We start from the raw sequence: 57,671 nt of genomic DNA, 5'->3' as shown, positions 1-57,671 counted from the left end.
GCGATGAAACCGGCAGGGCCGGCATAACGGATCTGATAAGTGATCTTGGCATCGCGCACCTGAATCGCCAGCACCCGATCCCGCAGAAACTCGAACTCTCCCTCACGAATGTACGTGGCCAACAGCCGATTCAAAGCCGTCATCAGCACAGTAGAATGGACGGAGCTGGGAATCAGGGAGAAAGGCAGGGCGAGCAATGAGGGCAGGGTCGGACGGCGCGGTGTTTGGAAATCAGCAGAGTCGGTGGCCGTATTCATGATCGATCAAGACCTGTTGAGAGCATGAGGAAGAGGCTGCATCAGCGTTTCATGGCCTCGAAGAATTCCTTATTGGTCTTATTAGCCTTAAGGCGTTCCAACATGAATTCCATCGCCTGCAACTCATCCATGGGATGCAGCAGCTTGCGCAAAATCCACATCTTCTGCAAATCGTCTGGATCGGTGAGCAATTCTTCACGCCGCGTGCCGGAGCGGTTGATATCGATGGCAGGAAAGACCCGTTTTTCGGAAATGCGCCGGTCAAGATGGATTTCCATGTTACCGGTGCCTTTGAATTCTTCGTAAATTACATCATCCATGCGCGATCCAGTATCAATCAGCGTGGTGGCGATGATCGTTAGTGAGCCGCCTTCCTCGATATTACGTGCCGCCCCAAAAAACCGCTTGGGCTTTTGCAAGGCATTGGCATCAACGCCGCCAGTCAGCACCTTGCCGGAAGCGGGCACCACGGTGTTATAAGCACGCGCCAGTCGAGTGATGGAATCGAGCAGGATCACCACATCACGCTTGTGCTCAACCAGTCGTTTGGCCTTGTCGCTGACCATTTCCGCGACCTGGGTGTGACGGGTGGCCGGTTCGTCAAACGTGCTGGCGATCACCTCACCACGTACCGAGCGTTGCATCTCGGTTACTTCCTCCGGCCGCTCGTCGATCAGTAGCACGATCAGATAGCATTCGGGGTGGTTGGTGGCGATGCTTTGCGCGATGTTTTGCAACATCATGGTCTTACCGGCCTTGGGCGGCGAGACGATCAAGCCGCGCTGGCCCTTGCCGATGGGCGCAATGAGGTCGATGACCCGCGCTGTAATATCCTCGGTGCTACCGTTGCCGCGTTCCAGGGTCAGCCGTTCGTCGGCGTGCAGCGGTGTTAGATTCTCAAACAGCACCTTGTTTTTGGAGACTTCCGGCGGTTCGAAATTGATGTCGCCGACCTTCAAAAGCGCGAAATAGCGTTCGCCTTCCTTGGGAGGGCGAATCTTGCCGCTCACCGTGTCGCCAGTGCGTAGATTGAAGCGGCGGATCTGGCTGGGTGAAACGTAAATATCGTCTGGACCGGCTAGATAAGAGCTGTCGGCCGAGCGCAGAAAGCCGAAGCCATCTTGCAAGATTTCCAACACGCCATCGCCGGAAATATCCTCGCCGCTCTTGGCCAGGGCTTTGAGGATACCGAAGATTACGTCTTGTTTGCGGGAGCGCGCCATCCCTTCGAGTTTGAGTTCCTGCGCGATAGCAATCAGTTCAGCGGGAGATTTCTTTTTAAGTTCGGTCAGATTCATGGAAGATAGGTGCTCGAAGCGACTGGCGCTGGCAAGAAGGCGCCGGTGGGGGAGGGGTCCAGGGTTCGCGTCTCGGAAAGAGGTCAGGAGCGGAATGGTGTCGGAAGCGATGGCTGAGATGGCGAGCGCGGCGTGGCGGTTAAGCTAGCACGGCCGCGAAACGGCGTCTACCTCTTGAGCAAACGCCGCGCTAAAACCTTAGCGTAAGCTGTTGTCGAGAAAGGCCACGAGCTGCGATTTGGACAAAGCGCCTACTTTGGTGGCTTCGACATTACCGTTGCGAAACAGCATCAGTGTCGGGATGCCGCGAATACCGTATTTAGGGGGCGTCTTCTGATTTTCGTCCACGTTCAGCTTGCAGATTTTAACGCGACCTGCATATTCTCCGGCAATCTCGTCCAGGATTGGGCCAATCATCCGGCAAGGGCCGCACCACTCAGCCCAGTAATCGACGAGGACTGGCTGATCGGCTTTCAAAACCTCGGCTTCGAAGGAGCCGTCGGTCACATGCAAAATATGCTCGCTCATGGGAAATACTCCAAATGTGAAATAATTAGCGAAGCGGTGGATCGCCGGTAGGGCGATTCAGAGCAGCGGGAACCGAAGAAATGGGGCTGGATCAGACGGATTTCAACGAACCGATTTCCGCGGGCGGCGTTAAAAACCATGATCCCCCGGCGTTCGACATAAGGATATTGTGGCAAAATATCGCACTGGGGAACACTTTTCTTTCAGTTTCACGTTGTCCGAATCGGGCATCTGGATTGATCCCCGCATCCTGTCGCCTCGGGATTATCATTTATTCATGCAAAAAGACCATTTGACTTCTGTGTTGTTTTCTTCACTCGGACTGAGTGATCCGCTGTTGGAAAGCCTGGAGGATGCCGGTTTTATTCACTGTACGCCCATTCAGGCCGCCACCTTGCCGCTTGCCCTGCAAGGTCAAGATATCGCCGGCCAAGCCCAGACCGGCACCGGTAAGACAGCGGCGTTTTTATTGGCTACCTTGCATTATCTGATGGAGACGCCCGCCGCTGACGATGCGGTTGGGCCGTGGGCCATGATCCTTGCGCCGACTCGTGAGTTGGCAGTGCAAATCCATCGGGATGCCGAACTGATCGGCCGCTACACCGGCCTCCGATTTGCCGCTGTCTATGGTGGTACCGGTTATGACAGCCAGCGCCGCCAGCTTGAAAGCGGGGTGGATGTACTGATCGGCACTCCTGGCCGGTTGATCGATTACTTCAAACAGGGGGTTTACCGACTCTCTGACATTGAGGTGGTGGTACTCGATGAAGCGGATCGGATGTTCGATCTGGGTTTTATCGCCGATATCCGCTATCTGTTGCGCAAGATGCCACCCCCCGGCCAGCGTATCAACATGCTGTTTTCTGCGACGTTGAGCAATCGGGTCATGGAGTTGGCCTATGAGCACATGAATGACCCACAGGTCATTCGGATCGAAACCGAGTATGTGACCGCCGACAAAGTGCGCCAGTCGCTATACCATGTTTCGGCCCATGACAAGATTTCCTTGCTGCTGGGCGTGCTGCACCAGCAAGATCCTAAACGCACGATGATTTTCGTCAACACCAAGCGCGCGGCGGATCGAGTGAGTGGCTACTTGCTGGGCAACGGTTACGAGGCAGAAGTCCTGTCGGGCGATATCCCGCAAAATAAGCGATTACGCTTGCTAGAATCTTTTCAGCGCGGTGAGCTGCCGATTCTGGTGGCAACGGATGTCGCAGCGCGTGGCTTGCACATCCCGGATGTCACGCACGTCATTAATTTCGATCTGCCGCAGGATCGGGAAGATTACGTTCATCGCATCGGTCGCACAGCCCGCATCGGCGCCAGCGGCGATGCAATTAGTTTCGCGTGCGAGGAGTATGTCTATTCGCTGCCGGAGATTGAGGATTTTATTGGCCAGAAGATCCCGACCCTGCCGGTGAGCGAAGAACTGCTCTTGGAATACAAACCGGCCAAGCGTCTGGAACGGCGGCGACCGCCGTTTTCCGGTGGTGAGCACCGCCCGCGTGGCCGCACGCCACACCGGCGACCGGCCAACCGCACTTGAACGCAACGGCGGCGTAGCGGCTACGCGGTTGCCCCAGACGGTGCTGGGCGGGCGATTCGCACTGCGGGGTTGCATGGCCACCATCGATGATTTCTCCAGGTGAATTGAATGACGTCAAAAGACCACAAGATCGATTTAAAGGATTTGTTACTGATCCTGGCCCGTCGGGATGGCTCAGACATTTATCTTAGTACGGGGGCGCCACCCTGCGGCAAGTTTCAGGGGGTCTTGCGCATGTTGGACAAAGATCCGCTCTCACCAGGCCGGGTGAAGGAAATCGCTTATTCGGTCATGGATGCAGCTCAAATCGCCGAGTTCGAGAAAACCCTGGAAATGAACCTGGCGGTCAGTGAGACCGGGGTTGGCCGCTTTCGGATCAATATTTTCAGGCAGCGCGGCGAAATCTCTATGGTGATTCGGAATATCAAGACCGAGATTCCGACAGTTATCGATTTGGGTCTGCCGGAGATCTTGACTCGAGTCATCATGGAAAAGCGCGGCTTGATCCTGTTTGTTGGCGGTACCGGTTCCGGTAAATCGACTTCCTTGGCGGCATTGATCGATCATCGCAACAGCAACAGCGGTGGCCATATCATCACCATCGAAGATCCCATTGAGTTTGTCCACCGGCACAAGCGCTCTGTTATCAACCAGCGCGAGGTTGGGGTGGATACCCTCAGTTACGCCGATGCCCTTAAGAACACCTTGCGGCAGGCGCCAGATGTCATCTTGATCGGGGAAATCCGCGACCGCGACACCATGGAACACGCCTTGGCTTTCGCCGAAACCGGTCACTTGGCCATTTCCACCTTGCACGCCAATAGCGCTAATCAAGCCCTGGATCGCATCATCAACTTTTTCCCTGAGGAACGGCGGCCGCAGTTGTTGACGGACCTGTCGAGCAATTTACGCGCCTTCGTTTCACAGCGCTTAATCCCGACCGTGGACGGAAAGCGGGTCGCGGCCATTGAGATTTTGCTGCATTCACCGATGGTCGAAACGCTGATCAAGCGTGGCGAGATGGGCGGCTTGAAGGAAATCATGGAAAAATCCACAGGCCTCGGTATGCAGACATTCGATCAGGCGCTGTTTGCGCTCCATAAAGCCGGCAAGATCACCTTTGATGAGGCGATCAAGAACGCCGATTCGGCCAATAATCTGCGTTTGCGGATTACGCTATCGGATGGAGCGCCGGCTGCTAGCCGCTCCAGCGGTACGGGGTTGTCGCTGGAAATGATTGAGGAGCCGCAAGAAGAAGAAAAGCCGGCACCGCTAGCGGGCAATCTGCCACCGTCGCGCCAGGGAGGCGCCTAGCCGTGATAGAACACCCGGCCGCTGTGGTTTTGTCGGTTGATGAGGGAGTTCAAGGGTTGATTTTCGATTGCGATGGGACCCTGGTCGATACCTTGCCTTTGCACTACGCCGCTTGGCAAGAGACGTTCGGGGCGTTGGACTTGTCGTGCCCGTTGGATTTTTTAGTCCGGCACAACGGCAAGCCGACCGATGTGATTGTTGCGTTGTACAACGCGGAATTTGGCTGTTCTCTTGATGTGGAACGATTCACAGCCGACAAGGAACGGCGGACCCACGCCCTGCTGGATCGGGCGAAGCCCTTGGAGCCGGTGGCCACGCTGGCTCGGCGCTATGCCGGTCGGTTGCCGATGGCTGTGGTTTCCGGTAGCAATCGACCTAATGTCGAACGGGCCTTGCGGGCTGCCGGCCTTAGCGATTTGTTTACCGTCGTACTGACGGCCGATGACGGTTTTCCACCCAAACCCGATCCAGCGTTATTTTTGGAGGCCGCCCGCCGACTGGGTATCAACGCATCGCTTTGCCAGGTTTTCGAGGATGCCGATTCTGGGCTGGAGGCCGCGCGCCTGGCCGGGATGTCGGCAACGGATGTGCGGCGGTTTGGCGGCGGTTATTTGCGGCGGAAGCTGGAATCTTGAAGGCAGCGGAATTTCTGTGCTGGGTGCAAATAAAAAACGTATGGCGCTATCCTGCCCCTGGAGTCTCGCAGCCAGGACGCTAATGCCAAGGCGGAATTCAGCATTCTTCAAGCCGCAATCCCGCTCAGCCGCAGTAAAGGTGCAATGTGCGGTTCACGTCCCCGGAAGGCGATAAAGCTGTCTAGAGCGGGGCGCGAGCCACCCACCGCCAAAATGGCTTCCCGGAAACGGGTGCCTGTCGGCCGATCAAAGAGACCATTCTCCTCGAACGCGCTAAATGCGTCGGCTGATAACACCTCTGCCCATTTATAACTGTAATAGCCTGCCGCATAGCCGCCGGCAAAAATATGGGTGAACGCATTGGCAAAACGGTTCCAGGGCGGCGGAATGATGATTGCTACCTGTTGGCGGACCTCGTTCAGCACCTGCTGTACGCGGCCGCTCTGGGCTGGATCGTCGTTGCGATGCAGCCGGAAATCGAAGAGGCCGAATTCCAGTTGCCGAACCATCAAGATCCCGCTCTGAAAGTTTTTAGCGGCCAACATCCGCTGATACAGTTCTTCCGTTAACGGGTGACCGGTTTGGTAATGTCCAGATAGCAAGGCCAACGCCTCGCGCGACCAGCACCAGTTTTCCAAGAATTGGCTGGGCAATTCCACTGCATCCCATTCCACACCGTGAATTCCGGCGACGGGTGCATAATCGACTTCGGTCAGCAGATGATGCAAGCCATGGCCGAATTCATGGAACATCGTCACCACGTCATTGTGAGTCAACAAGGCCGGATCATTGCCCACCGGCGGCGTGAAGTTACAAACCAGATAGGCCGCTGGCAGTCGTACTCGATTCTCTATTAACCGCCGCGCCAAACAGCCGTCCATCCAGGCGCCACCGCGTTTGTTGGGGCGGGCATAAAGATCCAGGTAGAAATAGCCCTGGGGATTGCCAGATGAATCAATGATTTCGTAGGTCCGCACATCGGGATGCCAAAGGTCAATGCCATTCAGCGGGCGGATTGTGATACCGAATAACCGTTCAACGACCGCGAAGAGTCCGGGGAGGACGCGGCTCAGCGGAAAGTAAGGTCGCAATTCTTCTTGTGACAGTTGATAGCGGTGCTGGCGCAGCTTTTCCGAGTAGTAACCGATATCCCAGGTTGCCAGCTCATCTATCCCGAAGTGATGACGGGCGAACTCGCGTAGTTCCTCCAATTCGCGTTGCGCTTGCGGTCGGGCGCGGTCGGCTAAATCGGCGAGGAAGTTTAAGACCTGATCAGGCGAGCTAGCCATTTTGGTGGCAAGAGAGTATTCGCTGTAATCCTTAAATGCTAACAACTGCGCTAATTCGTGCCGCAGCGCCAAGATACGCTCCAACACGGGGCCATTATCCCAGCGGCCAGCATTAGGCCCTTGGTCGGAGGCGCGGGTGCAATACGCCCAATACAGTTCGCGCCGCAGCTCGCGCTCATCGGCGTAATTCATCGCTGGCAGATAGGACGGTAACTCCAACGTCAGCAGCCAACCTTCCAAGCCCCGTTGATGGGCAGTCTGCCGAGCGAGCGCCCGCGCCGATTCCGGCAACCCGGCCAGTTGCGCTTCATCGGTTAGGTGTTTAGTCCAGCCTTGGGTCGCGTCCAACACATTTTCGGCAAACTTCGCATTCAGTTGTGTCAACTCTTGCTGGATAGCCTTGTAGCGTCCTTGCTGTACAGGGGGTAGAGCGATGCCCGATAGGCGAAAATCGCGCAGGGCGTTTGCGATAATCTTGCGCTGTGCGGAATCGAGACGGGAATACTCGGCTCCATCGGCGATTTGTTGATACGCCCGGTACAGGCCCTCGTGTTGACCCAGATCCGTAAAGTAGGCGCTGCGCTTAGGTAGGCAGGCGTTGTAAGCCGCTCGTAACTGCTCAGAATCGAGTACCGAATGCAAATGGCTGATTGGAGACCACATTTTATGTAGACGGTCTTCCAATTCCTCCAGCGGCCCAAGCAAATTATCCCAACTATAGATCGTGTTGGCAGCCAGCAAACGCTCAATTTCGGCTCGATTTTCAGTCAGCAATTGCTCATTGTTTGCTTCGATACGCCCTAGATCTAGGGTGCTATAGGCAGGCAGGCCGGAGAGGTTAAATGCAGGCGTTGTCATCACAAGTATCCAGGCACCCAAGCGTTAGGGATTCTCGGAGTCCAGTTGCTCGACCAGCGCCTCGCGCAGCTCGGCATATTTTTTTGAATCGTTGAGAATGCGATTTTCCCGGTCGGTAACGAAGAAAATATCCTCCGCCCGCGCGCCAATGGTGGCAATCTTGGCGTTGTGCAGTTGCACCCCGCAGTCCATAAACGCTTGCCCGACCCGACAGAGCAAGCCCGGCCGATCCCAAGACACCAATTCCACCATGGTGCGACTATTGGCAAAATCCTCGCGGAACGACACGACGGTTGCGATCTGAAAGGCTTTTTGAATCCGTGATATATGGCGACTGGGGCGCAGCGGCACAGCATCCGGCTGCTGGAGATGGTGCAGGAGGGTGGTGATGATTTCCTTGGTCCGGCTCCGTTCCTGAAGCGGTGCTCCTGAATCTTCCAGAACGGTGAAACTGTCCAGGGTGTAACCACTGTGGCCCGTGATGATGCGGGCATCAAGAATCGTCAGCCCCAGTTGGTCGAGAATGGAGGTAATCAGTGCGAACAGATTGTCCTGATCGCGGGTATAAATGAAAATCTCTGTGCCGCCCCGGCTTGGATCATCGCGAGACATCACCAACGGGCGTGGATCATGCTTTTTTTTCAGAATCGCGCGGGTGTGCCAAGTAATTTCATCGACCGAATGGCGCAGGAAATAATCGTCGCCGAACCCCTCCCAGACCTGATCGATGCGCTCGCCATCGATTTTGGTGAGACTCAGTTGTTGGCGAGCCTGTAGTTGCACTTCCCGAATGCGTCCTTCCTTATCGATGGGATTATCCAAACCCTGGCGCAGCGCGCGACGGGTCGATTGATACAGTTGCCATAACAGTGAATTGCGCCAGGTGTTCCACAGTTTCGGATTGGTGGCGCGAATGTCGGCAACGGTCAGCAGATACAGATAGTCCAAATGCATCTGATCGCCCATCAAACGGGCAAAGTCGTTGATGACTTCAGGATCGTAGATGTCTTTTTTCTGCGCGGTCAGCGATAAGGTGAGGTGATGCCGTACCAGCCATGCCACCAACCGAGTGTCAAACGAACTCAAACTGTGCTGGCGGCAAAATCGCACGGCATCCCAGGCACCGAGTTCGGAATGATCGCCACCCCGCCCTTTGGCAATATCGTGATACAGGCCCGCGATATAGAGCAATTCCGGTTTGGGTAGGCGGTCCATGATCGCGCTGCAATTGGGCAACTCGTGAGCGTATTGCGGCAGGAAAAACCGCCGCAGGTTACGCACTACGAACAGAATGTGCTGATCGACGGTATAGGCGTGAAACAGATCGTACTGCATACGGCCGTTGATATGGCCAAATTCGGGCAGATAAGCGGGTAACACCCCGTAGGCATTCATCAACCGTAATTGCTGCGTCACACCGTAAGGCTCGCGCAGAATTTCCATAAACAAACTGCGGGTGCGGACATCGTTGCGGAATTTATCGTCAATCAAAAGCCGATGGTCACGGATGAGCCGGATCGTGCTGGCGCGGATACCTTTGAGGTCGGGGTATTGTTGTAGAACCTGGAAAATTTCCAGCAAGGCAAACGGATAACGGAGAAAGATATTCGGCCGAATGACTTCAAGATAACCCCGACGGGCCTGGAAGCGGCGATTGATCGGCTGGGGTTCGTCGGGGTCGTCGGCTGATAGGATGGCTTCCGCGAACAGTTGAAGCAGCATTTCGTTCAACTGTGAGAGGGTATTGACGGTGCGATAATAGCGTTGCATGAACTGTTCGACGGCCAGATTTTGCTCTTGATCCTGGTAGCCGAATTGCTGTGCGATGCGCCGTTGGTGATCGAATAAGAGTTGATCTTCGCGGCGCCCTGTAAGGATGTGGAGGGCGAAGCGCACCTGCCAAAGAAAGTTGCGGCATTCGATTAATTCATCATATTCGCTCTGGCTCAGGAAAGCATGATCGACTAATTCGTGCAAAGTCCCAGCACCGAAATGGCGCTTGGCGACCCAGCCGATCATATGCAGATCCCGCAGGCCGCCTGGGCTGTCCTTGATGTTGGGTTCAAGGGTGAAGGCGGTTTCATTATATTTGTGGCAACGACTCCACCGTTCGTGTTGTTTGGCTTCAAAAAACGCGCTATCCGGCCAAATACGGTCAGGGCCGGTAATCGCCCGCATTTGCTCCAATAGGTTCGCCGAGCCGGTCAGTAGCCGAGCTTCCATCAAACTGGTTGCCACCGTAATATCGGCAGCACCCTCGCGCGCGCAATCTTCGACGGTGCGCACACTGTGGCCCACGTCCAGGCCAATATCCCAGAGAAAAGTCAGAAAGCTTTCCATGCTGGCACGGTGGACATCAAGGGCGCTGGGTGCTAGCAGGATCATGATGTCGATATCCGATCCTGGATGGAGTTCACCACGGCCGTAGCCGCCCACCGCGATCAAGGCGAGATCGGCTGCTGTCTGCGCAACGTGGTGTTGCCAGATGCCTTTTAGCAAAGCATCCATCAAGCAGGCACGAGCTGGGACGAGCTGATGAGCGGGAATCTCTTCCTGGAAGGCAGCTTTCAGGGCTGCATCGCCTTGTTGCAGTGCTCTGCGGAACGTGGAGAGTCGGTTGGGGTTCTCGGCCAACTCGCGCGCAAAAGCAGGCACATCGAAGACGTCGGTTTCACTCCAATCGGCGAAATGGCGCAAGAGTTGGATGGGCGCGGGCGCAGCGACAGAGTGAGTCGGTGGCGGCGCGATATCCGATGATGCGGCCATGATCGTTTCTCCGAAAAGGGGATAAGGGCCAGCCTAGAGCGTGGTGCCAGGACTCAGCGTGAGAATCTCGTGGCTGGTCTCCGTGACCAGGACGGTGTGTTCCCACTGGGCCGAGAGGGAGTGGTCCTTGGTCACGACGGTCCAACCGTCGGATAACAGTTTGACGTGGCGCTTGCCGGCATTAATCATCGGTTCGATGGTAAAGGTCATGCCGGGAAATAGCTCGACTCCCACGCCGGGTTCGCCATAGTGCAATACTTGCGGCTCCTCGTGGAAATCCCGGCCGATGCCGTGACCACAATATTCGCGTACCACCGAGCAATGGTGGGACTCGGCATATTTTTGGATGGCATGGCCAATATCGCCGAGACGGATGCCGGGCCGCACCATCTGCACCCCGATGCACAGGCATTCGTAGGCGATGCGGGTCACGCGCTGGGCGGCAACCGATGGGGTACCTATCTGGAACATGCGGCTGGTATCACCGTGAAAGCCGTCCTTGATCACGGTGATGTCGAGGTTGACCACATCGCCTTTTTTCAGCTTCTTTGGCCCTGGAATGCCATGACAGACTACATGATTGACTGAGGTACAGATCGATTTAGGGAAACCACGGTAATTCAACGGCGCCGGAATCGCCTCTTGCACGTTGACGATGAAATCATGACAAAGCTGATCCAGCTCTTCAGTCGTGACGCCTTCCACGACATGAGGGCCGATCATATCCAGCACCTCGGCCGCCAATCGGCCGGCCACCCGCATTTTTTCGATCTCTTCAGCGGTTTTGCGGGTGATGCTCTTCGGTTTTTGCGGGGATCTTTGAAACATTGGATTTCGATCTGCTGTGGAAAGTCGCCTGATAAAAATGTGGGGCTTGTAAACGATGTTGCGGATTGGGACCGTGCCTGCCGGGTGGCGGTTCAATTGGTGTTCCCAAACAATCCATGTTATAAAGCGCCCGCCTTAATGGCAAACCTTCGTTCGATTTAATTCGATGATCGTGAGTGACTTCGCACATCCGCCGGCACGGGTGGCCGGGTGCCCGTATGCGGTTGCCCCCCGGGGCGGATGGAGGCTTAACCCTAAATCTGTTGGAGAAACTTCAATCATGGCGACTATTTCTATGCGCCAGATGCTGGAGGCCGGCGTTCATTTCGGCCATCAGACCCGCTACTGGAATCCTAAGATGGCCCCGTATATTTTCGGGGCGCGCAGCAAAATCCATATCATCAACCTGGAAAAAACGCTGCCACTTTATCTTGATGCCCTCAATTACGTCGGCAAGATCGTCTCGAAAGGTGGCAAGGTGCTCTTGGTGGGGACCAAGCGCTCCGCCCGTGAGCCAACCGCCGAAGCCGCCATCTGTGCTGGAATGCCTTATGTCAATCACCGCTGGCTCGGCGGGATGTTGACCAATTTCAAAACCGTCCGTCAGTCGATCAAACGGCTCAAAGAACTGGAGCTGATGGCGCAGGACGGCACTTTTGATCGCTTGGCCAAGAAAGAAGTCATCGGTTTGCGGCGCGAAATGGACAAACTGGAGCGCAGCTTGGGCGGCATTAAGGATATGGCCAGCTTACCGGATGCTTTATTCGTGATCGATGTCGGCCACGAGCGAATCGCGGTTCAGGAGGCCAACAAGCTGGGAATTCCCGTGCTTGGCGTGGTCGATAGCAACAACTCCCCTGACGGGGTGAACTATGTGATCCCCGGCAACGATGACGCCATCCGCGCGATTCAACTCTATGTCGGCGGCGTGGCCGAGGCCGCGCTCGAAGGCCGTGCTGTAATGACCTCAGGTCGCAGTGCCGAGGAAGAATTTGTCGAAATTCCCGAAGATCCCGCGCCTGCTGAAGACGGCGCCTGAGCGCTACGGCCAGGGTTGCTCATAATCCTCGCGGGTTTTGAGCACTCTCGCCTTTTCAGTAGCGGGTTGTTCAGCGCGGTTTCATCGATTCGGTTCTATTTTGTTTCGGTTTTGGTAGAGGTATTTAAGTATGGCGGACATTACGGCGGCACTCGTTAAGGAACTGCGCGAACGCACCGGTTCGGGGATGATGGAGTGCAAGAGAGCGCTGCAAGAAACGGGCGGTGATATCGAAGCGGCGGTTGAGCTGATGCGCAAGGCCGGCCAGGCCAAGGCCGACAAGAAGGCGAGTCGGGTCGCTGCTGAGGGCTTGATCGCGATTAAACAGACGCCTGGCGTGGCGGCGATGGCCGAGATCAATTGTGAAACCGATTTCGTCACCAAGAATGATGATTTTCGCACCTTCGTCGATGCCGTGACGCAAACGGCGCTGACCCACGACGTGGCTGATCTGGATGCTTTGCTCGCTGCGCCTATGGCTGATGGCCAAAGCGTCGAGCGTAATCGGCGCGACTGCATTGCCAAAATCGGCGAGAACATCAACGTCCGCCGGGTTGCCCGTTTCGCCAGCGACAAAGGGGTTTTAGGCTGCTACCTGCACGGTACTCGTATCGGCGTGCTGGTGGAATTGGACGGTGGCGATGCAGAACTGGCCAAGGACATCGCAATGCATATCGCTGCCAGCCGGCCGCTGTGCGTCAGCGCGGAGCAGGTACCGGCTGGCCTGATCGCTAAGGAAAAAGAGATTTATGCCGCCCAAGCCACAGAAGAGGCCAAGGATAAGCCGGCTCACGTCATTGAGAAAATCGTCGGCAAGATCGTTGAAGGCAAACTGCGGAAATATCTAGAGTCGATCACGTTGCTGGGCCAGGCGTTCGTCAAAAACCCCGACCAGAGCGTGGAGGAACTTCTGGGTTCCCACCAGGCCAAGATTGTCCGCTTCGAGCGTTTCGAGCTGGGCGAGGGTATCGAGAAGAAGGCCGACAATTTTGCCGCCGAGGTGATGGCGCAGGTACGCGGCGATTAAATCAACAGATCGGTGCTGCTGCCCTGGCGCCGATCTTCTCCTGCTTTGCTGGTTAATGCAGTAAAATCCGCCTATTTTCGACCTTTCAGGTTGTGCCGATGCCGATCCAAGATGCCAGGCCCATGTACAAGCGGATTCTCCTCAAGCTGAGTGGTGAAGCACTGATGGGGGAGGGCGAATACGGCATTGATACCGGAGTACTCGCGCGCATCGCCGGCGAGATTGGAGAATTGCGCCAACTCGGTGTCGAAGTCGGCATGGTCATCGGTGGTGGTAATCTGTTTCGTGGTGAAGGATTGGCCAAGGCCGGCATGGATCGGGTGACCGCTGATCACATGGGGATGCTCGCCACGGTGATGAATTCGCTGGCGATGCAGGATACCCTGGAACGGGTCGGCGTATTCACGCGCGTCATGTCGGCCGTGCGGGTGAATCAGGTGTGCGAGGATTACATCCGTCGGCGTGCCATCCGCCATTTGGAGAAAGGCCGAGTGGTGATTTTTGCAGCGGGTACTGGCAATCCGTTTTTCACCACAGACTCCGCCGCCAGCTTGCGGGCGATTGAGATCAGTGCCGAGGTGATGCTCAAGGCCACTAAGGTAGACGGGGTTTATTCCGCTGATCCCAACAAGGACCCGACGGCGGTTCGCTATGGGCAACTCAGTTACGACGAGGTTTTAGCGCGCAAGCTTCAGGTGATGGACGCTACCGCCATTGTCCTGTGCCGCGAGCACGCGATGCCGCTGAAAGTTTTTAACATCAACCGCCACGGTGATCTGGTCCGGGTCGTCTGTGGCGAGGCCATAGGTACTGTAGTCACGGGGATGACATGATCGACGACCTCAAAAAAGAAGCCACTGGCCGGATGGCAAAAAGTGTTGATAGCTTAAAGCAGGAATTGACCAAGCTGCGCACGGGGCGGGCGCACGCAAGCCTGCTGGATCATGTGACGGTGAGTTATTACGGTTCGGATGTGCCGCTCAATCAGGTCGCCTCGGTTGGGGTGGTGGATGCCCGCACGCTGCTGGTAACTCCCTGGGAGAAAAACCTGATTGGGCCTATCGAGAAGGCGATTCTCAAGTCTGATCTGGGCCTCAATCCGTCCTCGGCTGGCACGACCATTCGGGTGCCATTGCCCCCGCTGACCGAAGAGCGCCGCCGCGATCTGGTCAAGATCGTCCGACATGAGGGAGAAGGCGCCAAGGTGGCCATCCGCAATATCCGCCGGGATGCCAATAATCAGCTCAAGGCACTGCTGAAAGATAAGAAGATCAGTGAGGATGCGGAACGGCAGACCCAGGATGAAGTACAAAAACTCACTGATCACCACATTCAAGAGGTGGAGAAGGTGTTAGCGGCTAAGGAAGCCGAGCTGATGGAAATCTGAGCACTCGCGTCGCCGCTTGCTGTGATGAATGACTGGGCGAGGCTAGGGTCTGATGTCGGCTGAACGCTCCGAGGTGACCGCGCGGGACTGTTGGCCTCGCCATGTGGCCATCGTTATGGACGGCAACGGGCGTTGGGCGCAACGGCAATCTCTGCCGCGCACGGCTGGCCATCGGGAAGGCGCCAAAGCTGTACGGCGGGTCGTGCAGGCGTGCAGTGAGCGCGGGATCGAAGTGCTGACCTTGTTCGCCTTCAGCAGCGAAAACTGGGGCCGGCCGCGTCGGGAAATCGAGGTTTTGATGAGCCTGTTCCTGACCACGTTGCGTGCCGAGATTCGCCGGTTGGACAATGCCAACATCCGCTTGCGTTTCATCGGCGATCCCAACGCTTTTTCAGCTACCTTGCAAGATTACATCGCCAAAGCCCAGCGCCGAACTGCTGCTAACACCGGTCTGACCCTGGTGATCGCCGCCAATTATGGCGGTCGTTGGGATATCGCCCAGGCGGCACGGCGCGCCACCGAGGAGGTTGCAGCCGGCCGTTTGCAACCCGCTGACATCACTCCCGAATTATTGCAGCGCTTCGTTTGTTTGGCGGATGTGCCGGAGCCGGATTTATTCATCCGTACAGCGGGCGAATTGCGGATCAGCAATTTCCTGCTCTGGCAAATGGCCTATACCGAGCTGTATTTCACCGACCGCTTGTGGCCGGATTTCGATGTCGATGATCTTGAGACCGCGTGCGCGGCCTTTGCGGGACGGCAGCGGCGCTTCGGTTTAACCAACGAGCAGACGGCGCGGCAAGACGATGCTTAAACAACGGGTCATCACCGCAGTCGTTCTGGCGTTGATTGTGGTCTGGGTCGTGGTGAAAGTGCCGGTCGCGTGGTTTGGCGTGGCGTTACTGGCGATCATTTTGCCTGCTGCGTGGGAGTGGGCGCTGCTGGCTGGCTTCGAGCACAGCCGCGAGCGGGCGCTGTATTGCACCGCCGTCTTGGTTCTTATTCTGCTGATTTGGCCGCTGCTGGGTAGTGCGGGCTGGGTCACGGGTCTGTTACTCGCGATTGTGGTGTGCTGGTGTCTCGCCTTGCTCTGGATGTGGCGTTACACAGATTCTCCAGACCGACGCGACCCCACCGTTATGATTGCAATTGCGGGTTTGGTCGCACTGGTAGCGCCCTGGGCAGGTCTGTTGGTGTTGCGTAGCGAGTTTGGGGCCGGCTATGTGCTGTTTTTGTTGTTTTTGATCTGGGTGGCCGATAGCGGTGCGTATTTTGCCGGTCGGCGCTGGGGGCAGCGCAAGCTCGCGCTCAGTATCAGTCCGGGTAAGACCTGGGAAGGGGTCTGGGGCGCTGCCCTGGCGGCGTTGGCCTTTGCGCTGATCGGGGCGGCGGTGCTTGAGGTGCGTGTGCCTTGGCTTGGGTTTGTCGTCCTTTCCATGGTCACCGTCGGCTTCTCCATCGCGGGTGATTTGTTCGAGAGCATGTTGAAACGTCAGCGCGGCTTGAAAGACAGCGGTTCGCTGTTGCCTGGCCATGGTGGCGTGCTTGATCGAGTGGATAGTCTGACTGCCGCCGTGCCGGTGTTTTTGTTGGGCCTCTACGGGCTGCGTGGATGAACGAGCCTATCGGCCTGACTATTCTAGGCTCGACCGGATCGGTCGGCGCCAGTACGCTGGATGTCATCGGGCGTCACGATAGCCGGTTTCGGGTCATTGCTTTGACTGCCAACCGTAATGATGAGGCCCTCTTCGCGCAGTGCTTGAGCCACAATCCTCTTTATGCGGTGATGGCCGATGCTATGGCGGCCGACCGGTTGCGAGATCGCTTGCAAGCGGTGGGGCGACCCGTGGAGGTGCTGGCGGGATTGGCCGGTCTGGAGCGGGTTGCGTCCTTGCCCGCAACGGATTATGTGATGGCAGCCATCGTCGGTGCGGCTGGCTTATTGCCCACGCTGGCGGCGGCGCGCGCCCGTAAGCGGGTGTTGCTGGCCAATAAGGAAGCGCTGGTGATGGCTGGGCCGCTGTTCATGGCGGCGGTGCGGGAGCATGGCGCAGAGTTGTTGCCTATCGACAGTGAACACAATGCCATTTTCCAATGTCTACCGTCAGGGTTTGCAACCGATGGTCTCGGTAAAGCAGGAATCCGCCGGATTCTGCTAACCGGTTCCGGTGGACCGTTTCGGTTGACCGCCCCGGAGCGATTGGCGGATGTGACCCCGGAGCAGGCGTGTGCCCATCCGAATTGGAGTATGGGCCGGAAGATTTCCGTCGATTCCGCGACCATGATGAACAAAGGACTGGAAGTCATCGAAGCCCATTGGTTGTTCGGCGCTGCACCGGAGCAGATTGAGGTCGTGATTCATCCGCAAAGCATCATTCACTCCATGGTGGAATACGAGGACGGTTCCGTGTTGGCGCAACTGGGTAATCCCGACATGCGTACCCCCATTGCTCACGCCTTGGCGTGGCCACGCCGCTTGGCGTCGGGGGTGGCGTTTCTGGATTTTGCGCGTTTGGGTCGCCTGGATTTCCAAGCGCCTGATTTTACACAGTTCCCCTGTTTACGGTTGGCCTTCGCGGCGTTAGCGGTCGGCGGGACCGCACCGACGATCCTCAACGCAGCCAACGAAGTGGCTGTGCAAGCCTTTCTTGAGGGGAAACTCCGCTTTACCGAGATCGCCGTCGCTGTCGAACAGGTATTGGCCCGTGTTACCGGCCATGCGGCAGATACCTTGCAGCAGATTTTGGCAGACGATGCCCTGGCACGCTCAGTGGCTTGCGAGTGGATCGCGGCGCGGGCGGGAGGGGCTTAGATGATCGATTCGCTCATTTCGGTATTGGCGTTCGCGGTCACGTTAGGGTTGTTGATCACCGTCCATGAGTTCGGTCATTTCTGGGTAGCGCGTCGCTTAGGTGTCAAGGTGTTGCGATTTTCCGTCGGCTTCGGTCGCCCTCTCTGGCAGCGGTACGGCAGGGATGGCGTGGAATATGTGATCGCCGCCTTACCACTGGGCGGCTACGTGAAGATGCTGGACGAACGCGAAGGTGAGGTGCGGTCTGAGGAATTGCCGTTCGCTTTCAACCGCAAGCCGGTGAGTACCCGTATCGCTATCGTTTTGGCTGGACCGTTGTTCAATTTGGCGTTTGCCGTGCTTGCCTATACCGCAATGTTCATGGTCGGAGTCCCCGGCACCAAGCCGGTTTTAGACCAGCCAAAACCCGCTTCGCTGGCCGCCGCCGGTGGATTTCAAAAGGGCGATCAGATCATTTCAATTGATGGCCAGCCGACCCCGACATTGAGCGCGGTCTTGCTGGCTTTGGTGGATCGGGCCATGGCGGAAGACGTGATTCGGGTTGAGGTATTGCCCGATTGCGAGATGGGTTGTGAGGCCGCTGCCGGTGGCCTGGATCGGCGCCTCGGAAAAATCCGCACACTGGATGTTCGCGATGCACCCGAATTGGCCGATTCGACGCTGGTTTTCGAGAGCGTGGGGCTGGTGCCCTTGCGACCGATCTTACCGGCCGTGATTGGCCAGGTCATGCCCGGCAGCGCGGCCGAGCAAGCGGGCTTGCAAGCCGGTGATCATCTTCTCGCCGCCGAAGGTGAGCCGATTACCGACTGGGGTCACTGGCGCAGTATCGTTGAGCGGCGCCCAGGGCAGACCTTCAAAATTCGCATTGAGCGCGACGGCAGCGAGCAGGTCTTAGAGATTACGCCCGCCGTTAAGCAAAGCAGTCATGGTGCTGCACAAGCGGTCGGCTTTATCGGTGCTCTCGCCCATATACCGGAGGATCTGGCCCGTGACTTACAGGTCGTGGTACGTTACGGGCCGTTGGCAGCGCTGGGCGCGGCGTTTGAGAAAACGTGGGATATGTCGCTGTTGACCTTGCGTGTGCTGGGCCGCATGTTAGTGGGCAAAGCGTCTCTGGATAATATCAGTGGCCCGCTGACGATTGCTCAGGTTGCGGGCCAGGCCGCAAGCGCGGGCGGCATTGCCTTTATTTCAATGCTGGCGTTGGTCAGTCTCAGTTTAGGGGTGCTCAACCTGTTACCGGTCCCGGTGCTTGATGGGGGCCATGTCCTTTATTACCTGATTGAATTCATCAAAGGCAGTCCGCTGTCGGATGGTATCCAAAATGTGGGACAACAAGTCGGTATTGCCGTGTTGCTGTTGCTGATGGGGCTTGCCTTGTTCAATGATTTCAGCCGTCTGCTGGGATGAGATCGCCAACCCCGGCGCGTGGAGTGGCCGCTCGCTTATGAAAGCGTATCGTTATTTTCTGATTTTTCTCATGTTCTCGGCTGCCGTCTCTGGGGCGGAAGCCGCCGATTTTGTGGTTAAAGATATTCAGGTCGAAGGCCTACAACGCATCTCTGCCGGTACGGTTTTCAATTATCTGCCGGTGCAGGTAGGTTCCACCGTGTCCGAAAAGGACTATCCGGAACTGATCCGTGCACTGTTCAAAACCGGCTTTTTCGCCGATGTGAACCTGGAGCGCCGAGACAACGTGTTGGTGGTGACCGTCACCGAGCGGCCGGCCATCGCCGAAGTCAAAATCACCGGTAATAAAGACATCAGTACGGATGATCTCAAAAAAGCATTAACCGGTGTTGGCTTGGCGGAAGGTCGGGTATTTGATCGTTCTTTGCTTGACAAGGTGGAGCAGGAGCTACTCCAGCAATATTACAGCCGAGGTCGCTACGGTGTACGGATCAAAAGCGGGATGCAGGCGCTAGAGCGCAATCGGGTGGCTATTACCATCGATATCGCGGAAGGTGAAGTCGCCAGCATCAACCGAATCAACATTGTCGGCAACAAGGCATTCAGCGACAAACAGTTGCTAAAGGAACTCCAGCTCTCCACGAGTGGCTGGTTTTCGTTCTTCACCAAGGATGACCAATATTCCAAGCAGAAACTGGCGGCCGACCTGGAAACCTTGCGTTCATTTTATCTAGATCGGGGTTATCTGAAATTTAATGTGGAATCGACGCAAGTCTCCATCACCCCCGATAAGCAGGATGTCTACATCACCATCAACGTCAGCGAGGGTGAACCTTACATCCTGGACAATGCCCAATTGGCGGGCGAGTTTGGGGTCGTCCCGCAGGAAGATCTGCGCAAGCTCATCACTTTGGAAGCGGGGGAGACATTTTCTCGTGCCAAAATGACTGAGATCGCTAAGAAAATGGGCGACCGCCTGGGTGAGGAAGGTTATTCTTTCGCCAACATCAACACCGTCCCGCAGGTGGACGATGAGCATAAAAAGGTCGCCTTGACGTTTGTCGTCGATCCCGGCAAGCGGGTTTATGTGCGGCGCGTCAATTTTCAGGGTAACACCAAGACACAAGATGAAGTGCTGAGGCGAGAAGTGCGCCAAATGGAAGGTGGCTGGGTCTCAACCAAGGATCTCGACCGCTCCAAGACCCGTCTGCAACGCTTGGATTATCTGGAAAGCGTCAACGTCGAAATGCCCGCCGTGCCGGGGACTAACGATCAGGTAGACGTGAACTACACGATTGTTGAACGCTCCTCCAACAGTTTGATGTTTGGCATTGGTTACGGCCAGGAATCGGGCTTGTTGCTCAATGCCAGCCTTACCCAGAACAACTTTTTGGGAACCGGCAATCAGTTGGGTATCGTCTTCAACAACAGCGACATCGGCCAAAACTACAACATTTCCTTCAACAATCCTTATTATACGCTGGACGGCGTTAGTCTTGGGTTCCGCCTGTACTACCGGGATATCGAAAGCTCCAAGTTGAATACGGCCAATTACATTCAAAATGTCTTCGGTGGCCAGGTCACTTTTGGATTCCCACTCAACGAATTCGATACCCTGCGCTTAAGCCCCGGCTATGAGCATATCTGGATTGATACCACTAAAGATACGCCCACTGAAATCCTTGATTATCTTGCGCGCAACGGCGATAGCTACGACCAATTCAAATTGGATGCGAGTTGGGCGCATGATACCCGCGACCGGGCACTGTTCCCGACTAGCGGTGGTTTGAGCCAGGTTGCGGCTGAAATCGCCTTGCCGGGCAGCACGGCTGAGTACTATAAGTTGAATTATCGGGGCATCGTTTATTTCCCCTTCACTCGTTGGTTGACTTGGTCAGTGGGCGGTGAGATTGGGTACGGCGATGGTTACGGTAACACTGACGGTGTGCCTTTCTTCGAGAATTTCTACGCGGGTGGCTTGCGCTCGGTACGTGGTTATAAGGCCAATACCTTGGGGCCGCGCTACAGCAATGATGAACCGAGTGGCGGCGTATTCAAGACGGTGGCGAGTACGCAATTCATCTTGCCGGTCCCGTTCATCGAGAAGGCAGAAAATGTCCGTGTGGCGACCTTTTTCGATATCGGTAATGTCTTTGGGAGCGTTGATGCCTTTGATGTCAGCGAATTGCGCTACTCGGCCGGCTTAGCCGGCATTTGGGTGTCTCCGTTTGGGCCTATCGTGCTCAGTGTCGCTGCGCCGCTTAACGCAAAATCCGGCGATAAAAAGGAATATTTCCAGTTTTCTTTCGGTATACCGTTCAATTAATGGCGGTCTTGTGAGATCGTTTCCGGTAGTTTGTTTGCAGTTTCGTCCGTGGAGGTAGGTAAATTGAAGCTTTTTAAGACATGGTTGATCGCGGCCGCTCTGGCCGCACCGTTTTCGGTGGTGCAGGCTGCCGAGGTCAAGATCGGTTTTGTAAGTATCGCTAAGATCTTGCAAAGCGCGCCACAAGCCGAGGCTGCCAGCAAGCGGCTCGAGCAGGAATTTGCCCCACGGCAGAAGGCGCTGGTCGAAGCCCAAAAATCCCTGCGGCGGCAAGAAGAGAAATTGTCCAAGGATGGCGCGGTGATGGGTGATAGCCAGCGGCGCAGCTTGGAGAGTGATATCCGCAATCAGGCGCGGGAGCTGAAGCGGACGGGAGATGAGTTCCGCGAAGATTTCAACCTGCGCCGCAACGAGGAGTTGGGTAAATTTCAGAAGCAGGTTTTGGAAGTCATCAACAATGTCGCCAAGGAAGAGGGGTTTGATCTGGTCGTCAATGATGGTGCGGCGTTGTACGCCAGCCCACAAGTGGATGTCACTGAAAAAGTGCTTAAGCGCTTGACCAGCAAATAAAGGCGATTATGGTCACGCTGGGCGAGATCGCCGCCGTAGCGAGCGCCCGTTTGCAAGGATGCGATGCCGCGACGGTCATCATCGGGGTAGCTCCTCTGCACCGAGCGGAACCGGGGCAGCTCAGCTTTATGACCCATCCCCGTTACCGCCCGTTCTTATCGGACACCCAAGCATCGGCGGTGATCTTGTCCACCGAGGATGCTGTGGATTGTCCGGCACCGGCGGTGGTAGCGGCTAACCCGCAAGTGGCTTACGCGCGGGTAGCCGCTTTGTTCGAGCCGCTTTGCCAGGTTAGGCCGGGTATCCATCCCACGGCCTGGATCGACCCGAGCGCTCAGGTGGCTCCCGATGCCTGGATTGGCCCTTACTGTGTGGTGGAAGCTGATGCGGTGATCGGAGCCGGTGTGTATCTCGGCCCGCATTGTGTCGTCGGTGAGCGTGCTGAAATTGGCACACACAGCCGACTGGTTGCGCGGGTGACGCTCTGCCACCGGGTGAGATTAGGCCAGCGCGTCCTGGCGCATCCGGGTGCGGTGATCGGCAGCGATGGCTTTGGCCTGGCGCTTGATACTGGCGGTCGCTGGCTGAAAATTCCGCAGTTGGGTAGCGTGTTGATCGGCGATGATGTGGAAATCGGCGCCAATACCACGATTGATCGCGGTGCTTTAGAGGATACCGTGATTGAAGATGGGGTAAAGCTGGATAACCAGATTCAGGTTGCCCACAACGTGCGAATCGGCGCCCACAGTGCCTTGGCTGGCTGTGTCGGCATTGCTGGCAGTGCCCGTATTGGCCGCCATTGCATGTTGGGTGGTGGCGTCGGCATCGCGGGTCATCTTGAGATCACCGATGGTGTCCAGGTGACCGGAATGTCGTTGGTCACCCAATCGATCACTGAGCCGGGTACTTATTCGTCGGGTCTGGCTGTGGAGCCGAACCGGCTATGGAACAAGATCAGCGCTCGTTTGCGCCGGCTGGATGAGCTATTCCGCCGGCTGGCAATTCTGGAAAAAAAAATCAACCAAGACGGCTCTATTTGAGAGGGGATTACGCTTTGGAAACGATGGACATCAAGGAAATACTGGAATATCTGCCCCACCGTTATCCATTCCTGTTGATTGATCGGGTTTTGGCGCTTGATCCGGGGCGCTCCTTGACTGGTCTTAAAAATGTCAGTTTCAACGAACCCTATTTTTTGGGTCACTTTCCGCAGCGGCCGATCATGCCGGGTGTCCTAATCGTCGAGGCGTTGGCTCAGGCTACCGGGGTACTGGCGTTCAAGAGCGAAGGAGAGCGACCCGACCATCATTCCATGTATTACCTGGTCGGCGTCGATAATACCCGCTTCAAGCGGCCGGTCGAACCGGGCGATCAGTTGATCCTGGAAGTGCGGCTGGATCGCATCAAGCGCGGGATTGGCAAATTTATCTGTGAAGCCAAGGTTGACGGTCAGTTGGCCGCCTCGGCAGATTTGATGTGTGCCAAGCGGGAAATCGACCTGTGATTGATCCGCGCGCCGTGGTCGATCCGGCTGCCCAACTGGCGCCGGATGTGACCGTGGGGCCGTTTTCGGTGATCGGGCCGGGTGTGGAAATCGGCGCCGGAACCTGGATTGGCCCTCATGTCGTGATCCAAGGGCCGACCCGGATTGGTTGTGACAACCGGATTTTTCAATTTGCCTCTCTTGGCGAAATGCCGCAAGACAAAAAATACGGGGGCGAGCCAACGCGCTTGGAAATCGGCGACCGCAACACCATCCGCGAATTTGTCACCATCAATCGCGGCACGGCACAAGATGCTGGTTTAACCTGTCTGGGCGATGATAACTGGATCATGGCCTATGTCCATATCGCCCATGATTGCGTGGTGGGTAACCGGACCATTTTCGCCAATGGCGCGTCATTGGCCGGGCATGTCCATATTGCCGATGATGTGGTGTTGGGGGGATTTGCCTTGGTGTATCAATTTACTCGCCTGGGCGTCCACAGCTTTTGTGGTTTCGCCTGTGGGGTAAACCGTGATGTACCGCCTTATGTCACGGTGGCCGGTTACCGCGCTGAACCTTACGGTATCAATGCCGAGGGCTTGCGGCGCCGCAATTTTTCCGATGAGGAAATTCAAGCGATTCGGCGGGCTTACAAGGCCATTTATCGGGCTAATCTGCGGCTGGAGGAAGCGGTTGAGAAAGTTCGGGAGATGGCAGTGGATTGGCCGGGATTGAGTATTTTGGCCGATTTCCTGGTGGCGCCGTCCCGCAACGGCATTGTCCGTTAACTCTGCATCTATCATGCACATCGCTCTGGTCGCGGGCGAACCGTCGGGCGACTTGTTAGGTAGCGGCCTCATCGCCGCCTTGAAACAGCGCTATCCACACGCGCGCTTCAGCGGGATTGGTGGTGCTGGCATGGTGGAGCAGGGACTGTACACCTGGGTTCCGCTGGAACGATTGGCGGTGATGGGGTTGGTGGAGGTGCTGCGCCATCTGCCTGAATTATCTAAAATTCGGCAGCAGCTTTATCAACAGTACAGCGCCGATCCGCCGGATGTCTTCATTGGTATCGACGCACCGGATTTCAATCTGGGTTTGGAACAGCGGCTGCGCGCTCGCGGTATCCCGACCGTCCATTATGTCAGCCCTTCGGTATGGGCGTGGCGGCCGTGGCGGGTGCATAAAATCGCCCGTGCCGCAAACCTGGTGCTGACGCTACTGCCATTTGAAGCCACCTTCTACGAAAAGCACGCTATTCCGGTGAGTTATGTCGGCCATCCCTTAGCTGATTTGATTCCGTTGCAATCCGATCCAGCGGCGGCACGGCGGTCGTTGGACGTTGGGTGTGCCACCGCTGGCCTTATTGTCGCCTTACTGCCCGGTAGCCGGCTGGGGGAGGTGAAGCGCTTGGGCACCTTATTTTTGGATACCGCGCGCTGGCTGGCGGTTCAACGACCTGATCTGTCCTTTTTGCTGCCAGCGGCTACGCCGCAACTCTATGAGTTTTTGACTCATTTGCAGGCTGAGCGCGCGCCAGCTCTACCACTGACTGTGGTACGGGGACGCGCGCGTGAGGTGATGGCGGCGGCTGATGCGGTGTTGCTGGCGTCAGGTACCGCTACGTTGGAAGCGATGCTATTGAAGCGGCCGATGGTGGTGGCGTATCAGGTTGCACCGCTAACGGCATGGCTCGCCCGCCGTTTGGTGACCGTGGCTCACTTTTCACTACCCAATCTGCTGGCGGGTAAGGAGCTGGTGCCGGAGTTTTTTCAAGAAGCGGCCACGGTGATGGCGCTGGGGCCGGCGGTCTTGCATGCTTTGAACGATGTCGGTGCCCGGCAGATGCTGATGGCGGAGTTTACAGCGTTGCATCTTGCGTTGCGCCGCGATGCCGATCAGCAAGCGGCCCAGGCCATCGCCAACCTGGTGGAAACGTCATCGCAACCAGATGCTCTCTGACTGGACAAATCGCCTCAACCGGGAAATGATTGAGATGAGCACACCATTGCGGCTGTACTCGGTCATCGTTCTGCCAACTCTTTTCAAGGAATTATCATGCGTTTGCGGGTGTTATTGCCGCTATTGCTGTTAGCAAGCGTGAGTCTGGCGCAGGAAACTACCGAACCTGCCGGCTTGGAACCCATTCCCGATGGGTCACCCGGTGCTCGTCAGGGCTACAATCAACCAGTCCCGGAAGTGACGATCCGCCAGCGTGGTGACCGGAGCAGCATTGAGGAATACCGGGCTGGGGGAATCCTTTACATGATTAAGGTCGTGCCAACCAAGGGAATTCCGTACTATCTGGTGGATACGGATGGGGACGGTAGCCTGGAGACTCGCTATAACCGCTTACAAGATGGGCTGTTGATTCCAGCTTGGGTCTTGCTGCGCTGGTAGGGTGGTAAGCGCCGTGCTCAGTAGGCCGGCACCGGCTCCTGCCGGCACCGGGTGGAAGAAGCCTGCCAGGTGGCGGCTTCCTGTTTGACCTGGAGTCGGGCCTTGACCCGTTCCGCCGTTTTGGGTTTTTGGTGGGCGCCGCCTTTGCGCAGAATCGGTGCGGCGGCGACTGGATTCCGTCGTCGGTTCATCTTGCAAATCTCCTGAAACCCCCTCGCTGCCCTCTTGGCGCGAGGGGGTTATTGTCTGCTTAGCTTGAATCAGCCTTTCACGCAGACCACCTGTTTTAGGGTATGGACCACCTCGACCAGATCAGCCTGGTGGGCCATCACCTCATCAATATCCTTGTAAGCGCCGGGAATTTCGTCAAGCACCCCCGCATCCTTGCGGCATTCCACACCGGCGGTTTGGGCGATCAAATCCTGGGGGGCGAAGGTTTTCTTGGCCTTGCCTCGGCTTAACCGCCGACCGGCACCGTGTGAGCAAGAGCAAAACGATTGCGGCTCACCCTTGCCACGCACGATGTAGGATTTCGCGCCCATGCTGCCGGGGATGATACCCAACTCGCCTTCTCCAGCCCGGATCGCCCCTTTGCGGGTGACAAACACGGTTTCTTCGAAATGCCGCTCCACTGCCACGTAGTTGTGATGGCAGTTGATGGCTTCCCTGGTGAGCGTGAACGGCGGTAATTGCCGCCCCAACGCCTCCAGGATCAACCGCATCATCTCGCGGCGATTGGTCATCGCGTAATCTTGCGCCCAACTCACCGCTGCCACGTAATCATCGAAGTGTTCCGCACCTTCTTGCAAATAGGCGAGATCGCGGTCGGGCAGGTTGGCGAGGTGCTTCCCCATGTCCTTGCGCGCCAGATCGATGAAGTAACGACCGATAATGTTGCCGATGCCTCGGCTACCGGAGTGCAGCATCACCCATACGTCCTGGTTTTCATCCAGACACAGTTCGATGAAGTGATTACCACCACCGAGTGTACCGAGCTGTTGCGCCCAAATCCGCTCGACGTGTTTTTGCATCTTGAGAATACCGGGATGCTTACCGACGATACGGTCCAGCCCGCCATCCAGGGCGCGAACGGTCGAAGCGGGAACGCCGGGTTTATCGGTGTGCATGGCGAAACCGACCGGTACCGCCGCTTCGATGGCGGCCCTCACGGGCTTCAAGTTGTCCGGTAATTGGCCGGCTTTTAGGCTCAAGCGCACCGCGTTCATGCCGCAGCCGATATCGACGCCGACCGCCGCCGGAATGATGGCACCCTTGGTCGGGATGACCGCACCCACGGTGGCCCCGATGCCGACATGCACATCCGGCATTGCGGCAACGTGGCTGTGGATAAACGGCAGTTGGGCGATGTTGACCAACTGGGTCATCGCCTGCGGGTCTACATCGTCGGTATAGATTTTGACCGGTACCTTGGCCTTGGTGATGATTCGTTTAATAGGCATAACATCTGTTGCTCATGGTAATCACATAAAAATCCAGCTTCCCAATGCAAAAACCCTGGATGAGGTTGTCATCCAGGGTTTGCCGAAGAGGAGGAAGCAGGCTTGGAAGACAACTGTGCCTTCCGAATCGCCGGAAGGCTTAAGGGGTGGGGGATTGTGTTTTAAGCATGGGTTTACCTTCCGAGCGAGAGCTAAAATTGGCGCGAAATTATTCAGGCTTAAGCGTGAAAAGTCAAATCGGCAGCACCGGATGAATTTTTGAAGTGCGACTTGATAAGGTCGTCAAGCCGGGTAGGGTGGGCACTGCCCACCTTCATCATTCATCTGACGGCATTAAAGATGGCGGGCTGTGCCCGTCCTGCCGGCTGATGATACACTTCTCAATCATGTTCAATTTGTGAAGGTTGTGCCATGCAAACTCTTCATGCGATTTATGAAAATGGGGTTTTTCGCCCAACCGAAGCAGTGGATCTACCGGATGATTGTGAAGTTGAAATCAGGATTCAAGCTCGGCGGACGGTCATGGAACGTCCAACCTTGGCCCGTTTGGCAGCGCTAGGGCGTCGGTTTCCTGTCAATCCGGAACTGCCCGAAGATTTGGCGACGCACCACGACCACTATCTTTATGGTGTGACCAACAGGCTATGAGGCTCTGTTGAGGCATGAGCCAATTTGATCAGGTATGGTGGACGGGCCAACGTCCTGTTCAATCAAAAATCTTCCCCGGATTCATAATCCCATTCGGATCAAAAACCTGCTTGAGCGCTCGCAGATAGCCAACTTCAGTCGCATCACGGGTGTAATGCAGATAGGGCTTTTTGGTCAGGCCGACGCCGTGCTCAGCGGAAATACTGCCACCGTGGCGTTGTAGAGTAGCAAACAGATGTTCACTAACGGCTCCGCAGTTTTCGGCAAAGGTCGCCGTAGCCATTTCGGCGGGTTTGAGGATATTGATGTGCAGGTTGCCATCACCGATATGGCCATACCACAGTACCTCGAAATTCGGGTACTCCCGCGCCAGCAGATGATCGATTTCTTCAAGCAGCGCCGGAACGCGAGAAATCCGCACTGAAATATCATTCTTGTAAGGCTGATGCTCAGCAATCGATTCGCTAATATCTTCTCGCAACCGCCACAACTCTTTCGCCTGTTGCTCGCTCTGGCTGATAACCCCATCAACCAGCCAACCCTGTTCGGTGCAGTGCTCGAACAGTTGCAGGGCCTGATCGGTAAACCGACCAGCGGGGTTTTCGAACTCGGTCAATACGTAATAGGGGGTTGCGGTCTCGAAGGGGCGATGTAAGCCTTTCTTCAGAACATGACGCAGCGCTAGTTCCGAGAAAAACTCAAAGGCACTCAGTTCCAATGCACCGCGCAACACACCGTAGATGGCCATCAGGCCGTTCAGATCGGGTACGCCTAGCACCATCACGTTCGGTTCGTGCAGAGGTCGAGTGAGCTTCAGAGTGGCTTCGACGATGATGCCCAGGGTGCCTTCGCTGCCGATGAACAGATGGCGCAAATCATAACCGCTGGCATTTTTGATCAGCCCCCGGTTGAGATCGAGCAAATCGCCCCGTCCAGTAACAACCTTTAAGCCTGTCACCCAATCGCGGGTCAGCCCGTACCGCACCACCTTGATGCCACCAGCGTTGGTGGCGATGTTACCGCCGATGTGGCTGGAGCCGCGGGAGGCGAAATCGACCGGATAGGACAAGCCCTGCTCACGGGCGAAATTCTGTAAAGCCTCGGTGACCGTGCCTGCCTGGCAAGTGACGCTGCGATCCACCGCATCGAAATCCAGAATCCGGTTCATCCGCTCCAGGGAAACGACGAGTTCACCATGCGAAGCGACGGCGGCACCGCTTAAACCGGTACGACCACCGGAGGGCACCAACGCCAGGCGGTGGTCATTGGCGTAGCAGACCAGTTGCCGGACCTGTTCAATGGTGCCTGGCAGCACAACGGCCAGCGGGTTCGGCTGATACAGCCGGGTCCAGTCACGGCCATACAGCAGGGCGCTGTCCGCATCGGTGCGCAGAGATGCCGGTTCGATAAAGGCCCGGATGCCGTCGAGAAGGGCTGTGGTCTCGCTAGAGCTGTGCATGGTCATCGGCGTGGTGGCTTCGCAGGAAAAAGGATGGTTGCCGGCTCCGGCCGGAGAGATAATAACGGCTCTCATTCTATCATTGGCGAATTGGACCTACCCATGAGCAAGACCTCACTCGATAAGAGCAGGATCAAAATTCTGCTGCTGGAAGGCATCCACCCCAGTGCCGCAGCGGCTTTCGAGGCGGACGGTTACAGCGCCATCGAATCGCACCCCAAAGCCTTGCCCGAAGCGCGGCTGCTGGATGCGATCCACGATGCCTATATCGTTGGTATCCGCTCCGCTAGCCAGCTCACCGCCAACGTGTTCGAACACGCCCCCCGCCTGATGGGCGTTGGCTGCTTCTGTATCGGCACGAATCAAGTGGATTTGGCCGCCGCGCAGGATCGGGGTATTCCGGTGTTTAATGCCCCGTTCTCCAATACCCGCAGTGTGGCCGAGCTGGTTCTGGCAGAAATTATTTTACTGTTGCGCGGTATTCCGCAACGCAGTGCGGCGGTGCGGCGGGGCGGCTGGGTTAAGACTGCGACCGGCTCGCATGAGGTGCGGGGCAAATGCCTCGGCATCGTTGGCTATGGCCATATCGGCACCCAAGTTGGCTTGTTGGCCGAGGGATTGGGGATGCAGGTGGTGTATTACGATATTGAGACCAAGCTAGCCCTGGGCAATGCGAAGGTGCTGCCCTCGCTGGATTCACTGCTGGAAATCGCTGATGTTGTGACGTTGCATGTACCAGAAACCCCGCAGACTTATCAGATGATCGGTGCCGAGCAATTGGCGCGCATGAAGCCGGGTAGCCACTTAATCAACGCCGCGCGCGGTACGGTGGTCGATATTGATGCCCTGGTGGCGGCGCTGGATTCGAAGCACCTGGCAGGTGCCGCGCTGGATGTATTTCCGGCTGAGCCAAAAGGTAATGACGAGGAATTTATTTCCCCGTTGCGCCGCTTCGACAATGTGCTGCTGACCCCACATGTGGGCGGCAGCACCGAGGAAGCGCAGCAAAATATTGGCCTGGAAGTGGCGAGTAAGCTGATTAAATACAGCAACAACGGTTCTACCCTGAGTTCGGTCAATTTCCCGGAAGTAGCTTTGCCGGAACATCCCGGCAAACATCGCCTGTTGCACATCCATCGCAATCAACCGGGTGTGTTATCGGAGTTAAACGCTATTTTTTCGGAACTGAGCATCAATGTGGCCAGCCAATATTTACAGACCAATCCCCGGATCGGCTATGTGGTGATGGATGTTGATACCGCCGGGCGGGTCGAAACACGATGGCTCAAAGAACGGCTGAGCCAGGTGGCCGGCACTATTCGAATCCGCATCCTGTACTGAGGCGAGGTGGGGAAGCATGTCGTTGCGCGATGAGTTGCTGAAAGCAGGGCTGGTGCCGTCGGATAAAGCTAAAAATCTTGAATCCGAAACCCGCAAGCGTGAGCATGAAACGAAAAAGAATAAGGCGCTCAGTGCCGAAGAGGCAGCGCGACAGGCGGAAGCCCGCCGGAAGGCTGAGGTCGAAGCGGCTCGCAAGCGTGAGCAAGATCGGCAATTGAATCTTAAACGCGAAGCGGAGAAGCACCGCCGCGAACAAGCCGCCCGCGCTCGCCAGTTGATCGACGGCCACCGGCTGAACGATCCGGCTGCCGAGTTGCCCTACAATTTTCAGGATGGCCGCTTCATCCGTTCCGTTCGGGTGACTCCAGCCCAACGCAAAGCACTGGCGATGGGTCGGATCGGGATTGTGCGCGGAGATCGTAGCCAATACGATTTTCCGCTGGTGCCTCGGGAAACCACCGTTAAGCTTGGCGAATTTGCCCCGGAGCGGGTGTTATTGCTCTATGACGAGAGCAGCGGCGACGAGGCCGAAGATGACTGGGGCGATTGGTGAGGGAGCGATGGCCCGGAGTCATCAAAGTGCTCATCAGCTCAATCGCCCCAGCAACCTCTCGCGGTAACGGTCTTCCAGCAGCAGGTTGATCGGTTGACGGCGGCTGGCGGCCAGGCGTAATTGCAGCAATTCCAGCCGTGCGCGTGCGCGACACCGTTCACCCTCCGGTAATTGCCCAAGCAACTGTTCGGCACCGCGGATTTCTTTGCGCAACTGTAATTCCGGGGGAGAAAACCGGCGTTTTTCAAAATCCGGTAAGCGACGCGCAACTCTTCGGGAATAGCCGAATCATCGTCCAACTGAAGCGGTTTGCCTTGGCCTGGCAGATCGCGTAACTCACCCTGGTCGATAGCGGCTTGAATCCGCGCTTCGGCGATCTGATCAAGCAGGTTCATGGGGTGATGGGGGTAGGAACGCTAGATACCGCCGCCGTCGCCGTGCCAGTGCATCGGAACCGATGCCTCGGTTGCGGCCTCTTCTTGCAGAAATACGCGCAGGTGGCGGGGCTTGACGAACACTAAATCGCCGATTTGCAGCGGGTCGGCTGCAAAGCGCTCGCGCGTCATTTCCACTTCGGCGATTTCGCCATCGGACGTTTGCCGCAGTTCCAGGCGGACCAAGGAGCCGAGAATGGCAATCCGGTTCACTGTCGCCGGTAGAGTGCTGTCGCTATCCTCCGGTTCGCGCAGCAGATCAATGTCATGTGGCCGGACATAGGCCATGGCGGGTGCATGTTGGGCATCCTGATATTCGGGGGCCTGTACTCGTAAACCGCCCAGCCGCACCCACCCGGAATGGGCGCGACCATGAAATAGATTAATGTTGCCGAGAAACTGGTAGACAAAGGGGGTGGCCGGCGTGTCGTAGACGGCTTCCGGTGTGCCGATTTGCTCAATCCGCCCGTGATTCATCACCACGATTTGGTCGGATACCTCCAGCGCTTCTTCCTGATCGTGGGTGACAAATACGCTGGTGACATGGATCTCATCATGCAAGCGCCGCAGCCAACGGCGCAATTCTTTACGCACTTTGGTGTCGAGCGCACCGAAGGGTTCATCCAGCAGCAGGACTTGTGGTTCGACCGCCAGTGCGCGGGCCAGCGCGATGCGCTGGCGCTGGCCACCGGAGAGCTGTGAGGGATAGCGCTCCGCCAGCCATTCCAACTGGATCAGTGCCAATAACTCATGCACCTTGGCGCGGATTTGCGTTTCGCTCGGTCGTTGTTTGCGCGGCCGTACCCGCAAACCAAACGCGATGTTCTCGAACACCGTCATGTGTTGAAACAGGGCGTAATGCTGAAACACGAAACCAACCCGCCGCTCACGGACGTGTCGGCTGCCGGTTTCTTGACCGTCAAACCAAATACTGCCTTGGTCAGCGGTTTCCAAACCAGCAATGATGCGCAACAACGTCGTTTTGCCACACCCCGATGGTCCCAGCAAGGCCACCAATTGGCCAGCGGGGATTTTCAGGTCGATGTGATCAAGCGCGGTGAAATTACCGAACCGTTTGTAAAGCCCGCGAATGTCGATGCTCATGGGGTGTCCCCGCCCGCTGGCGGTCGCCGTTGTGAGAATGTGTAACGTTCGATGAAAGTTTTGATCCCAAGGATCGCCAGGGCAAGCAGCGTCAGCAGCGACGCACACGCGAAAGCGGCGGCAAACTGATATTCGTTATAGAGAATTTCAATGTGTAGCGGCAGGGTATTCGTCAAACCCCGAATATGGCCGGAGACCACCGACACCGCGCCGAACTCGCCCATGGCGCGAGCGGTGCACAGCACGACCCCGTACAGCAAGCCCCATTTGATGTTCGGTAGGGTGATGCGCCAAAACGTGGTCCAGCCGCTGGCACCGAGCACCAGCGCCGCTTCCTCTTCCTCGGTGCCCTGTGCCTGCATTAGAGGAATCAGTTCACGGGCGATGAAAGGGACGGTAACGAACACCGTGGCCAGGACGATGCCAGGGACGGCGAAGATGATCTTGATATCGTGCTGTGTCAGGGCAGGTCCCAACCAGCCGTGTGCCCCAAACAGCAGCACGTAGATCAAGCCGGCAATGACCGGCGAAACCGCGAACGGTAAATCGATCAAGGTGATCAGCAGGCTTTTGCCGCGAAATTCGAACTTGGTGATGGCCCAGGCCGCCGCCACTCCGAACAGCATGTTCAAAGGAACGGCACAAACGGCGCTTAGCAGGGTCAGCCGAATCGCGGATAGTGCATACGGATCGGTGATCGCTGCCAGATAAACCCCCATACCCTTGCGCAGGGCCTCATAGAAAACGGCGACCAGCGGCACAAAGAGAAATAAAGTCAGAAAGGTCAGAGCGACACCGACCAGCAGCCCTTGAATGAGGGGCGGTTCACTGGCGGCCGTGCGGTGGTGTTGGTGGATGGGGCCACTCATGGCATTTTTCAGGTCCGATTTTCAAGCCTGCCGTGATCGGTTCCAGCGTTGCAGCAGATTGATCAGGAGTAACAGGATAAAGGAGAGTATCAGCATGACTACGGAAACCGCCGCCGCGCCCTTGTAGTCGTATTGCTCCAGCTTGCTGACGATCAGCAGCGGAGTGATTTCGGAAACCATCGGTAGGTTGCCGGCAATAAAGATGACGGAACCGTATTCGCCGATGGCGCGGGCGAAGGCGAGGGTAAAGCCGGTCAACAGCGCCGGTCGAATCGCTGGGAAGATGACCCGCTGGAAAATTTGCCAGCGATCCGCGCCAAGACTGGCCGCCGCTTCTTCAACTTCAGCTTCCAAATCTTCCAGGACCGGTTGCACGGTGCGCACCACGAACGGCAGGCTGATGAAGACCAGCGCCACGATGATTCCGGTTGGGGTGAAGGCGATCTTGATACCGAGCGGTTTGAGAAATTGGCCTAACCAACCGTTCCCGGCGTAGAGGGTCGTTAGGGTAATGCCAGCGACTGCGGTCGGTAGCGCAAACGGTAGGTCAACCAAGGCATCGACCAGGCGCTTGCCGGGAAAGTGATAACGGACCAGAACCCAAGCGACGATCAAGCCAAAACCGGTATTGATGGCGGCGGCCAGTAACGCGGCCCCGAACGTCAGCCGGTAAGAAGCCATGACTCGGGGAGCGGAGACGACGCTCCAAAATTCGCGCCAGCCCAACTGAAAGGCTTCCAGAAAAGCCATTGCCAGCGGAATCAGTACGATGAGGCAGAGATAAGCGACCGTGAACCCCAGTGTCAGGCCAAAGCCCGGTAGCACGCTCGGTTGCCTTAGCTGAGGAGGCATCATGGGGCGGATCTCGGTGCGTAGATGGCCAGCAGGCTCACAAGGTAAAACAGGGTTAAACGCACGGTGAGGACTCTGGGCGATAGGCGGTGGGCAAAGCGGTCGCGGCCGGCTGCTGGCAAGGCCGCGACTATAAAGCCAAGGCTAAAGAAGAAAAAGGACTATTTAATGATATTTATATAACCGATTACCAAAAGGCGGGCGTCAAGAGCCGCTCTCTCGCACCAAGGCAAAGACAATGACCGCTTGGCTCTCCATTTGCAGATCGGCGCCGGTGTCGATTAGCACCTCACCGGCTGCCAGGCGTGGTCGCGCGGTATCCAGCAAGCAACGCCAGTGCCGAGCGCCACTGACGCTGGGCATTCGGAAGGGTAGGGTACTAGATCCGGCGTTGAGGATGATAAGTAAGGTATCGTCGATTTCTGGATGACCGTCTTGGGTGAAGTACTCGCCCGCATCACCGGCGAGTAACATCCCAAAGCAGCGGGCTTTCGCTTCTTGCCAGTGACGATCCGCCAAAGCACCACCGCCGGGACTGATCCATTCAATGTCCCGCAAACCGGTGGTTTTTGAAATCTGCTTGCCGTGCAGAAATGTATAACGGCGCAGAACGGGATGCTCCCGACGGAGGTTGATCAGACGGCGGATGAAATCGAGAAATTCCGCTTCCTCTGGAGGCATGTGCCGCCAATCGATCCAGTTGATCTCGTTGTCCTGACAATAAGCATTGTTGTTGCCGCGCTGGCTGCGACCGAATTCATCACCGGCCAGCAGCATCGGCGTTCCCTGCGCAAGGATCAGGGTTGCCAGCATATTGCGGCGCTGACGCAAGCGAATTTGCTGGATCGCCGAGTCATTCGTCGGTCCCTCGATCCCATAGTTATTGCTGAAGTTCGATGGATGGCCGTCGCGGTTGTTTTCCCCGTTCGCCTCGTTGTGGCGGTCGTTGTAGCTGACCAGATCGGCGAGGGTGAAGCCGTCGTGGCTGGCCACATAGTTGATGGTGGTCCAGGGGCGTCGGCAATCATGCTCGAACAAGTCGCTGGAGGCTAACAGATTGGGCGCCAGCCGTGGCAGCATGGCATCGTCACCACGCCAGAATCGGCGGGTAGTGTCGCGGAAACGGTCGTTCCACTCGGCGGTGCCGGCGGGAAAGCCGCCGAGCTGATAACCGCCAGGGCCAATATCCCAGGGTTCGGCGATGACTTTGACGCGCGCGAGGGCGGGGTCTTGGCGAATGGCATCGAAGAATCCGCCCTGCCGGTCATAACCATACTCCTCACGGCCGAGGGTGACGGCCAGATCGAAGCGGAAACCATCGACATGCATTTCATTGACCCAGTAGCGCAGGCTATCCATCACCATTTGCAAAACCCGTGGATGGGCGATGTTGAGGGTGTTGCCGCAACCGGTGTCGTTGATGTAATGGCGACGGCTGCCGGGATGGAGTCGATAGTAGGAGGCGTTATCGATACCGCGGAAGCTGAGCGTCGGCCCCAATTCGTTGCCTTCAGCCGTATGGTTGTACACCACATCCAGCAGCACTTCGATACCGGCATCGTGCAGGCGTTTAACCATGGTTTTGAATTCGGCTAAATCGCCACCGCTCAGATAACGAGGTTCCGGTGCGAAAAAGCACAGCGTGTTATAGCCCCAATAGTTGCGCAGGCCCCGATCCGTCAGGAAACGGTCATCGACGAAGGCATGAACCGGCATCAACTCCACGGAGGTGATGCCCAAAGCGCGCAGGTAGCTGATGATTTCGGGATGGGCAAAGCCAGCGAAGGTGCCACGCAAATGGTGAGGTAGGCCCTCGTGGCGAATGGTGTAGCCACGGACATGGGTTTCATAAATCAGTGTTTGGGACCAGGGAATTTCGGGCAGGCGATCCCCTTCCCAATTGAAGCTGGTGTCAACGACCACACATTTCAGCATTTCACGGGCATTGTCACGGGCATCGAACGACAAATCTGCGTTGGAGTGACCGACTTGATAGCCGCAGTGCTCATCGCGCAAATGCAACACGCCGTAGAATTGTTTGGCGTAGGGGTCAAGCAGCAGCTTGTGATGATTGAAGCGATGGCCGAGTTGTGGCTCATAAGGGCCGGACACCCGATAGCCATAGAGTGCGCCCGGCCACAGGCCAGGAACATAGCCATGCCAAATCTGATCGGTATTTTCATGCAGGGTAAGCCGCTCAATCTCTCGCTGGCCCGAGGAATCGAACAGGCATAATTCGACCTTTTCGGCATGGGCGGAGAAGAGCGCGAAATTGACACCCTTACCATCCCAAACCGCACCGAGCGGATACGATTTGCCTGGCCATACCCGAGCGCGCGATGACATGGTTTAACTCTCCTGATTTTGTTGAAGTGGAAATAAAACTATAGCGGATCGAATGCCTATCGGCGCTGAGGCATGGTATTTGAACACGAGATCCATCTTTTTATATCATCATCTTTGATATGCGGCCTACATGGTCCTGTAAGGAGTTCGATAACGATAGACCCGCACAGAGGGAAGTAGAGGCTCATCTTCAATTTTTACGTCCGCCCGGCGTAGCCGTAAGCTGACCGGGGGATCAGGGGTAACCGGGACAAAATCAGGCAAGCATTCCCCAGGATGCAACGGCACCAACACCGGTAAAGGTGCTTGCATCAACCGGCGCCGACGATCACCGACATTTTCGGGAAAGACGATATTGGCACGGAGATGAGGGCATACACCGCGCACACGAGCGAGCATTTCATCGTCCCGGATTTCCTGAAGCCGCTGCAATTCCAAACGGATCTGGGGGGTCTCGACTCGCTGCTCCAACAGACGGCGGGCGGCAGCGACACTGGTACGTTGAATAACCCGACCCTGTTTTGACCAGGTGAAACCGATTTTGAGAGGCAACTGCTCCAGGAGTGGGATATGCCGATACGCCTGCTTTAGATTGAGGCGGGCCGCTCCCATGCGGCGCAGGGCTACGGCAATGTTTTCTTGCCGTTGGTGTAAATCCTCAAGCACGGCATTGGCTTCACGCCGCTCTAGTATCTTCAAGGCGAGGACTGCCGCCTTGAAGGTATCCTTGGCGAGATTGCAGTCTTGCGCGGCGACCAAGGTGGCTGAACTTACGCCCACGATGCCAGGACAAGTCAGCGTCTCTCTGCCATCCCTGCTGTCTTGATACCAAAGTGCGCGATAAAGTTGCAGGGCCTTGGCGCGCATATCGGTTGCGTCGGCCAATTCTTCTTCTGTCAGCGATACCCAAGCCGATAGCGCGCTATCTTGACGAATCCGTGCGCAGCTAATATCCAAATGATGCAACATGGCCTCGAAGCTCGCTAGCAGCTCGGTTCGCAGTGCAATGATCGATGACGTGGACACAAGCTCTCCAGAAGGCTTTAATGACATTATTATATCATCATCTCAATAAAAACATCACTTTCAGCGGACAGGCAATTCCACATCCCCAAACAACGCCATAATCTCCTCAACAGACGTCGAATGTTCCGCAGCCCGTACTCGCTCAGGCTGCAAATGTCCAGCGAACAACTGCATGAAGTCATACATGTAATTACGCAAAAACGTACCACGGCGAAAACCGATTTTAGTCAAATTCATCGGAAATAAATGGCTAGCATCCAACTGCACCAGATCCTGATCTTGCTGAGGATCATAAGCCATCCGAGCAACAATCCCGACACCCATCCCTAATCGCACATACGTCTTAATAACATCCGCATCCGTCGCGGTAAAAGCCACCAGTGGCTTAAGCTGTAGGCTACGAAATGCTTCATCCAATTGAGAGCGCCCAGTAAAGCTAAAAACATAGGTAACAAGAGGATATTGAGCAATATCGTGTAGCGCGAGTTGATCTAATGCAGTCAGCGGATGTTCAACAGGAACCAGAACACAACGCTGCCAAACATAACAAGGCATCATCACCAAATCCTCAAACAATTCTAAGGATTCAGTGGCAATCGCAAAATCGACCTCACCTGATAAAACCAACTCGGCGATCTGCGCGGGTGAGCCTTGATGAACGCGCAATGTAACCGCGGGATAACGCTCGCGGAACGTCTTAATGACCGGCGGTAAAGCATAACGAGTCTGCGTATGAGTGGTGGCAATAGATAAGCTACCACGCCGATCATCGCGGTATTCCTCAGCCAATATCTGAATATTATTAACCTCGCGTAATATATTCTCCACCTTCAGAATAATTTGATGGCCTATCGGGGTCACTTCAGTCAGATGTTTTCCATTACGGCTGAATAACTCAACCCCCAGTTCTTCCTCTAACAAGCGTAATTGCTTACTAATACCGGGCTGAGAGGTATAAAGGCTATCGGCTGCCGCCGAAATATTAAGATTATTCCGGACAATGGCCGTCAAATAACGCAGTTGCTGCAACTTCATGAAAGCCTCCAATCAGTAAAACCGGCCAATTATCCAATGACAGCCTTACCAAAGCTTCTAATTGAAAACTACACAGAAGATGACCAGCAGATCAGTCTTGCTCTGGAAGCAAGACAATACCAGTTAACGGCGGCAAATCCACTGTAAGGGAATAAGGCTGGCTCATATTCAAGACTGGTAAAGCACACACAGCGCCATTTGTAGCACCAGTACCACCATATCGACTTGCATCGGAGTTCAAAATTTCCCGATATATTCCCGGTAGCGGTACACCCACCGCATAGGCAGCTCGCGCAGTGGCTGCAAAATTAAAAATGACGACGGCCAGGTGGGCACCATCACGACGGAGGTAAACAACCACTGATTGACTACCATCCTGGCAATCCAACCACTCGAAGCCATCTTGAGAAAATTCATGAGCGTATAAGCTCGACAGAGAACGGTAAAGGTGGTTTAAATCCTGGATAAGTGACCAAATACCCCGATATTCAGGCTGAGCGAGCAACTCCCACTCAAGAGATCCAGCAAAATCCCACTCCTGTTCCTGGGCTAATTCATCACCCATAAACAAAAATTTTTTCCCTGGATAGGTCCACATGTAGAGATAGAGGAGTCGCAGATTCGCAAAACGCTGCTTGCGGTCTCCCGGCATTTTGGCAAACAGCGATCCTTTCCCGTGAACCACCTCATCATGCGATAACGGTAGCATGAAGTTTTCATTAAACGCATAAAGCAAGCCAAACGTCAGCAGCTCTTGGTGGTGACGGCGTAGGGCGGGATCAAGCATAAGATACTCTAAGGTATCGTGCATCCAGCCCATGTTCCATTTCATGCCAAACCCTAAACCACCCATCCAGGAGGGGCGGGTTACCAAAGGCCATGCAGTGGATTCCTCGGCTATCATCAGCACGCCCGGATAACGACGATGAACGATTTCGTTCAGTTCACGCAAAAAGGCGACAGCCTCCAAATTCTCATTGCCCCCGAAAAGATTCGGCGCCCATTCGCCAGACTCGCGTGCATAATCCAAATACAGCATTGAAGAGACTGCATCGACGCGCAACCCGTCTAAGTGGCATTCTTCCAACCAAAAACATGCACTAGCCAATAAAAAATTTTTTACTTGAGTGCGGCTATAATTAAAGATCAACGTACCCCAAGTCCGGTGCTCCCGCCGTGTAGGGTCTTCACACTCATAAAGATATGTGCCATCGAAGCGAGCCAAGCTGTGCCCATCCTTGGGAAAATGACCGGGAACCCAATCCAAAATCACCCCAATTCCGGCTTGGTGGCAATAATCTACAAACCAGCGGAAATCGTTCACCGAACCATACCGGCTGGTCGGCGCAAAATAACCGGTGGTCTGATAGCCCCACGAGGCATCCAGCGGATGTTCAGTGATCGGCATCAGCTCAATATGGGTAAATCCCAATGAGACGACATAAGCCACCAAGCGTTGGGCCAAGTCACGATAAGAGAGGTAATCGCCACGGCTATCTCGCAGCCATGAACCTAGATGAACTTCGTAAACAGCCAGTGGGGTATTGGAGCCACTCTGGCGGCGGCGCTTCATCCACTGATCGTCACGCCACGAGTAGGCTGTGTTATCCACTACGATTGAACTGACTGCCGGGCGGCGCTCGAAGTGGCGGCCATAAGGGTCACTCTTACGAAACAGCTCACCCGTCTCGCGGGCACGTATTTCGAACTGATAGCGCACCCCAGCGGTGATGCCTGGCACAAACAATTCCCAGACATGCCCACGGCGGCGCAGGGGGTGATAGCGGCCATCCCAATAATTGAAATCACCAATGACGCTGACCCGCTCAGCGTTAGGTGCCCAGACCGCAAAGAGAACGCCGGAAACACCTTCCACCAAACGTGGATGCGCGCCTAACACCCGATAGGCGTGCAAATGGCGACCCTCATTGAACAAATGTAAGTCGTACAGACTTAATAGCGGAGGAAAGCTGTAAGGGTCACGCGCGGTGAATTCTCGGCCATTGCCATCCGTCCAGCGGAGCCGATAGTGCAGGGGCAACGCCGTGGCTAGGCCACGCCATTGGAAAAGGTCGGTCCCTGGCAACTGCCGCAACGGTTCAGCGGTGTCAACCAGCAGGATTTGGCGGGCACCCGGCCAAAAGGCTCGCACGATGGCATATTGACCATCACCATGCCGGCCGAGTACCGCAAAAGGGTTAGGATGGCGACCTTCACCCAATAAAACGGCATCAATGGCGGTTTCATCGCCGATGTCATTTACGCTATCGTTGCCAGAGTCAGGGTGCGTCATCAAAAAAGCCCATCACTCCAATCATCGAAGAGTCTCGCCTAGCTGACCGATTACGGGCAACAATAGCCTGCCTCCCAGACTGCCCGTGAATCTGCCAGGCGCCCGATGGGGACAACAGAGGCACTATCCCTTATCCGAGCCGCTCACACTACGAACCTAAATCTGAGAAATCATAGCAGAGAGGGATAATAAACGCATGAGTGCAGCCATCACCTCACGTTTCGTCAGTCGCCTGACCCGAAAAACGCTTGCTCTGATTCTCGCAGGGGGAAGGGGTAGCCGGCTTAAGCAATTGACCTTGTGGCGTGCCAAACCGGCAACGCCTTTCGGTGGAAAATATCGGATCATCGATTTTCCACTCTCCAATTGCCTCAACTCAGGTATCCGCCGAGTTTGTGTGTTGACCCAATATAAAGCCCATTCCTTGATTCAGCACGTTCAGCGCGGCTGGGGGTTTCTACGCGGTGAATTCGGCGAGTTTGTAGAACTGTTACCTGCCCAGCAACGCATCGATGAAACCTCTTGGTATCGGGGAACCGCCGATGCGGTTTATCAAAACTTAGATATTATCCGTACCCACGAACCCGAATTCGTGCTCATTCTGGCAGGCGATCATATTTATAAGATGGACTATGGGCCGATGCTGGCCCTGCATGTGGAAAGTAAGGCGGATGTAACCATCGGCAGCGTCGAAGTCCCACAGGAGCGCGCGCGGGAATTTGGTGTGCTGACGGTGACGCCAGATAAGGAGGTCATCCGGTTTACCGAAAAGCCCGATCACCCGGAAACCTTGCCGGGACGGGAGAATATGACGCTCGCGTCGATGGGTATTTACGTGTTCAACAGGCAATTCTTATTCGAACGCTTGATCGAAGACGCGGAAACGGTGGCATCCGGCCATGATTTCGGCAAGGATGTATTACCGAAATTGATTGGCCGGCATCGGGTCATCACGTATCCATTCTGTGATGTGCAAACCAAGGCACAAAGCTATTGGCGCGATGTTGGGACCGTGGATGCGTTTTGGGAGGCTAACATGGAATTGGCGGGCGTCGATCCCGAATTGAACCTGTACGATGAGCATTGGCCGATCTGGACTTATCAAGAGCAGTTGCCTCCTGCCAAATTCGTCTTCGACGACGAGGGGCGTCGGGGCATGGCCGTGGATTCCCTGGTGGCGGATGGTTGCATCATTTCCGGCGGCTGTGTCAACCACTCGGTCTTGTTCCCCGGCGTGCAGGTACATTCCTATGTTCGGCTGCGAGATGCAGTCGTGTTGCCCGGCGTCGATATCGGCCGCTATTGCCAACTCGACAAAGTGATCATTGATCGTGCCTGTGTCATTCCACCCGGCACGGTGGTGGGCGATAATCCCCAAGAGGACGCCCGGCGTTTTTACCGGACCGAAAAAGGCGTGGTGTTGATCACCCGCGAAATGCTAGGCCAAGAGTCTGCACGGATTCGCTGACAACCAGAAAATAACAACCCAGCTAATTTTGAGGAGTTCTCCCCCATGAGCCAAGGCTCGGCAGCAGAAAGGCGACGTGCAGGATTATTGCTGCATCCCACCTCGCTTCCCGGTGGTTACGAAAATGGTGATTTCGGCCCGGAAGCTTATCGCTTCGTGGAGTTCATGGCGGCTTGCGGTTTTACCGTCTGGCAGACGTTGCCGCTGGCACCGCCCCACGATGATCTGTCGCCCTATTCGGCGCAGTCGGTTCACGCGGGCAATCCCCGGCTCATCGCTCTGGAACCACTGCTTGAGGCCGGTTGGCTACAGCCGGATGGTGGGCCGCAAGCCGGCGAGGACGGCTGGTCCTATAGGCAACGGCGCTTGATCGAAGCCCGCCACGGTTTTCAAAACGCCGGAAATCGGGGTGAGTACAACGATTTTTTAGCTCAACGACAACGCTGGTTGGACGATTACGCGCTGTTTCAAGCGATCCGTGCAGCCCACAAGCAAACGGCATGGTTTGATTGGCCACGCGAGTTGCGCGACCGACATTCAAATGCGCTGGCCGCGATCCGGCGGCAATTTGGCGACACCATCGCACAATGCCAGTTCGAGCAATTTTTATTTTACCGGCAATGGGCGGCGCTCAAGCAGTATGCGAACCAGCACGGCATTCTAATTTTTGGCGATATCCCGCTGTTCGTCGGCTACGATAGCGCTGACGTGTGGGCGCGGCGCGACTGCTTTTTACTGGATAGTCAAGGCAATCCAGAGGTGGTGGCCGGGGTGCCGCCCGATTATTTTTCAGCCACCGGCCAGTTATGGGGTAATCCGCATTATGCCTGGGAGGCGATGCGCGCCGATGGGTTTCAGTGGTGGAAGGAGCGCATTCGCACACAATTGACTCAGTTTGATCTGCTGCGGATCGATCACTTTCGGGGGTTGGAATCGTACTGGGAAATCCCGGCCACCGCCAAAACCGCCGTGTCGGGGCAATGGCGAAAAGCGCCAGGTGATGAGCTGTTCCAGGCGCTGCGTGCGGAGTTCGGGCACTTGCCGCTGGTAGCCGAGGATTTGGGAATCATCACCCCAGCGGTCGATGCTCTCCGTGAAAAACACGGCTTACCCGGTATGAAAGTGCTGCATTTCGCTTTTGGCGGCGATGCGGAAAATCTGTATCTACCGCACAATCACACAGTCAATTCAGTCATTTACACCGGCACCCACGATAATAATACCACCCTGGGCTGGTTGGAGGAGGTCGACGAACGAACCCGCAATCACATCTTTGACTATTTGGGAAGTAGCCCGAAGCAGATGCCGGAGTCGCTGGTGCGAGCCGCATTCGCTTCAGTGGCCCAGTTGGCGGTGGTGCCGATGCAAGATGTGCTGGCACTCGGTGGGGCGGATCGTATGAATCAGCCTGGCGTGGCGAAAGGCAACTGGCGGTGGCGGTTCCGTTGGGATCAGGTTAAGCCGGATTTGGCCGGTCATTATCGGCATTTGCTGACACTGTACGGGCGAGTTTGATGCGCATTGAAGCCGATCTAAAATTGGGCTTTAAGGATGTGCTGATTCGGCCCAAGCGATCGACGTTGAGCAGCCGGTCACAGGTGAGTTTGGAACGGACGTTCAAATTCCGCCATAGCGGACGGACTTGGACCGGTATCCCGATCATGGCGGCCAATATGGACAATGTGGGCACCTTTGCGATGACAACCGCCTTGGCGGCAGAGGGCCTCTTCACGGCGATGCGCAAGCACTACCCGCCGGAAGAATGGGACACCTTTATTGGCTCATTGCCGGATAGAGATTGGCTGGAACACGTCGCGGTCAGCACCGGCATTCTTGAGAGTGATCTGGCCAAACTTGGTCAGATTCTGCTGCGTCAGCCCGACCTGTCGTTCATCTGCATGGATGTAGCGAACGGCTATTCTGAATATTTCGTCGAGCAAATCGCCAAAGTACGGCAGCGTTTCCCTGACAAAATCATCATGGCGGGCAACGTAGTGACCGGTGAGATGGTCGAGCAGTTGCTGCTATCGGGCGCGGATATCGTCAAGGTGGGCATCGGTCCCGGTTCCGTCTGCACCACACGGGTCAAGACCGGGGTCGGCTACCCGCAGTTGTCAGCGATCATCGAATGCGCCGATGCTGCCCATGGATTATCTGGCCAGATCATTTCGGATGGCGGTTGTACCTGCGCCGGCGATGTGGCGAAGGCGTTCGGCGCCGGTGCCGATTTCGTGATGCTGGGCGGGATGCTGGCGGGACATGATGAAGGGGGTGGGGAGATCCTGGAGCGGGATGGCCAACCGTTTGTGCAGTTTTATGGAATGAGTTCCAGCACCGCGATGGAGAAATACAGCGGGGGCGTCGCTGAATACCGCGCTTCGGAAGGTAAAACTGTCACCGTACCCTATCGTGGGCCGGTGGTGGAGACGATCAAAGATCTTCTCGGCGGGCTGCGATCTGCCTGCACTTACGTCGGCGCGGCCCAGTTGAAGGAGCTGACCAAGCGCACCACCTTCGTTCGAGTGGCCGAACAACATAACCCGATTTTCGACGGCTGAAATGGGCATGAGCTTGACAGCGGAGGGTATCTTTAGGCTTTTGATTACTGTGCGCGAGCGGCAACCGCTGGTGCATAACATCACCAACTTCGTGGTGATGAACAATACCGCCAACGCTTTGCTGGCACTGGGCGCGTCACCGGCGATGGTGCATTCCAGCGATGAGGTGGAGGATTTTGTTGCGCTCAGTCGGGCGCTAGTGGTCAACATCGGCACGCTGTATTCGGAACAGATGGCGGCTGCCAAGCTGGCCGCCATCAAGGCACGGACTAAGGGCATACCGTGGATTCTTGATCCGGTAGGCGTGGGCGCAACGCCCTATCGACGGTCGGCTGCGGGCGCATTGGTGGCGCTGAAACCGACTGTGATACGTGGTAACGGCTCGGAAATTCTGACCTTGGCGGAGCAGTCACAGCCTGGGCAGGGCAGGGGAGTCGATAGTCTGCACGGTTCGGAAGCGGCGCTGGCGGCCGCGCGGCGGCTGGCGATCAGCACCGGGGCAGTGATCGCCATCACCGGGGCGGTGGATTTTGTAACTGACGGGACGCAGCTCATCGAACTGCATAACGGCCATCCGCTGATGGCGCGGGTCACGGGCTTGGGTTGTTCGGCAACTGCTGTTATCGGGGCATTTCTGGCGATAGAACCGGATGCCTTCATGGCAACGGTAGCGGGGTTGGCGGTATTTGGCGTCGCCGGGGAGATTGCGGCGGAACGGTCGAAAGGGCCGGGAAGCCTGCAAGTTGCGCTGCTTGATGCGCTCTATGCGCTGGATGGAGAGCAGTTCCTTAGCCAGTGCAAGTGCCGCGAGTCCGCTCTCTAATCCGCTGAAATGGGCTAAGGTGCGATTCGCTCCGGAAAATCTGGAAACAGCATCGAGCGAGGCAATTCGTTCTCTGAATTGAAGAATGTCAGCCGGCCATCGGTATTGCAAATCCAGACCTCGCGCGCGCCTTTCTCAAAATACAATTGGCGCTTGGTACGCATTTCAGCCTCAGTGTTGGTAGAGGACAGCACCTCGACACATAATTCGGGAGCGACCGAACATTCCACTTCCGACCAAATCGTTTTCAGTCGCTCCGAAGACGCCCAGGCCACATCGGCCACTTTGGTGCCCAGTCGGGTCGCAATCGCGCATTCCGCTAGCGCCTTTCCCGTCTTGGAGAGCGAGAAGAGCAAACGGATAATTTCACCTTGATAAACAGAATGATAGACCTTGGTTGGCGACATGATGATCTTTCCGGTCTCGTCAAGCTCGATCTTGAAGGGTAAATCTTGCAAGTCCGGGTGTTCACATACTTCCAGCCAATTCATGATCGCCACCTCGTTGTCAACGGATTGCTGATCGCAAGGCGCAAGTAAAGTGCCGAATCTTGCGCCTTGCCGCCATCAGGTCGGCAACTCTGAATTTCCCATCAAATATTCATCCACCGCACGGGCGCATTGCCGTCCTTCGCGGATGGCCCAAACCACCAGCGATTGACCGCGCCGCATATCACCAGCGGCAAAAACCTTGTTAACGGATGTCTGGTAATCAGTGGTGCTGGCGGCGACGTTACCACGTTCATCAAGCGCGACTCCCAAATCCCGCAACAGGCCCTCATGCACCGGATGGACAAAGCCCATCGCCAGCAAGACCAGACCCGCCTTGAGTTCAAATTCACTGCCAGGCACTTCCGCCATCACTTGGCGACCTTTGTCATCGCGCCATGCCAACCGGACCAGTTGCAGCGCCGTGACTTGACCGTCCTGGCCAATAAACTGTTTGGTGGCCACCGACCAATCACGTTCGCAGCCTTCTTCATGAGAACTTGAGGTGCGCAACTTCAGCGGCCAATCCGGCCAGGTTAACAACTTATTCTCATGGACCGGCGGCTTGGGCATGATTTCCAACTGAGTCACCGACCGCGCGCCTTGGCGGATCGAGGTGCCCACACAGTCGGACCCGGTGTCACCGCCGCCGATGACGATCACATCCTTGTCAGTCGCCAGGATGTCGGCATCGACGATTTTCTGACCCGCCACCCGGCGGTTTTGCTGGGCCAGGAAATCCATCGCGAAATGGATGCCGGTCAAGTCACGGCCTGGCGCCGTCAGATCGCGTGGCTGTTCAGATCCACCGGTCAGGGCTACGGCATCGAATTCCGCCAGCAAACTACGGGCTGGAATCTCGACACCGACATGGCTGTTAGGCCGGAATTCCACGCCCTCGGCCCGCAATTGGGCCAGACGACGGTCGATCAGCCAGGTTTCCAGCTTGAAATCGGGAATGCCGTAGCGGAGCAGGCCACCGATGCGGGGGTTTTTCTCGAACACCACCACGACATGACCCGCCCGCGCCAGTTGCTGAGCACATGCCAAACCGGCCGGGCCGGAACCGATCACCGCCACCCGTTTACCGGTGCGATGCGAGGCAATCTGGGGCTGAATCCAACCTTCGGCCCAGCCTTTGTCGATGATGGCGCACTCAATGTCCTTGATCGTGACCGGCTGGCTGTTGAAATTAAGCGTACAGGATGTCTCGCACGGCGCCGGACAAATCCGCCCGGTGAATTCCGGGAAGTTGTTGGTGGAGTGTAAGACTTCCAGCGCTTGCCGCCAGTTACCGCGATAGACCAAATCGTTCCAGTCGGGAATGATGTTGTGGACCGGACAGCCGCGATGGCAGTAGGGAATGCCGCAATCCATGCAGCGCGCGGCCTGTTCACGGACGCCGGCTTCCGGCAAGGGCGCGACGAAATCCCGAAAGTGGGTGATCCGCTCGGCGACCGGCGCATAGCCATGCTCATGGCGGACGATTTCTAAAAAACCGGTTGGTTTACCCATCAGTTACACTCCCACCGCCACGCCGGCCTTCTCGTCGAGACGCGCGGCGCGAACCTTGATCTGCTGCATATCCTGTAACGCCCGCCGGTAATCCAGCGGCATGATCTTGACGAATTTTGGCAGCAACTCACGCCATTGTTCCAACACCCGGCGCGCGGGTTCGCTGCCAGTCTGTAGGTAATGGCGGGCTACGAGAATCCGCAACCGCTGAGCGTCATGGCGCAACCAATCCTCCGGCAATGCGCTTTGCGCCAAACTGCGCCAATCGTCAGGTAACAGCGGGGCGCTCAGCGTTTCCTCGATGTCGTTTAAGGGTTCCAGCGCGACCATGGCTTGATTGGCACGGCGGTCAAAGTCACCGGCTTCATCCAGCACATAGGCGACGCCACCGCTCATACCAGCGGCGAAGTTGCGGCCGGTCTGGCCCAGCACAACCACCACACCGCCGGTCATGTATTCGCAACCGTGATCGCCGGTGCCTTCCACCACGGCGATAGCGCCGGAGTTGCGCACGGCGAAACGCTCACCGGCGACGCCCCGGAAGTAGCATTCACCGGCGATGGCGCCGTACATGACCGTATTACCGACGATGATATTGTCTTGAGCGCACAGACGGCTTTCCGCTGACGGGTAAACGATGATCCGCCCGCCGGATAGGCCCTTACCAACGTAGTCGTTGGCCTGACCGCGCAGTTCCAGGGTGACGCCACGCGCCAGAAACGCGCCAAAGCTCTGGCCGGCGGTGCCTTGCAAGTCGATGTGGATGGTGTCGTCCGGTAAACCGGCATGGCCGTAACGGCGCGCGATCTGACCGGAGAGCATGGCGCCGGCGGTGCGGTCGCTGTTGCGAATCGGGGAAGTGAAGCGAACCGGCTGGCGAGCCTCCAATGACGGTTTGGCCTGGGCGATAAATTGGTGATCCAGCGCGCCACTTAAGCCGTGATCCTGCTCTTCGCAGTGGTAGGTGGCCACCCCCGGTGGGGCCGGCGGCACCGCCAGCAAGCGGGTGAAGTCCAACCCGCGCGCTTTCCAGTGGTGAATAGCGCGGCGCATGTCGAGCCGGTCAGCACGGCCGATCATTTCGTCGAAGGTGCGGAATCCCAGCCGCGCCATGAATTCCCGGGCTTCCTCGATCAGGAAGGTGAACAGGTTGATGACATGAGCCGGTTGACCGGGGAACCGCTTGCGCAGTTCCGGGTCTTGGGTGGCGACGCCGACTGGGCATGTGTTGAGATGGCACTTGCGCATCATCACGCAACCGGCAGCGATCAAGGCGGCGGTGCCGAAGCCGAACTCGTCGGCACCGAGCAGGGCGCCGATCACGATATCACGACCCGTGCGCAAACCACCGTCAACCTGTACCGCGATCCGGCCGCGCAAGTGGTTGCGCACCAGGGTTTGATGGGTTTCGGCCAGACCGATTTCCCACGGCGAGCCAGCGTTTTGAATTGAGGTCAACGGACTGGCTCCGGTGCCGCCGTCTTCGCCGGAGATGGTGACATGATCGGCATGCGCCTTAGCCACGCCCGCCGCCACCGTGCCGACGCCGATTTCAGACACCAGCTTGACGCTAATCGCCGCTTTCGGATTGGCGTTCTTCAGGTCGAAGATCAGTTGCGCCAAATCCTCGATGGAGTAGATGTCATGATGCGGCGGCGGGGAGATCAGGCCAACGCCGGGGGTGGAATGGCGAACGCGGGCGATCCAGTCGTTGACTTTGTGACCGGGCAACTGGCCACCTTCGCCGGGCTTCGCTCCTTGCGCCATTTTGATTTGCAGGGCGTCGGCGTTCACCAGGTATTCGGCGGTGACGCCGAAACGGCCGGAAGCGACCTGTTTGATGGCGGAGCGGGCAGAGTCGCCATTGTCGAGCGGGGTGTAACGGGTCGGGTCTTCACCGCCCTCGCCGGTATTGGATTTGGCACCGAGCCGGTTCATAGCAATGGCCAGCGTGGTGTGCGCCTCCCAGGAGATCGAACCGAACGACATGGCGCCGGTCGCCAGCCGCTTGACGATTTCGCTGGCCGGTTCCACTTCTTCCAGAGGCAGTGGCGTGTTGGCGAAACGGAACTCAAACAGGCCGCGCAAGTTGCGCAGGTGGTGAGTCTGGTCATTCATGGCCCGGCTGTAGCGCTTGAATTGCCGGTAATCGCCGGAGCGAACCGCATGTTGCAGCAGTGACACGGTTTCCGGCGTCCACGCGTGCTGTTCGCCGCGAATACGAAAGGCCAGCTCGCCGCCGACATCCAACGCTTCGCGGTACAGCGGCGCATCGCCGAAGGCTTGTTTGTGGCGAATAACCGCTTCGCGGGCGATTTCCTGTAAACCGACGCCTTCGATCACGCCTTGGGTGCCGGTGAAATACCGGTTGATAAATTCCTCAGCCAGGCCAACCGCCTCAAAAATCTGCGCGCCGCAATAGGATTGGTAGGTCGAAATGCCCATCTTGGACATTACCTTGAGGATACCCTTGGAAATCGCCTTGGTGTAATGCTCGTGTGCGTCGGCTTCGCTCAGTGGCGGGACGAAGCCAGAAAGCGAGGCCGTGAGGGTGTCGAAGGCCAACCAGGGGTTGATCGCTTCGGCGCCGTAACCCGCTAGCAGGCAGAAATCGTGAACGCGCTTGGCTTCGCCAGTCTCGATCACCAAGCCCACTTCGGTACGCAGTCCCGTGCGAATCAGGTGATGGTGGACGGCGGCGGTGGCGAGCAGGGCGGGGATGGCGATGTGATCGGCGTCCATATCCCGATCCGACAGGATCAGAATGTTATCGCCGTGGCGCACCACATCGGCGGCTTCCCGGCAGAGGTCTTCCAGGGCACGGCCCATGCCCTCCGCGCCACGCTCGACCGGATAGCACATGCTGAGCGTATGGGTGCGGAAGGCGCGGTCAACGTGATATTCAATCCGGCGGATGCGCTCCAGATCGACGTTGGCCAGGATCGGCCGCTTGACTTCCAGCCGCTTCTGGGTGCCGGCACTGTAGGGGTCGAGCAGGTTGGGGCGCGGGCCGATGAAGGAGACCAGCGACATCACCAGCTCTTCACGAATCGGGTCGATGGGCGGGTTGGTGACCTGAGCGAATTTCTGCTTGAAATAATCGTAAATCAGCTTGGGCCGGTCGGACAGCACCGCCGGTGGAATGTCACGGCCCATCGAGCTGATCGGGTCTTCTCCGGTCACCGCCATCGGATTGAGGAAGGCGCGCGTGTCTTCCTGGGTGTAGCCAAACGCCTGCTGGCGGCGCAGCAGCGTTTCGGAGTCCGGCGCCATGGGGCCGATTTCAGTCGGCAAATCTTTCAGATGAATCTGAGTGGCATCCAGCCAGTCCTGATAGGGCTGGGCAGCGGCCAGTTGGGCCTTGATTTCGTCATCGTCGATGATGCGACCCTGTTCCAGGTCGATCAGCAGCATTTTGCCAGGCTGCAAACGCCATTTTTTGACGATTTTTTCTTCAGGGATCGGCAGCACGCCCATTTCGGACGCCATGATCACCTGATCGTCGTCGGTGACGATATAGCGAGCGGGCCGCAAACCGTTGCGATCCAGGGTCGCACCGATTTGGCGGCCGTCGGTAAAGGCGATGGCGGCGGGGCCATCCCACGGTTCCATCAGCGCGGCGTGGTATTCGTAGAAGGCGCGGCGCTTGGGGTCCATCAAGGGGTTATCAGACCAGGCTTCCGGCACCATCAGCATCATGGCGTGCGGCAGCGAATAGCCGGCGGCCAGCAGCAATTCCAGCGCGTTGTCGAAAGTTGCGGAGTCGGAGGCGCCATCGCCGATCAACGGCCACAGTTTTTCCAGATCGGCGCCGAGTTGTTCGGAGCGCATGTTATGGCGGCGGGCCAGCATCCAGTTGATGTTGCCGCGCAGGGTGTTGATTTCGCCGTTGTGGCAGAGATAGCGGAACGGATGCGCTAGCGCCCAGGACGGGAAGGTGTTGGTGGAGAAGCGCTGATGGACTAAGGCTAGCGCCGATTCCAACCGCTCGTCGCGCAAATCGGGGTAGTACACACCGAGGTTGCGCGCCAGGATCATGCCTTTGTAGACCAGCGTGCGCGAGGAGAACGAGGCGATGTAGAACGGTTGGCGGCTGAGCAGCTCGCGATCCCAAATGGCGTGATGGGTTTGCTTGCGGATCACGAACAGCTTGCGTTCGAACGCGGCGGTGTCGGGACAATTTGGGCCGCGTTGGACGAAAGCTTGGCGAATGACCGGTTCCGTGGGCCGCACGCTGCGACCCAGGCAGGAATTGTCGGTGGGCACGTCGCGCCAGCCCAGAAAAATCTGGCCCTCGGCGGCAACGGTACGCTCCAGGGCGGCTTCGCTGTGGCCGCGCACTAGACCATCACGCGGCAGGAAAACCGTAGCCACGGCATAATCGCCGAAAGCTGGTAGTTCGATGCCTTGAGCAGCGCATTCGGCACGCAAGAAAGCATCAGGGAGTTGCAGCAGGATGCCGGCGCCGTCGCCGGCCAGCGGATCAGCGCCCACCGCGCCGCGATGGCCGAGATTGGCCAGGATTTCCAAACCCTGGCGGATCGGTTGATGACTTTTGCGGTTCTTGATATCGACCACAAAACCGATGCCACAGGCATCGTGTTCATTGCGCGGGTCGTACAGTCCTTGGCGGGCGGGGAGGTGGGTCAAGCTCATGATGGTTCCTCATAACAGCAGCGGGCGCGGCTTCCTTGCCGGGACAGGTCTTCGCAAATCAAGCGAATCAAGGGTCGGAACAATTCCGAAAAACCAAAGGATTGAATACTACCGAGCCAATGACCGTTCGCGCAACTGCTACGAGCACCGCGCCGCCGGCCTTGGTGGGAGTCGGCGGCGGGAAATTGCCGGATTAGACGACGCCTTGATCGATCATGGCGTCGGCCACTTTGCGGAAACCGGCGATGTTGGCGCCGAGCACCAGATTGCCGGGTGCGCCGTATTCCTTGGCGGTTTCGCTGGCGGTGCGGTAGATGTGCTCCATAATCCGCTTGAGCTTGGCGTCAACTTCCTCGAAAGTCCATTGCAGCATACTAGCGTTCTGGCTCATTTCGAGCTGACTGGTGGCGACGCCACCGGCGTTGGCGGCCTTGGCCGGGCCGTAGGCGATGCCGGAAGCCAGGAAGGCATCAATGGCTTCTGGCGAGGAGGGCATGTTGGCGCCTTCGGCGACACAGATGCAGCCATTTTTCAACAATTCCTTGGCGTCTTCGACGCTCACTTCGTTTTGAGTGGCGCTGGGGAAAGCGGCATCGCAGTGCACACTCCAGACCCCGTTACGGCCAGCGGGATAATTTTCGACCGGGGTGTAGACCGCTCCCGGCCGCTCCTCGGCGTAACGAGTGAGACGGGCACGCTCGACTTCCTTGACCTGCTTGAGCAGATTCAGATCAATACCGCGCTCGTCGTAAATCATGCCGTTGGAATCGCTGACCGTGACCGGTTTGGCGCCGACTTGATAGAGTTTTTCGACAGTGTAGATGGAGACATTACCGGAACCAGAAACCGTACAGACCTTGCCTTCCAACGAAGCGCCGCGCTCGGCCAGCATGTTCTGAGCGAAATAGACCGCGCCGTAACCGGTCGCTTCGGTGCGCACCAAAGAGCCGCCCCAGTTCAGGCCCTTGCCGGTCAGAACACCTTCATACTTGCCGGTTAGGCGTTTGTACTGACCATAGAGATAGCCGATTTCGCGTCCGCCGACCCCGATATCGCCCGCCGGAACGTCGATGGTGTCGCCGACATGGCGGAAGATCTCGGTCATGAACGACTGGCAGAAGCGCATGATTTCAGCGTCGGATTTGCCTTTGGGGTCAAAGTTGGAACCACCCTTCGCACCACCGATGGCCAAGCCAGTCAGGGAATTCTTGAAAATCTGCTCAAAACCCAAAAATTTGATCGTGCCGGCGGTGACATTGGGATGGAAGCGCAGCCCCCCTTTATAGGGGCCTAGCGCGGAATTGAATTGGATGCGATAACCCTTGTTAACCTGCACATTGCCGCGATCATCCAGCCAGGCTACGCGGAATAAAATCTGCCGCTCAGGCTCAATAACGCGCTGGATGATGTTGTTTTTCTGATATTTTGGGTTGCGGTCGAGTAGGGGTTTGATGGTGGAGAGCACCTCTTCAGTGGCCTGGTAAAACTCGGCTTGGGCGGGGCTGCTCTGTTTGAGATATTGAATGGTGTCGGTGATATAGGCAGACATAATAAGGTGATTCCTGCTGGTCTTGATTGAAGAGGCGATGGCCCACTCCGCCCGGCGGCGCCTGACCGAATTCACGCGCATCACGCAAACCGTTCAAGCCACAGGTCTTGATCCTTTTTATTGGATAACCCTCCTTCCGTCCGATCCGAAGCGGCCGGAGTTTACTCCTTGAGCCGGTGACGTTCCATGGTTTCGTGCCATTCCTTTTCTTCAGCGTGCAGGTATAAGCCCGTGGTGTCGATACGAGCGTGGCGGGCATTACGCTGTAAAAACTGAATTTCGATACCGGCATCGGCTTGATGGGTGATGCTGGTATGGCGGAACCAGTGGGTGGATGCGCGCCGCAGTTTTTCAGCCTGATAAGGATCATCCGCCTCCAGTCGATTTGCTGCTTTTGCAACTAATTCTTTGATGATCCGATAAATCATATTGTCACCAATGCCGCCGGTTCCCTTGAGATTCAATACCAACGGTGTAGCGTCATCCGGCGCGGGCATGGGTGATAAGCCGTAAAAGCGGCGGTAGTCGCGCAATGCGTGCAGCATGTCTTGGTTGACGGGAACTTGCGCTTCCTTGCGGCCTTTACCAATGACGCGCCACCACCAGCGCCCACGAATCTGCGTGAAGCTGCTCATGGTGTGGTTGGCGACTTCACTGACGCGGGGACCCAGCAGGTAGAGCAGGGCAAACAAATATTTCGCTCTGGCGTGATGTTGGCGGTCGCGCTCCTCATCGCGCGGCAGTTCCTCCACGGTCGCCAGCAGCGTTTGCCATTGATCGTGTTCCAGGAAGCGTTCCACCTGGCGTAGGGATTGCTGGTTCCGATTCCGGCGGCGGGCCAGGGCCAGTGGGTTACCGGCCAGATAACCGGCTTTGACCAGATAGCTGAACAGCGAATTGACGATGAGCATGGCGACCTTGCGGCTGGCGGGATTCAGCGGACCTAGAAACGGTCGCCAACGTGAGCTAAAGCGCGGCGCTTTCTGGCCACACCAGCGTTCACGCGGTTGGGGGTCAACGAGGAAGGTTTCGTAGAGGAGGCAGTCTTCACGGGTGAGGCTGGACAGTGGTTTGCCACGCTCCATCAGCGCCCAAAGCAGCAAACGCTCGGCTTCTTTACGGTAGTTGCGCAGGGTTTGTGGTGAGTCGTGAAATTCGGCGAGCCATGCCTGCACTGCTTGGAGATCGTTACTGGCCGCGAGTTGGCATACCACATCCGGGCCAGCACGATTGACGCCGACGCGGCCGTCAAGTTCATCGGGCAGGCGTAGCCGTTCCAGAGGCAAAGGAGGCGCCAGCGATGTTGGCGGTGAGCCAGGTTGACTTCGAGCAAACGCAATTGAGGGAGGAGAGGGTGTGGTCATAGCGGGTATCCCGGCACTGGGTTTTCTGGCTGGCGAATCATGTCCGCATTAAAGCACAAAGAACCGAAGGCAGCGTGGCAAGCCCAGGGATCGGTTATGATTTGCGTAGATGGAGTGATGCCGACTCCAAATTTCATAAAAAATGCCTGAGTTTTTTGATTTTTCTGGGAGAGCATGATGGCGGCGATTGACGCACAAGTCAGCACCGGGCTGGCGGGACTGGATCGAGTTTTTCGGGGGATCATGGCCGGCGATAATATCGTTTGGCAAGTGGACAGCATTGATGATTATCGACCGTTGGTTGAGCCGTTCTGCCAGTATGCCCGCGAACGAGGCCGCAAGCTGGTGTATTTCCACTTCGCCCGCCATCAACCCCTGGTGGCGGAAGGGCCGGGTGTGGAGATGCAGGTGCTCGATCCTGGTGACGGGTTTGAGCCGTTCCTAAGCGCGATTCATAAGACCATTGAACAATCCGGGCGTGGCGCTTATTACGTCTTTGATTGTCTCTCCGATCTAGTGGCCGATTGGTACAGTGACCAGATGCTGGGCAATTTTTTCATGCTAACCTGCCCGTATCTCTATGATCTGGAAACGATTGCCTATTTTGCGCTGATGCGCGGCCACCATTCTTTTCACGCCACCGCACCGATTCTCGATACCACTCAGTTATTCAGCGATATTTATCGGCATCAGAACGAGTTATATGTCCAGCCGTTGAAGGTGCAGCAACGCTATTCCCCAACCATGCATTTGTTGCATGTTTGGCGCAACGAAGAATTTGTGCCCGTCACGGACAGTGTGACCATTTCGCAAATCCTGACGCTGTTCCCCTGGTCGGGGTTGAAAGCCAACGATCCCCGACTCGATATCTGGAACCGCACTTTCCTGGAAGTCGAGGAAGTGGTGACCGCGGAACGTGAGAATGTGCCGATGGTCGGTTTGAGCCGTGATCTGTTGCAGCGCACGTTGCGCATGACCGTATCGCGGGATGAGCGGGTCATGCGGCTGGCGGAACGCTATCTCAGCCTGAGCGACATTCTGGCGATCAAGGCGCGGATGATTGGCACCGGTCTGATCGGTGGCAAGGCAGTGGGAGTGATTCTGGCGCGGGCGATTCTGAAACGAACCGATGCGCGTTGGCGAGATTTGCTAGAGATTCACGATTCCTTCTTCATCGGCTCCGATGTGTTTTACAGCTATCTGGTGCGTAACGGTTGCTGGTGGGTGCGGGACAAGCAGAAAAGCCCAGCGACGTTCCTGGATGGCGCGGAAACTGCACGGCGGCGCATCCTGCGCGGCGATTTTCCAGATTATGTGATGCAGCAGTTTTCCGACATGCTGGATTACTTCGGCCAGTCACCGATCATCGTCCGTTCCAGCAGCTTGCTGGAAGACAATTTCGGCAACGCCTTCGCAGGCAAGTACGACAGCGTGTTTTGTGTGAATCAGGGACCGCGCGAGAAGCGGCTGGATGATTTGCTCTCAGCGATCCGAACCATCTACGCCAGCACGATGAGCGAGCGAGCACTGATGTATCGGGTGCGGCGCGGCCTGCTGGATCGTGACGAGCAGATGGGCCTGTTGGTGCAGCGGGTGTCTGGCGCCCAGCACGGGAATTTGTTCTACCCGCATATCGCTGGGGTAGGTCTCTCGTTCAATCCTTACGTGTGGAGCGAACAAATTGACCCCGCCATGGGCATGGTGCGGTTGGTGATGGGGCTGGGCACGCGGGCGGTGGATCGGTCGGATGACGACTACACGCGGGTGGTGTCGTTGAGCGATCCCGAACGGCGCCCGGAGAGTAATTTCGATAGCGTGCGCCAGTATGCTCAGAAGCGGATTGATGTGCTGGATCTGGAAGCCAATCAGCTTTCCACCCGGCAGTTTGCGGATGTGGCCCGGCAAAGCCCGGATTTGCCACTGAAAATGGTGGCAGCGGTGGATGATGAATTGGAGCAACGGGCGCGTGAGCGCGGAATGCAGAACGTATTTCCGTGGGTGCTGACCTTTGAGGAATTGCTGCGCAATACGCCGTTCGTGCGCGATATGCG

48 protein-coding genes and 1 pseudogene (2 of these 49 cut by a window edge) are annotated in these 57,671 nt (G+C 56.8%); 26 read left to right on the top strand and 23 right to left on the bottom strand.

Features of this window, described 5'->3' with window-relative positions; all coding sequences use genetic code 11:
• From ubiT to trxA, 3 genes are all read right to left on the bottom strand, one after another.
• Positions 1–257, bottom strand: the 5' portion of a protein-coding gene (gene ubiT / locus BN873_RS13720) for a ubiquinone anaerobic biosynthesis accessory factor UbiT (RefSeq protein WP_048674648.1). 256 nt of this gene lie to the left of the window's left edge; only the first 257 of its 513 coding nucleotides appear in the window; it begins with the start codon at positions 255–257; its stop codon lies off the left edge, out of view.
• A 41-nt stretch (positions 258–298) separates the two neighbouring features.
• Entirely contained in the window at positions 299–1,555 is a 1,257-nt protein-coding gene (rho, locus tag BN873_RS13715; RefSeq protein ID WP_048674646.1) for a transcription termination factor Rho, read from the bottom strand.
• Between the two features lie 198 nt (positions 1,556–1,753).
• Complete coding sequence (trxA, locus tag BN873_RS13710) at positions 1,754–2,083, bottom strand: thioredoxin TrxA (protein WP_048674643.1); 330 nt, start codon at positions 2,081–2,083, stop codon at positions 1,754–1,756.
• Between the two features lie 277 nt (positions 2,084–2,360).
• Between trxA and BN873_RS13705 the strand changes: the two genes are divergently transcribed.
• The 3 genes from BN873_RS13705 (at position 2,361) to BN873_RS13695 (ending at position 5,581) form a co-directional block, all read left to right on the top strand.
• Positions 2,361–3,632: a DEAD/DEAH box helicase gene (locus BN873_RS13705; protein ID WP_048674773.1), complete on the top strand. Its 1,272-nt coding sequence runs from the start codon at positions 2,361–2,363 to the stop codon at positions 3,630–3,632.
• A gap of 129 nt (positions 3,633–3,761) precedes the next feature.
• Positions 3,762–4,946: a PilT/PilU family type 4a pilus ATPase gene (locus BN873_RS13700; protein WP_071244252.1), complete on the top strand. Its 1,185-nt coding sequence runs from the start codon at positions 3,762–3,764 to the stop codon at positions 4,944–4,946.
• Between the two features lie 2 nt (positions 4,947–4,948).
• Complete coding sequence (locus tag BN873_RS13695; protein WP_048674637.1) at positions 4,949–5,581, top strand: HAD family hydrolase; 633 nt, start codon at positions 4,949–4,951, stop codon at positions 5,579–5,581.
• 107 nt (positions 5,582–5,688) lie between these two features.
• Here BN873_RS13695 and prlC read toward each other — a convergent pair whose 3' ends face one another.
• From prlC to map, 3 genes are read right to left on the bottom strand one after another with little or no spacing between them, the layout of a single operon-like run.
• The gene (gene prlC, locus BN873_RS13690) at positions 5,689–7,728 is read right to left on the bottom strand and encodes an oligopeptidase A (RefSeq protein WP_048674634.1); all 2,040 of its coding nucleotides are present in this window, start codon (positions 7,726–7,728) and stop codon (positions 5,689–5,691) included.
• A gap of 24 nt (positions 7,729–7,752) precedes the next feature.
• Positions 7,753–10,494, bottom strand: coding sequence for a [protein-PII] uridylyltransferase (glnD, locus tag BN873_RS13685; protein ID WP_082161291.1), 2,742 nt, complete (start codon positions 10,492–10,494; stop codon positions 7,753–7,755).
• 33 nt (positions 10,495–10,527) lie between these two features.
• On the bottom strand, positions 10,528–11,322 hold the full coding sequence (gene map, locus BN873_RS13680; RefSeq protein WP_048674631.1) for a type I methionyl aminopeptidase: 795 nt from the start codon (positions 11,320–11,322) through the stop codon (positions 10,528–10,530).
• 280 nt (positions 11,323–11,602) lie between these two features.
• Between map and rpsB the strand changes: the two genes are divergently transcribed.
• The 15 genes from rpsB to BN873_RS13605 all read left to right on the top strand — a co-directional run bounded on the left by rpsB (position 11,603) and on the right by BN873_RS13605 (position 25,779).
• Entirely contained in the window at positions 11,603–12,361 is a 759-nt protein-coding gene (gene rpsB, locus BN873_RS13675) for a 30S ribosomal protein S2 (RefSeq protein ID WP_048674628.1), read from the top strand.
• A 130-nt stretch (positions 12,362–12,491) separates the two neighbouring features.
• Complete coding sequence (gene tsf, locus BN873_RS13670) at positions 12,492–13,388, top strand: translation elongation factor Ts (RefSeq protein WP_048674625.1); 897 nt, start codon at positions 12,492–12,494, stop codon at positions 13,386–13,388.
• 98 nt (positions 13,389–13,486) lie between these two features.
• On the top strand, positions 13,487–14,221 hold the full coding sequence (pyrH, locus tag BN873_RS13665) for a UMP kinase (RefSeq protein WP_048674621.1): 735 nt from the start codon (positions 13,487–13,489) through the stop codon (positions 14,219–14,221).
• A complete protein-coding gene (gene frr, locus BN873_RS13660; protein WP_048674618.1) occupies positions 14,218–14,775 on the top strand; it encodes a ribosome recycling factor in 558 nt (185 codons plus the stop codon). Before pyrH ends, frr begins: the two co-directional genes overlap by 4 nt.
• Positions 14,776–14,827: 52 nt before the next feature.
• Complete coding sequence (gene uppS / locus BN873_RS13655; protein WP_048674615.1) at positions 14,828–15,589, top strand: polyprenyl diphosphate synthase; 762 nt, start codon at positions 14,828–14,830, stop codon at positions 15,587–15,589.
• Complete coding sequence (locus BN873_RS13650) at positions 15,582–16,391, top strand: phosphatidate cytidylyltransferase (RefSeq protein ID WP_048674612.1); 810 nt, start codon at positions 15,582–15,584, stop codon at positions 16,389–16,391. Before uppS ends, BN873_RS13650 begins: the two co-directional genes overlap by 8 nt.
• Positions 16,388–17,587, top strand: a complete 1,200-nt coding sequence (gene ispC / locus BN873_RS13645) for a 1-deoxy-D-xylulose-5-phosphate reductoisomerase (protein WP_048674609.1) — start codon at positions 16,388–16,390, stop codon at positions 17,585–17,587. Before BN873_RS13650 ends, ispC begins: the two co-directional genes overlap by 4 nt.
• Positions 17,588–18,997 carry an RIP metalloprotease RseP gene (gene rseP, locus BN873_RS13640; RefSeq protein WP_071244237.1) on the top strand — a complete coding sequence of 470 codons (1,410 nt, stop codon included), beginning with the start codon at positions 17,588–17,590 and terminating at the stop codon, positions 18,995–18,997.
• A gap of 37 nt (positions 18,998–19,034) precedes the next feature.
• Positions 19,035–21,323 carry an outer membrane protein assembly factor BamA gene (gene bamA / locus BN873_RS13635; RefSeq protein WP_048674606.1) on the top strand — a complete coding sequence of 763 codons (2,289 nt, stop codon included), beginning with the start codon at positions 19,035–19,037 and terminating at the stop codon, positions 21,321–21,323.
• Between the two features lie 63 nt (positions 21,324–21,386).
• Positions 21,387–21,893 carry an OmpH/Skp family outer membrane protein gene (locus tag BN873_RS13630; RefSeq protein WP_071244229.1) on the top strand — a complete coding sequence of 169 codons (507 nt, stop codon included), beginning with the start codon at positions 21,387–21,389 and terminating at the stop codon, positions 21,891–21,893.
• Positions 21,894–21,901: 8 nt separating this feature from the next.
• Positions 21,902–22,933: a UDP-3-O-(3-hydroxymyristoyl)glucosamine N-acyltransferase gene (lpxD, locus tag BN873_RS13625; protein WP_048674603.1), complete on the top strand. Its 1,032-nt coding sequence runs from the start codon at positions 21,902–21,904 to the stop codon at positions 22,931–22,933.
• Between the two features lie 23 nt (positions 22,934–22,956).
• Complete coding sequence (fabZ, locus tag BN873_RS13620; RefSeq protein WP_048674601.1) at positions 22,957–23,397, top strand: 3-hydroxyacyl-ACP dehydratase FabZ; 441 nt, start codon at positions 22,957–22,959, stop codon at positions 23,395–23,397.
• On the top strand, positions 23,394–24,167 hold the full coding sequence (lpxA, locus tag BN873_RS13615) for an acyl-ACP--UDP-N-acetylglucosamine O-acyltransferase (protein WP_048674599.1): 774 nt from the start codon (positions 23,394–23,396) through the stop codon (positions 24,165–24,167). Before fabZ ends, lpxA begins: the two co-directional genes overlap by 4 nt.
• Before the next feature lie 13 nt (positions 24,168–24,180).
• Positions 24,181–25,341 carry a lipid-A-disaccharide synthase gene (gene lpxB / locus BN873_RS13610; protein ID WP_048674597.1) on the top strand — a complete coding sequence of 387 codons (1,161 nt, stop codon included), beginning with the start codon at positions 24,181–24,183 and terminating at the stop codon, positions 25,339–25,341.
• A 96-nt stretch (positions 25,342–25,437) separates the two neighbouring features.
• The gene (locus tag BN873_RS13605; RefSeq protein WP_053085365.1) at positions 25,438–25,779 is read left to right on the top strand and encodes a DUF2782 domain-containing protein; all 342 of its coding nucleotides are present in this window, start codon (positions 25,438–25,440) and stop codon (positions 25,777–25,779) included.
• Positions 25,780–25,796: 17 nt separating this feature from the next.
• On the opposite strand, the gene BN873_RS20465 is transcribed toward BN873_RS13605, so the two are convergent.
• Entirely contained in the window at positions 25,797–25,970 is a 174-nt protein-coding gene (locus tag BN873_RS20465) for a hypothetical protein (RefSeq protein ID WP_171820483.1), read from the bottom strand.
• Positions 25,971–26,039: 69 nt separating this feature from the next.
• A complete protein-coding gene (locus tag BN873_RS13600) occupies positions 26,040–27,239 on the bottom strand; it encodes an RtcB family protein (protein WP_048674594.1) in 1,200 nt (399 codons plus the stop codon).
• A 411-nt stretch (positions 27,240–27,650) separates the two neighbouring features.
• On the opposite strand from BN873_RS13600, the gene BN873_RS13595 reads away from it, so the two are divergent.
• Positions 27,651–27,887: an antitoxin family protein gene (locus BN873_RS13595; RefSeq protein WP_048674591.1), complete on the top strand. Its 237-nt coding sequence runs from the start codon at positions 27,651–27,653 to the stop codon at positions 27,885–27,887.
• Between the two features lie 58 nt (positions 27,888–27,945).
• On the opposite strand, the gene BN873_RS13590 is transcribed toward BN873_RS13595, so the two are convergent.
• Complete coding sequence (locus BN873_RS13590) at positions 27,946–29,346, bottom strand: FAD-binding oxidoreductase (protein WP_082161298.1); 1,401 nt, start codon at positions 29,344–29,346, stop codon at positions 27,946–27,948.
• 102 nt (positions 29,347–29,448) lie between these two features.
• On the opposite strand from BN873_RS13590, the gene serA reads away from it, so the two are divergent.
• Together serA and BN873_RS13580 are read left to right on the top strand one after the other, a co-directional pair.
• The gene (gene serA / locus BN873_RS13585) at positions 29,449–30,687 is read left to right on the top strand and encodes a phosphoglycerate dehydrogenase (RefSeq protein WP_048674756.1); all 1,239 of its coding nucleotides are present in this window, start codon (positions 29,449–29,451) and stop codon (positions 30,685–30,687) included.
• 16 nt (positions 30,688–30,703) lie between these two features.
• Positions 30,704–31,240: a DUF2058 domain-containing protein gene (locus tag BN873_RS13580; protein ID WP_048674588.1), complete on the top strand. Its 537-nt coding sequence runs from the start codon at positions 30,704–30,706 to the stop codon at positions 31,238–31,240.
• A gap of 33 nt (positions 31,241–31,273) precedes the next feature.
• Here BN873_RS13580 and BN873_RS21380 read toward each other — a convergent pair whose 3' ends face one another.
• The 9 genes and pseudogenes from BN873_RS21380 to glgB form a co-directional block, all read right to left on the bottom strand.
• Positions 31,274–31,453: a hypothetical protein gene (locus BN873_RS21380; protein WP_374727165.1), complete on the bottom strand. Its 180-nt coding sequence runs from the start codon at positions 31,451–31,453 to the stop codon at positions 31,274–31,276.
• Positions 31,454–31,521: 68 nt separating this feature from the next.
• Positions 31,522–31,635, bottom strand: a pseudogene (locus tag BN873_RS21375) (DnaJ family domain-containing protein); the annotation flags it as partial.
• A 21-nt stretch (positions 31,636–31,656) separates the two neighbouring features.
• Positions 31,657–32,778, bottom strand: coding sequence for a sulfate/molybdate ABC transporter ATP-binding protein (locus BN873_RS13570; RefSeq protein WP_048674585.1), 1,122 nt, complete (start codon positions 32,776–32,778; stop codon positions 31,657–31,659).
• Positions 32,775–33,647, bottom strand: coding sequence for a sulfate ABC transporter permease subunit CysW (cysW, locus tag BN873_RS13565; protein ID WP_048674582.1), 873 nt, complete (start codon positions 33,645–33,647; stop codon positions 32,775–32,777). Before cysW ends, BN873_RS13570 begins: the two co-directional genes overlap by 4 nt.
• Before the next feature lie 21 nt (positions 33,648–33,668).
• The gene (cysT, locus tag BN873_RS13560) at positions 33,669–34,502 is read right to left on the bottom strand and encodes a sulfate ABC transporter permease subunit CysT (RefSeq protein ID WP_048674579.1); all 834 of its coding nucleotides are present in this window, start codon (positions 34,500–34,502) and stop codon (positions 33,669–33,671) included.
• Positions 34,503–34,703: 201 nt separating this feature from the next.
• Positions 34,704–36,845 carry a glycogen debranching protein GlgX gene (gene glgX / locus BN873_RS13555; protein ID WP_048674576.1) on the bottom strand — a complete coding sequence of 714 codons (2,142 nt, stop codon included), beginning with the start codon at positions 36,843–36,845 and terminating at the stop codon, positions 34,704–34,706.
• A 126-nt stretch (positions 36,846–36,971) separates the two neighbouring features.
• Entirely contained in the window at positions 36,972–37,871 is a 900-nt protein-coding gene (locus BN873_RS13550; RefSeq protein ID WP_048674573.1) for a hypothetical protein, read from the bottom strand.
• Between the two features lie 60 nt (positions 37,872–37,931).
• Positions 37,932–38,906: an HTH-type transcriptional regulator CysB gene (cysB, locus tag BN873_RS13545; protein ID WP_048674570.1), complete on the bottom strand. Its 975-nt coding sequence runs from the start codon at positions 38,904–38,906 to the stop codon at positions 37,932–37,934.
• A gap of 91 nt (positions 38,907–38,997) precedes the next feature.
• The gene (gene glgB, locus BN873_RS13540) at positions 38,998–41,199 is read right to left on the bottom strand and encodes a 1,4-alpha-glucan branching protein GlgB (RefSeq protein WP_048674568.1); all 2,202 of its coding nucleotides are present in this window, start codon (positions 41,197–41,199) and stop codon (positions 38,998–39,000) included.
• A gap of 196 nt (positions 41,200–41,395) precedes the next feature.
• Here glgB and glgC point away from each other — a divergent pair, with 196 nt between their 5' ends.
• The 4 genes from glgC to thiM are packed head-to-tail and all read left to right on the top strand — an operon-like array spanning position 41,396 to position 46,048.
• A complete protein-coding gene (glgC, locus tag BN873_RS13535; RefSeq protein ID WP_048674566.1) occupies positions 41,396–42,667 on the top strand; it encodes a glucose-1-phosphate adenylyltransferase in 1,272 nt (423 codons plus the stop codon).
• Between the two features lie 45 nt (positions 42,668–42,712).
• Positions 42,713–44,182, top strand: a complete 1,470-nt coding sequence (gene malQ, locus BN873_RS13530) for a 4-alpha-glucanotransferase (RefSeq protein WP_048674564.1) — start codon at positions 42,713–42,715, stop codon at positions 44,180–44,182.
• On the top strand, positions 44,182–45,225 hold the full coding sequence (locus BN873_RS13525; RefSeq protein WP_048674562.1) for a GMP reductase: 1,044 nt from the start codon (positions 44,182–44,184) through the stop codon (positions 45,223–45,225). The genes malQ and BN873_RS13525 overlap by 1 nt, the downstream gene beginning before the upstream one ends.
• 7 nt (positions 45,226–45,232) lie before the next feature.
• Positions 45,233–46,048, top strand: coding sequence for a hydroxyethylthiazole kinase (thiM, locus tag BN873_RS13520; RefSeq protein ID WP_048674559.1), 816 nt, complete (start codon positions 45,233–45,235; stop codon positions 46,046–46,048).
• A 14-nt stretch (positions 46,049–46,062) separates the two neighbouring features.
• Here the strand turns inward: thiM and BN873_RS13515 are convergent, their stop codons facing one another.
• From BN873_RS13515 to BN873_RS13495, 5 genes are all read right to left on the bottom strand, one after another.
• Positions 46,063–46,539: a Uma2 family endonuclease gene (locus BN873_RS13515; RefSeq protein WP_048674556.1), complete on the bottom strand. Its 477-nt coding sequence runs from the start codon at positions 46,537–46,539 to the stop codon at positions 46,063–46,065.
• Positions 46,540–46,614: 75 nt separating this feature from the next.
• Positions 46,615–48,051 carry a glutamate synthase subunit beta gene (locus BN873_RS13510; RefSeq protein ID WP_048674554.1) on the bottom strand — a complete coding sequence of 479 codons (1,437 nt, stop codon included), beginning with the start codon at positions 48,049–48,051 and terminating at the stop codon, positions 46,615–46,617.
• A gap of 3 nt (positions 48,052–48,054) precedes the next feature.
• Positions 48,055–52,707 (bottom strand): glutamate synthase large subunit, encoded by a 4,653-nt coding sequence (gene gltB, locus BN873_RS13505; RefSeq protein ID WP_048674551.1) that lies wholly within the window; start codon positions 52,705–52,707, stop codon positions 48,055–48,057.
• A gap of 193 nt (positions 52,708–52,900) precedes the next feature.
• The gene (gene gdhA, locus BN873_RS13500; RefSeq protein ID WP_048674548.1) at positions 52,901–54,256 is read right to left on the bottom strand and encodes an NADP-specific glutamate dehydrogenase; all 1,356 of its coding nucleotides are present in this window, start codon (positions 54,254–54,256) and stop codon (positions 52,901–52,903) included.
• A 161-nt stretch (positions 54,257–54,417) separates the two neighbouring features.
• Complete coding sequence (locus BN873_RS13495; protein WP_048674545.1) at positions 54,418–55,620, bottom strand: tyrosine-type recombinase/integrase; 1,203 nt, start codon at positions 55,618–55,620, stop codon at positions 54,418–54,420.
• Between the two features lie 177 nt (positions 55,621–55,797).
• On the opposite strand from BN873_RS13495, the gene BN873_RS13490 reads away from it, so the two are divergent.
• Positions 55,798–57,671: the 5' portion of a PEP/pyruvate-binding domain-containing protein gene (locus tag BN873_RS13490; protein ID WP_048674542.1), read on the top strand. 760 nt of this gene lie beyond the right edge of the window; 1,874 of the gene's 2,634 nt are visible here — the first part of the coding sequence; the start codon lies at positions 55,798–55,800; its stop codon lies beyond the right edge, outside the window.

It is taken from the genome of Candidatus Competibacter denitrificans Run_A_D11, from assembly GCF_001051235.1.
GTDB lineage: Bacteria > Pseudomonadota > Gammaproteobacteria > Competibacterales > Competibacteraceae > Competibacter_A > Competibacter_A denitrificans.
Note: the sequence above shows the minus strand (reverse complement) of the source record. Positions and strands in the feature narration are given on the sequence as shown.

What these genes read in the sequence shown, in the direction of transcription:
- rho (WP_048674646.1), bottom strand. Translation starts at nt 1,555, where the DNA reads ATGAATCTGACCGAACTTAAAAAGAAATCTCCCGCTGAACTGATTGCT.
- trxA (WP_048674643.1), bottom strand. Translation starts at nt 2,083, where the DNA reads ATGAGCGAGCATATTTTGCATGTGACCGACGGCTCCTTCGAAGCCGAG.
- BN873_RS13705 (WP_048674773.1), top strand. Translation starts at nt 2,361, where the DNA reads ATGCAAAAAGACCATTTGACTTCTGTGTTGTTTTCTTCACTCGGACTG.
- prlC (WP_048674634.1), bottom strand. Translation starts at nt 7,728, where the DNA reads ATGACAACGCCTGCATTTAACCTCTCCGGCCTGCCTGCCTATAGCACC.
- glnD (WP_082161291.1), bottom strand. Translation starts at nt 10,494, where the DNA reads ATGGCCGCATCATCGGATATCGCGCCGCCACCGACTCACTCTGTCGCT.
- map (WP_048674631.1), bottom strand. Translation starts at nt 11,322, where the DNA reads ATGTTTCAAAGATCCCCGCAAAAACCGAAGAGCATCACCCGCAAAACC.
- rpsB (WP_048674628.1), top strand. Translation starts at nt 11,603, where the DNA reads ATGGCGACTATTTCTATGCGCCAGATGCTGGAGGCCGGCGTTCATTTC.
- tsf (WP_048674625.1), top strand. Translation starts at nt 12,492, where the DNA reads ATGGCGGACATTACGGCGGCACTCGTTAAGGAACTGCGCGAACGCACC.
- pyrH (WP_048674621.1), top strand. Translation starts at nt 13,487, where the DNA reads ATGCCGATCCAAGATGCCAGGCCCATGTACAAGCGGATTCTCCTCAAG.
- frr (WP_048674618.1), top strand. Translation starts at nt 14,218, where the DNA reads ATGATCGACGACCTCAAAAAAGAAGCCACTGGCCGGATGGCAAAAAGT.
- uppS (WP_048674615.1), top strand. Translation starts at nt 14,828, where the DNA reads ATGTCGGCTGAACGCTCCGAGGTGACCGCGCGGGACTGTTGGCCTCGC.
- BN873_RS13650 (WP_048674612.1), top strand. Translation starts at nt 15,582, where the DNA reads ATGCTTAAACAACGGGTCATCACCGCAGTCGTTCTGGCGTTGATTGTG.
- ispC (WP_048674609.1), top strand. Translation starts at nt 16,388, where the DNA reads ATGAACGAGCCTATCGGCCTGACTATTCTAGGCTCGACCGGATCGGTC.
- rseP (WP_071244237.1), top strand. Translation starts at nt 17,588, where the DNA reads ATGATCGATTCGCTCATTTCGGTATTGGCGTTCGCGGTCACGTTAGGG.
- bamA (WP_048674606.1), top strand. Translation starts at nt 19,035, where the DNA reads ATGAAAGCGTATCGTTATTTTCTGATTTTTCTCATGTTCTCGGCTGCC.
- lpxD (WP_048674603.1), top strand. Translation starts at nt 21,902, where the DNA reads ATGGTCACGCTGGGCGAGATCGCCGCCGTAGCGAGCGCCCGTTTGCAA.
- fabZ (WP_048674601.1), top strand. Translation starts at nt 22,957, where the DNA reads ATGGACATCAAGGAAATACTGGAATATCTGCCCCACCGTTATCCATTC.
- lpxB (WP_048674597.1), top strand. Translation starts at nt 24,181, where the DNA reads ATGCACATCGCTCTGGTCGCGGGCGAACCGTCGGGCGACTTGTTAGGT.
- BN873_RS13605 (WP_053085365.1), top strand. Translation starts at nt 25,438, where the DNA reads ATGCGTTTGCGGGTGTTATTGCCGCTATTGCTGTTAGCAAGCGTGAGT.
- BN873_RS20465 (WP_171820483.1), bottom strand. Translation starts at nt 25,970, where the DNA reads ATGAACCGACGACGGAATCCAGTCGCCGCCGCACCGATTCTGCGCAAA.
- BN873_RS13600 (WP_048674594.1), bottom strand. Translation starts at nt 27,239, where the DNA reads ATGCCTATTAAACGAATCATCACCAAGGCCAAGGTACCGGTCAAAATC.
- BN873_RS13595 (WP_048674591.1), top strand. Translation starts at nt 27,651, where the DNA reads ATGCAAACTCTTCATGCGATTTATGAAAATGGGGTTTTTCGCCCAACC.
- BN873_RS13590 (WP_082161298.1), bottom strand. Translation starts at nt 29,346, where the DNA reads ATGCACAGCTCTAGCGAGACCACAGCCCTTCTCGACGGCATCCGGGCC.
- serA (WP_048674756.1), top strand. Translation starts at nt 29,449, where the DNA reads ATGAGCAAGACCTCACTCGATAAGAGCAGGATCAAAATTCTGCTGCTG.
- BN873_RS13580 (WP_048674588.1), top strand. Translation starts at nt 30,704, where the DNA reads ATGTCGTTGCGCGATGAGTTGCTGAAAGCAGGGCTGGTGCCGTCGGAT.
- BN873_RS13570 (WP_048674585.1), bottom strand. Translation starts at nt 32,778, where the DNA reads ATGAGCATCGACATTCGCGGGCTTTACAAACGGTTCGGTAATTTCACC.
- cysW (WP_048674582.1), bottom strand. Translation starts at nt 33,647, where the DNA reads ATGAGTGGCCCCATCCACCAACACCACCGCACGGCCGCCAGTGAACCG.
- cysT (WP_048674579.1), bottom strand. Translation starts at nt 34,502, where the DNA reads ATGATGCCTCCTCAGCTAAGGCAACCGAGCGTGCTACCGGGCTTTGGC.
- glgX (WP_048674576.1), bottom strand. Translation starts at nt 36,845, where the DNA reads ATGTCATCGCGCGCTCGGGTATGGCCAGGCAAATCGTATCCGCTCGGT.
- cysB (WP_048674570.1), bottom strand. Translation starts at nt 38,906, where the DNA reads ATGAAGTTGCAGCAACTGCGTTATTTGACGGCCATTGTCCGGAATAAT.
- glgB (WP_048674568.1), bottom strand. Translation starts at nt 41,199, where the DNA reads ATGACGCACCCTGACTCTGGCAACGATAGCGTAAATGACATCGGCGAT.
- glgC (WP_048674566.1), top strand. Translation starts at nt 41,396, where the DNA reads ATGAGTGCAGCCATCACCTCACGTTTCGTCAGTCGCCTGACCCGAAAA.
- malQ (WP_048674564.1), top strand. Translation starts at nt 42,713, where the DNA reads ATGAGCCAAGGCTCGGCAGCAGAAAGGCGACGTGCAGGATTATTGCTG.
- BN873_RS13525 (WP_048674562.1), top strand. Translation starts at nt 44,182, where the DNA reads ATGCGCATTGAAGCCGATCTAAAATTGGGCTTTAAGGATGTGCTGATT.
- thiM (WP_048674559.1), top strand. Translation starts at nt 45,233, where the DNA reads ATGAGCTTGACAGCGGAGGGTATCTTTAGGCTTTTGATTACTGTGCGC.
- BN873_RS13515 (WP_048674556.1), bottom strand. Translation starts at nt 46,539, where the DNA reads ATGAATTGGCTGGAAGTATGTGAACACCCGGACTTGCAAGATTTACCC.
- BN873_RS13510 (WP_048674554.1), bottom strand. Translation starts at nt 48,051, where the DNA reads ATGGGTAAACCAACCGGTTTTTTAGAAATCGTCCGCCATGAGCATGGC.
- gltB (WP_048674551.1), bottom strand. Translation starts at nt 52,707, where the DNA reads ATGAGCTTGACCCACCTCCCCGCCCGCCAAGGACTGTACGACCCGCGC.
- gdhA (WP_048674548.1), bottom strand. Translation starts at nt 54,256, where the DNA reads ATGTCTGCCTATATCACCGACACCATTCAATATCTCAAACAGAGCAGC.
- BN873_RS13495 (WP_048674545.1), bottom strand. Translation starts at nt 55,620, where the DNA reads ATGACCACACCCTCTCCTCCCTCAATTGCGTTTGCTCGAAGTCAACCT.